This is a genomic window from Haladaptatus sp. HS23 (genome assembly GCF_056892285.1).
Window position 1 is genome coordinate 494039 of sequence record NZ_JBXGLH010000002.1, and the last position, 53534, is coordinate 547572.

The following is a 53534-nucleotide window of genomic DNA, read 5'->3' on the forward strand; positions in this document are numbered from 1 at the left end:
CGCCGCCGCGTCGATGGCGTGTTCCGGGGTATCGAAGTCCGGTTCGCCGACTTCCAGTCGAACGAGGTCGCCGCCTTGCTCCTCTGCGAGTTCGAACATCACGCGGATACCCGAACGCTCGAAAGTGTCCACCCGTGACGATGTCTTCATGTTTCCGACCGTCGTTTCCGCGGAGCAAGTAGCTTCGCAGTCCCCCCGCGCTTTGCCGGGGGTGTGAGATCCGGACGTCAACGAAGGACGGACGGGAATCTATTAGACCGACGCACCATCAGTTCGGAGTATGGTATCAGAACTCTTCGACGCCGAGCGCTGGGAGGAAGTTCCGGACTTCGATTTCCGCGACATCACCTACCACCGCGCGACGGACCAAGGAACGGTCCGCATCGCGTTCGACCGCCCGGAAGTTCGAAACGCCTTCCGCCCCGGTACGGTCGATGAACTCTACCGCGCGCTCGACCACGCCAAACGCCAGTCGGACGTCGGCTGTGTGCTCCTCACCGGTAACGGCCCGTCGTCGAAGGACGGCGGGTGGGCGTTCTGTTCGGGCGGCGATCAGCGCGTTCGGGGCGGGGAAGGGTATGAATACCAAGGGGAAGACGAAGAGAGTGAGGACGCATCCGAGGCGGGCCGTCTACACATCCTCGAAGTCCAGCGACTCATCCGACACATCCCGAAACCCGTCATCTGCGTCGTTCCGGGGTGGGCCGTCGGCGGCGGCCACAGCCTCCACGTCGTCTGTGACATGACCCTCGCCTCCGAGGAACACGCCAAATTCCTGCAGACGGACCCCGACGTGGCGAGTTTCGACGGCGGGTTCGGGTCGGCCTACCTCGCACGACAGGTCGGGCAGAAGAAGGCCCGCGAGATATTCTTCGTCGGCAAGACCTACTCCGCCGAGGAAGCCGAGGAGATGGGCATGGTCAACGAATCGGTTCCGCACGAGGAACTGGAGGAAGTCGCCCTCGACTGGGCCGAGGAAATAAACGGCAAGAGTCCGACCGCGATTCGCATGCTCAAGTACGCCTTCAACCTCGAAGACGACGGCCTCGTGGGCCAGCAGGTGTTCGCCGGGGAGGCGACCCGCCTCGCCTACATGACCGACGAAGCACAGGAAGGACGGGACGCCTTCGTGGAGAAGCGCGACCCCGACTTCTCGGACTATCCGTGGCATTACTAAGCACCTTTTGCTGCGGTCGGAAACCGAAACCAGCGCCGTTCGGCGCTGGTTTCGGCCTTCCTCCCTGGCAAAATCTGCACCAAAAACCAGCGGCCCTCCCGTCGGTCGGGCCTCGGCCCGCTCGCTCACTTCGTTCGCTCGCGGTGAGTGACCGACTGGCTGTGTTCGTGGAGAGGGGCGTCGAGGCGGCGGGAAACTCGCTCTGCTGAAGGTCAATCGACCGTTTCACCCAACAGAGGGATTATATTCCACTAGAGCAACACGAAAACGAGCATGACTGAGACAGTCAACGGGAACAACACCCTGGTGCCGGGCGTCGCGGCAACGGGCATTTCAGTATGTCTCGTCGTCGTTGCGATGTGGTTCTGGACCGAGTTCGCGTTCGCGAACCCACCGCTTTCGATTCCGATAATGGTCTACTTTCTGGGCGGGATTTCCCTCGTACAACTCGCACGGAGCGTCTTCATGGACGATTGGACGCGTCGCGGCGCTGCTCTCGGCGTCGTCGTCGGAGTCCTCGTGATGCTCTTCGGCATGCGGCCGATGGGCCACTGTGCAGACACGACCGCATCGAACTGCGGCACCTCGTTCAATCCCGTTTTCCCTGTTCTCGCCCTTGGATTTCTGCTGACGACCACACTGCTGTACGTCGATATTCGACGACGCTAGACCGTCAAAGCTCCTTCGCATACACGTAACGCTCGCAGTCGAAATCGTCGTCCCAGTTCTCCTCGATTCGCTCGAATCCCCGCGCTTCGTAGAAGTCGATGGCGTTCTCGTTCGGTCCGATGACCGAGAGTTGCAGTCGCGTCACGTTCTGCCGCCGCAGTTCCACCTCGAACCGGTCGAGCAATCGCGTGCCGACGCTCACCCCCCAATGGTTTGGGTGGACGTAGATTCGATAGAGGTGGAATCCCGCCTCGCGTTCCTCGTCCGGGATTCCGATGACGAACCCGACCACCGTCCCGTCGCGTTCCGCGACGAAGAAGGGCCGTTCGTCGCGGTTCACGTCGGCGACGACGTTTTCCGGTGCGAACCACGAATCGACGGTCTGCTCGACCGTTTCCATGCCCATGATGTCGTCGTAAGCGGCGTGCCAGGAGGCACGTGCGACGCGCTGGATGGCGGCGGCGTCGTTCGTCGCACCGTCAGTACAAAAGTTCGCTCGCGGGGTGACCGGGAACGGTCGTTTTTCGCTTTAAGTGATTCTCGTGATAAGGTAGAGATATGGACGGTACGAGGACGGTTCTCCGGTACTTCTTCCCCGATAGCGGTCGCGTTCTCATACTTCGAGAGTCCACGATTCCAGAGCGCGGCAGTTCGCTATCTCGTTTAAGTGGTTCTCGTGACAAGGTAGAGCTATGGACGGTAAGACAGTCGGATTCTACGGGTACCAGTCTGTTTCGTAGCCGATGGCTTCTCACGCACTACTTGGTTCGTCGAAACCCGTGGGAAGCCGTGCTCGATTTAAGTGGTTCTCGTCACAAGGTGAAGCTATGGACGGTCGGACGAGGGTTCTCACGAACGCTTACATTCCTCAGCGGCGGCTATCGTCGTCGAATTCGGACTACGTACTGCGTTGATTCTCGCTGACAGCGTCTCCCCGTCGGTCGGTCAAACTCGGCAGGTTCGGGTCGCGGTGGGGATTGCGGCCGTGAACGGCGAACTCCAGATTTCGCTCCTCGATTTGGTCTTTGAGCACGCGTCGAAGCCGATTCAGACTCGTGATGTCGAGGCCGTGTTTCGCCGTGAGTTCGTCGAACCGTTCCTCGTCGGTGAGCGACTGGAACGTCTCGTAGAGTTCCGTCAGCCGTTCGGGCGGTTGCTGGCGAATCCACTCGTCGTCGTGGAGTCCGAGGTAGTGTTCGCGCTCCCGGTCGACCACGTGGCGGATGACGACCAACGCCACCTTCGGGATGGCCCGTTGGCTTCCGAAGACGGTCAAATCCAACTCGCTCATGATGCCGATGACGCAGTCGCGTTGCCACGGCGTCAGCGACAGGTCGTTGCAGAGCGCGTGGCTGACCCTGAGTTTGTCGAGTTGGTGCATTCGACTGCTGTGGCCCGCCATCGCGGAGTGGCGCTCCTCGTGCAGTCGGCGGATGTTCTCGCTCAAATCCGATTCGGGCGAGTCCGCCCGCCCGATGACCGTCGCGCTCGGCGTAACCGGCCCCCAGCGGCGAACCGACTGGTCCCGTTGCAAGTCGGCCCGTCGAACCGTTCCATCCCCCGGCCGCCTGCTGAGTTGCGGTGGCGTGTCGTCTCCCACATCCCGCCCGTCGGACTGCCAGTGAACGACGTGCGAACCGCCGTCAGTTTGACGCATCACGTCCCTCTACTCGGTCGATGTAGTTTAAATGTGTGCCTCGGGAGAGAACGTTGACACGTTCCTGTGAAATGTCGGTCGTTCTTCACGAGGCAAAGATACTTTTCGTACGTAATTGTAGCACAACTATGAAGAATCGAACGGCCGCGCTCGTCGGAGTCATCCTCGGTTCCCTCCCGGTCGCGGTCCTGTACGCGGATGGTTATTGGGACGTACAGTTGGCGGCGGTCATCTGGGGCATCTACGCGCTCACTGGATGGCTGATACTCCGGCAGCGGGACGTCTGGCGGACACGGGGTAACCGATGGAGTGCTCTGCTCGTCGTCGTGGCTATGGGTGGGTCGCAGTTCGGCGTCCACATGGACCTCCCGATATCGGAAAGTCTCATAATCGCGCTCTGGTTCCTCGTCCTCGGTGTCGCGTTTGCGTCGGCGGCAATCGGCGTCGAGATGGCCGGAACGACCGACAGGCAAGCGTCCGAGCAGGATAGCTACGTTTCGTCCGCCGACTGACGGACGTGTGAATGCGTGACCGTTGGTATACTGGCCGTTGGCATCGTTGAAACTCCCAGTCAGAGATTGTTGGTCGTCCGTTGAGTACAGAGCGCGTATGCATCGGCACAACACCTTTGTTCCGAGGCTGTATTTAGTGAGGAGAGATGGCGACGCCCAGTGGCCGAGTGCTCGGTCTGTTTGCTTATTTCGCTGTTCTCCATATCTTGCTACGATTGGATGACGGCAACGTCGTTTCAGCACTCGCGCTGGTTACTCTCTATTCGGTTATGATGTGGGGATTGTGGAAACACAAGAACGGCGAGTTGTTCGAGGAATAGAACCACCGCTATCCATCAGGTAGGTTCATGTGCAGCGGTAAACTAAGCGGTCGCTGTCGAAGCACGAATACCGTAGAAGCGACCTCATACCGTCCATAGCTCTACCTTGTGACGAGAACCACTTAAACGACCGTCGCGGAAACGAGTTCGAATCGGAGACGTTTTGAGAAAACCTCGGCGACGTTTCGTGAAACCGTAGATGCTATACACCTCTCGCGGGAACTATCTCGATAATGAACGATACGGCCACCGAAATCTCCCGACGGAAAGCGTGGCTGATGGCGGCCCGTCCACACACGCTCCCGGCCGCCGCCGCGCCCGTCATCGCTGGCGTCGGTCTCGCGCTCCACGGGGGGAAGTTCGCCCCGTTCCCCGCCCTCGCTGCGTTCGTCGGCGCGGCGCTCATCCAGATCGGAACGAACTTCGCGAACGACTACTACGACGCCGTGAAGGGCGTCGATACCGACGAACGGACCGGTTTTACCCGCGTCACTCAGTCGGGACTCATCTCCCCGAGCAAAGTCAAGCAGGCGATGTACGGAACCTTCCTGCTCGCCATCCTCGTCGGCGTCTATCTCGTCTACGTCGGCGGTCTCCCGATTCTCGTCATCGGCCTCGCCAGCGTCGTCAGCGGCATCGCCTACGCGGGCGGGCCGTTCCCGCTCGGGTCCAACGGATTGGGCGACCTGTTCGTCTTCGTCTTCTTCGGCGTCATCGCCGTCATGGGGACGTTCTACGTACAGGCCGCGGCCCTCCTCTCGGCACCGTTCCCGCTCGGGATTCCGGCGGGGACCGTCACGATGCAGGCGTTCCTCGCGAGCCTCCCAGTCGCGGCGATTTCGACGAACATCCTCGTCGTGAACAACATCCGCGACTTGGAAAACGACAGGAAAGCAGGGAAGCGGACCCTCGCGGTACTCATCGGCTACGGGGCGAGTCGCGGCGAGTACGTCGGCATGCTCGCGCTCGCCTACCTCGTTCCCATCTACTTCGTGACCACCCCGTCGTTCGACTTCCCCGTCCTCCTCCCGCTCCTGACGGTTCCCTACGCCGCGATGGTCGCACGGACGGTCCTCACGAAGACGTCCGGCGAAGCGCTCAACCCCGCCCTCGAACAGACCGGGAAACTGCTGGCCGCCTACTCGGTCTGTTTCGCCCTCGGACTGATGTCATGAAGGTCGAGTTACACGAGTTTTCGCTTCCGCTGACCTCGCCGTTGGAGACGGCTCACGGTGCCATCGAGCATCGGAAGGGACTCCTCGTCCGGGTCGAGGGGGGCGACGAGGTCGGCATCGGCGAGGCGACGCCGCTTCCGGGGTGGACGGAATCGCTTCCCGCTTGCCGGGCGGCCATCGCGCACGTCGACGACCCCGAGTCGGCGCTCTCCGAACTCGACGCCACTCCGGCGGCCAGACACGGGTTGTCGCTCGCGCTGGCGGACCTCCGGGCGAAACGGGCCGAGCGACCGCTGTACCGTCACCTCGGTGGTCCGGAACACGTCGAATCCGTCCCGGTGAACGCGACCGTCGGCGACGCTCCGCGGGACGAAACCGTGGCAGCGGTGAAAGAGGCGGTCGAGGCGGGGTTCGAGTGCGTGAAGGTGAAAGTCGGCGCGCGGTCGGTCACGGACGACGTGGCCCGACTTCGAGCGGTTCGGGATTCGGTCGGGTCGGACCTGGAACTCCGTGCCGACGCGAACGCGGGATGGTCACGTGCACAGGCACGGGAGGCGTTTCACAGGCTCGACTCGCTTCGAATCGCCTACGTCGAACAGCCGCTTCGCTCGACCGACATCGAGGGACTCGCCGACCTCCGCGGTCGGTCCGTCGGCGTCGCGGCGGACGAGTCGGTCGTCGAAACGCCGGTCGAGACGATTTTGGACGAGGGTGCCGTCGACGTGCTCATCTGCAAACCGATGGTACTCGGCGGCCCGGACAGGGCCGTCGAGGTCGCCGAGCGCGCCCGTGATGCGGGCGTCACGCCCGTCGTCACGACCACCATCGACGGCGTAGTCGCCCGGACGGCGGCGATTCACGCGGCGGCCGCGATTCCGGACCGCCCCGCCTGCGGAGTCGCAACCGGGACGCTGTTGGCCCGTGACTTGGGACCGGACCGGACGCGACTCGTGAACGGTGCAGTCAGCGTCCCACAGGAACCGGGGAACGGCGTGACGGACACGTGGGGGACACCATGAACGATTGGCTCACGCACCGGGCCGACGTGTCGCCGGAGGGGACCGCCATCATCGAAGCGGCGGACGGGACCGAGTGGACGTACTCGGAACTCGACTCGACGGTCGAGAAAACCGCCGGAAAACTCGCGGCGTTGGGGCTTCGAGAGGGCGACCACCTCGGGATGCTGATGGAGACGCGGATGGACGGGGTCGCACTCGTTCACGCCGCGATGCGGCTCGGATGCGTACTCGTTCCGCTGAACGTCCGTCTCGCCGCCCCGGAACTCCGACGACAGGTGGACGTGACGGACCTCTCGGCGCTCGTCTGTGAAGCCGGGACGGAATCGGTCGCTCACGACATCGCGGAGGAGGTCCCCGTTGTCTCCGTCGATTCGTCCGAAACGACGCTCGCCGACCGCGACCCGAAGGCATTCACGCCCGCCGACTGGTCGCGCGAGGACCCGCAGGTGTTCCTGTTCACGTCAGGAACAACCGGGAATCCGAAAGCCGTCACGCTCACGATGGGCAACCTGTACGCCAGTGCGACCGCCTCGGCGTTCCGCCTCGGCGTCCTCCCCGACGACCGCTGGCACCTCTGTCTCTCGACGTACCACATGGGCGGATTAGCACCCCTCCTGCGCTCCACGCTGTACGGAACGACCGTCGTCCTGCAACGGGGATTCGACACCGAGGAGACGCTCTCCAACCTCCACGAGTACGAACCCACCGGCATCTCGCTCGTGCCGACGATGCTCCGACGACTTCTCGATACGGGCGACCTCTCCGACTCGCTCCGGTTCGTCCTGCTCGGCGGTGCGCCCGCCCGCGACGACCTCGTCGAGGAGTGTGCGGAGTGCGGCGTCCCAGTCTGTCCCACCTACGGCATGACCGAAACGGCCTCCCAAATCGCCACCGCTACCCCCGGCGAGGCGGCGTCGCACGTCGGAACCGTCGGACGGCCACTGCTGTTCACGGACGTTGCCGTGGTTGACGAGGATGATTCTCCCGTCTCGACCGAGGAACCGGGCGAACTCGTCGTTTCCGGGCCGACCGTGATGGCGGGCTACTACGGCAATCCCGACGCGACAGAGGAGGCGTTCGGTGAACACGGCCTTCGGACCGGTGACGTGGGCTACCGGGACGAGGGCGGCCGCCTCCGGGTGCTGAACCGGCGCTCGGACCGCATCGTCACGGGCGGCGAGAACGTCCATCCGGGCGAAGTCGTGGACGTACTTCGTGACCACCCCGACGTGGCGGAAGTCGCCGTCGTCGGCGTCGAGGACGAGGAGTGGGGCGAGCGAATCGCCGCGCTCGTCGTGCCGGTTCCCGGGAGCACGGTCACGCTCGACTCGGTGCGGGAGTTCTGTGCCGGTCGACTCGCCGGATACAAACACCCGCGGCTCCTCGACACCGCCGCCGAACTGCCGCGAACGGCCTCGGGAACGGTGGACCGCGAGGCGGTTCGTGAGCGATTCAGGTAGTCGAGTACCCTACGACTGCTGTATCTGGAGGCTCACCGACCGTCCGACGTTCAGACCGTTTTCGGTGTTCACATCGAGGCGTTGTTTGAACCGCGCCTGTGCGTTCGAGACGGGTGTGAGCTGTCCGCGGATTTCCCCCTCGGGATACTGCTTCGTGTGGACGTTGACGTAGGCCTCGCCGGTCCGAATGGTGCTCGCCAGTTCCGAGAGCGATTGCCCCTGCAACGGTCCGACGAGGTCGTTCGCACCGAACGTGCCGGACGCGAGGACGCCGTCGAACTGGCCCGAAAACTGCCGTCCTTCTGTCGCGCTCGTACTCGGATAGAGCCAGACGACCGGCGGGCCGCTTTCTCCCTTCGCACCTCGGTGGATGTGTGCCTCCGTGACGTTCTCCAATTTCGAGACGAGGAGGACGAACCGGACGTTCTCGCCCGCTTGCGTGAACATCGCCACGCCGTTGGCGTTCGTCGTGACCGGTTTCGGCTGGCTCTCGCCCGTCATCTGCCCTGTGCTGAACGACGGACCGCCGCCCATCTGTGCGGTGGTGAGTCCGGTTCCGAGAACGCCCGCTCCGACCCCCAGCGTCGCTCCCGTCTTTATCACGTCGCGTCTGTGTGTCATGGTGGAAACCCTCACGGAACCCACCACGAGACGTTCCATAAACGGCGGGGCCGCCGACGAAGCCTTTTATCGAATCCACGCCAACCTGTAGGCGTGTGTACACTCATCGTGGCGTGGCAGGTGTTCGAGGACGCGCCCGTCGTCGCCGCCGCGAACCGGGACGAAGCGTTCGGGCGACCGTCCCGAAGTCCCGGAGTGCTGGACCGGAATCCGACCGTCGTCGCCCCGCAGGACGAGGAAGCGGGCGGCACGTGGATTGGCTACAACGATCACGGCCTGTTCGTCGGCGTGACGAACCGCTGGGTCGAATTAGAGGGTGAGCGCTCCCGCGGCCTGCTGGTACGCGACGCGCTCTCCCACGTCTCGGCCGCGTCGGCCCGCGAGTTCGTCGCGAGCGAAGTCGCCAAACGGACGTACGCCGGATTCAACCTCGTGGTCGCGGATTCGACGGAAGCGACCCTGTTGGAGTGGGACGGAACGCTCGAAACGACGCGATTCGACCCGGGCGTCCATGTCGTCGTGAACAGAGGGTTCAACGAGGGGGCACCCAAATCGAAGCGAATCCTGTCGCTCGCGGGAGCGAACGCGGACGACCCGACGTCGCTCGCCGACTGGCAGGCGGAAACGAAGGACGTCCTCCGAAACCACGACATCGGGGCGTGCGTCCACGGCGACGGGTACGGAACCCGCTCGTCGTCCATGGTGACGCTGTTCGCGGACGGGAGCGACTCCTACGAGTTCGCCGACGGACCCCCATGTGAGACGTCGTACGAGAACGTGGAAAGTCACATTTAAACGCCCGCCCGTCCCTGTAGTGAACATGAGCACGGCAACGTCCGAGGAAGACCTCACCGAGGACGAGTATCACGGACTCGAACTCGTTCGCGAGACGGGCGGCATCCACCAGAGTGACTTCTGGAAGCAACTCGATGTCTCCTCGCGGAAGGGAAGTCGAATCGTCGAATCGTTGGAACGGATGGGATTCGTCAAGCGACAGGAAACCGTCTACGAGGGACACAACACCTACTTCATCACACCCGCCGCGAAGGACCTCGATTTCTCGCTGTTGATGGCCGGCGACATGCTCTCGCCGTTCATCGGTGAGGAGGAAATCGACCCCGAGAGCGACGCCTTCTCGCAGTGGATAATGAACCTCGCGTACGAAGAGTAATCCCGCGTCGCTATTTCCCTTCGTCCGTTTCCCGACCGATAATCAGCGTATTTTTCACGAGGCTTCGATGGCCACGCCGCAGTCGCTCGGAGACGGCTTGGTGTGACACGTCGAGTTCGCCCGCGAGGTTTTCCGCAGAGGCCTCGCGGGGAATGTCGTAGTAGCCCTCCTGAAACGCCAAGGTCAGCGTGTCCTGTTGGTCGTCCGTGAGGCCGAATCGTCCCTTGCGACCCTCATCCAACTGATAGATGTTACGGATATCGAGCGAGAGGTCGTTTTCCCGGCAGTAGTCGTACGTCTGCGACAGCGCGTCGCGGTCGGGAAACAGGATTCGAAGGTGCCAGTGACTGCTGTTTCCGGATGCGGAGAGAACGGTCGCCTCCTCGTCGACGAGGATGTGAACCAGCGTCTGGATGTGGTCCGTCCACTCCATCTGGTAGAGCTGTTCGTCCTCCAAATCGGCGAGCAACTGCAGGTTCTCGACGCTGCTGTCGTTTTCCAGTATCGCTTTGGTGTCCTTAGTGCCGCCGTTCGCCCAAACGAACGGCATCACGCGGTTATCCTCGTGGGCGACGACGCGTTCGATTTCGAATTCGAGTTTTTCGTGTTCCGTGAGCGTCTCCCAGAGCGCGAACTCGTCGGCGGGAATCTCGACTTCGACGACGGTGCCTGCCATACGTGTAATCGAACTTCAGGGGAGAAATAACCGTTGCATCGTCGTCCTACTGGACCGCTTTCAGCGCGCTCCGTGGCCCAAAAAACGGAGTTATTCCAACGCGCTTCCGACCCGGATCACGCGCTTCTCCCCGAACTTCGGTCCGATAAACTGCACGCCGACGGGAAGCCCGTCGGTTTCGCCCGCCGGGACGGAGATCGCCGGAAGGTTGGCGAGGTTGACCGGGACGGTGTTCGCGTCCGCGAGATACATTTGCAGCGGGTCGTCCAAGCTCTCACCGAGTTCGAACGGCGGCGTGGGCATGGTCGGACTGGCGAGGACGTCCACGTCCTCGAACGCCGAATCGAAGTCCCCCTTGAGCCACGCACGGGCGTCCTGTGCCTTCTTGTAGTACTTGTCGTGGTAGCCCGCCGAGAGGGCGTAGGTTCCGAGGAGGATACGTCGTTTTACCTCGTCGCCGAAGGCCTCCTCGCGCGTCTCCGAGAACACCTCGTTCCAGTTGCCGTCGTAGCCGCCCGAATTGCCGTACCGAACGCCGTCGTAGCGTGCGAGGTTCGAGGACGCCTCGGACATGGCGATGACGTAGTACGCCTCGACGGCGTGTTCGACCGACGGAAGTGACACCTCGTGAACGGTCGCGCCCTGCGATTCGAGTTCGTCCATGGCGTCCCAGAATCGCTCGACGACGCCGTCGTCCGCGCCCTCGACGAGTTCGGTCGGCACGCCGATGTCGAGTCCGTCCACGTCGCCGTCGGCGGCGCTCGCGTAGTCCGCGTCAGCGCCTTCGTCGCGGGTCGTCGCGTCGTGGTCGTCGGGTCCGGCGATTACGTCGAGCAGTCCCGCGGCCTCCTCGACGGTCGGCGCGATGGGACCGATCTGTTCCAAACTGTTCGCGTAGGCGACCAAACCGTACCGCGAGACGAGTCCGTAGGTGGGCTTGATGCCGACCACGCCACAGAACGCGGCGGGACAGCGAATCGACCCTCCCGTGTCGGTGCCGAGCGCGAGCGTGGCCTCACCCGCCGCGACCGCCGCCGCGCTTCCGCCCGAGGAACCTCCGGGTACGCGACCCTCGGCGACGGGGTTTTCCGTCGGGCCGAAGGCGGACGTTTCGGTCGTCGTCCCCATTCCGAACTCGTCCATGTTGGTCTTGCCGACGATGGTCGCCCCGGCCTCCTTCAGTCGCGTGACGACCGTGGCGTCGTAGGGCGGGACGTACTCCTCTAACATGGCCGAGCCGCAGGTGGTTCGGACGCCCTCGGTGCTGATGTTGTCCTTGACGGCGACCGTCGTTCCGGCCAACGGACCGTCGTCCGCGCCGTCGATGGTCTCCTCGGTGATGAATATCTGGCCGCTCATGAGACGTTCGGTCCCTTGAAGTAGCCGTCTTCGGTCTCCGGTGCGTTTTCCAGCGCGTCGGCTTGGTCGAGGCTGGTCCGGACCTCGTCCTCGCGCATGACGTTCACGAGGTCGGCTTCACGCTCGACCTCGGGCACCTCGTCTAACGTCTCGAAGTAGCCGAGGATATCGGCGAACTGTTCGGCGAATCGCTCGGCCTCCTCGTCGGACACCCCGACGCGGGCCAACCGTGCGACGTACCGAACCTCGTCCGGTCCGGGAGGCGTATCGCTCATGTGTTGACGAACCCCCGGACGAGCGGTAAGGGTTTCGATACTCACTGCCGTATCGTTGATAAAGACGGCGAATCTTCGAGTAGTGTGTAAAAATCGAATACTGCATTATTATCGAGTTCTCGGCGATGAATACACCGTTTCTGGGGACGAGAAAATGCCGGATTTGCCCACTGGAGTTAAGTAGCTATGGGTGCTATAAGATATGTCTATCGATTCTTCGACTCTCCGACTCTCGTAGTACACCATCGACCCTCTGTCTTCTCCTGATAGTACGCCATGACTGATACACGTACCCGACCGACCGAAGAAACGGAAACCACTGGTGAGCGAACCGAAACGCGAGCCGACGAGCAACAGCGATGCCCCGAGTGTGGCGGGCCGCTCGTCACCGACGAGGAACGCGGTGAGCGGGTGTGTGACGATTGCGGCCTCGTCGTCGAGGAGGACGCCGTGGACCGCGGGCCGGAGTGGCGCGCCTTCGACGCGAGCGAACGGGAGCAGAAATCCCGCGTCGGTGCGCCGACGACGAACATGATGCACGACAAGGGCCTGTCGACCAACATCGACTGGCGCGACCGTGACGCCTACGGTAACTCGCTCGGTTCCCGCCAGCGCGAGAAGATGCAGCGCCTGCGCAAGTGGAACGAGCGCTTCCGCACCCGCGACAGCAAGGAACGCAACCTCAAGCAGGCGCTCGGCGAAATCGACCGGATGGCGAGTTCGCTCGGCCTCCCGGACACCGTTCGGGAGACGGCGAGCGTCATCTACCGCCGCGCGCTGGACGAGGACCTCCTGCCGGGTCGCTCCATCGAGGGCGTCGCGACCGGCGCGCTGTACGCCGCCGCGCGACAGGCCCGGACGCCGCGTAGCTTGGACGAGTTGACGGCCGTGTCGCGCGTCGAGAAGGACGAAATCGCCCGCACCTACCGCTACATCGCTCGCGAACTCGGCCTCGAAATCGAACCCGCCGACCCGAAGAGCTACGTCCCGCGGTTCGCCTCCGAACTCGACCTCTCGGACGAAACCGAACGCCGCGCCCGCTCGTTGCTCGACACGGCGACCGAAAAGGGCCTTCACAGCGGGAAATCGCCCGTCGGACTCGCCGCGGCCGCCGTCTACGCCGCGGCCCTCCTGACCAACGAGAAGGTGACACAGAGCGAGGTCAGCGACGTGGCGAACATCAGTGAGGTCACGATTCGAAACCGCTACCACGAACTCCTCGACGCCGAAGAGGGGACTATCGCGCCCTGAGCGGGAAGAGAGGGGACGCGACACGATACGACTCTATTTTTCACGTTCCTAAAACTGACACCACGACGACCATATCCCCGCTAGCGGTCGTTCCATCGCCGCGATAGCGACGGACCGTAGGCGAAGAAGACGATTCCGGTCCAGAGAACGGCGAAGACGAGCGCGCCGCTCATCGTCGTCGTGGCGTATTTGAGAAACGAGAGGTCTGTCGAAAGCGGGCCGTACGTGTCGAGGATGACGTAAAACGCGAAGAGGGTCGGGAGGTTCGCCAGCAGAATCGTGGCCGCGACGGCCAACAGGTCGCCGGCCGTGGCCTGCCCTTTCGACGTGCGTGAACGGGTTCCGGTTGCCATACCGAAAGGAAGTCCGCCGACCCGAAAAACGGTTTCCGTCTCGCGTCAAGCCGCCCGTGTCGTCTCGCTCGGGTCCGTCGTTGGTCCGTCCCTCGCGTCGGTCGTCCGTTCACGTCACGTTGTCGCTGTCGAAGCGCGACGCGTAGGAGACGAGCGCGAACAGCAGGACGAGAACGGCCGCCGTGAGCGCCATTCCGAACAGGGCCATGGAGACGGGACTCATGTCGAACAGCGAAACCCCGAGCAGCGAAAGCGTCTTCCCCCGGTTCTGGCCCGTTGCGCCGACGGTGAGTCCGATGCCGCCAGCGGCGATCACGATAGTTATCGCGGTGGCGAGGAAGACGGGGCGGCTTGAGATAACGCGGTCGCTCATCGCCGGGAATTGACACCCGTCGGGGTTAGGGTTTGCTACTTCCGCTCGGGACGAGTCGGGATGAGTCGCGGTAGAAAGGAGTGAAAAATCGGAAATCGGGAGACGAAAGCGCTTACTCGGCGGCGATGACGTCGTCGATTCGGACGATCATCGTCGCGGACTCGGTGGCGCTCTCGACGGCCTCGCGTTTGACGGCGGCGGGGTCGATGACGCCTTCCTCGACGGGGTCAGCGATTTTGCCGGTCTCGCCCGAGGAGATGACGCCTGCGCTACCCTCCTCGTCGTCGTTCGCGGCGCGGAGGTCCACGAGCGCGTCGATCGGGTCCATTCCGGTGTTCTCCGCGAGGGTTCGCGGGAGGACTTCGATGGCGTCGGCGAACGCCTCGACGGCGAGTTGCTGGCGGCCTTCGATACCCGCGGCCTCGTCGCGGACGCGGCCCGCGATGCTGGTTTCTATCGCGCCAGCGCCGGGGACGACGCTCTCGGTTTCGACGGCGGAGGTGACGACGTCGAGTGCGTCCTCGATGGCGCGCTCCAGTTCGTCGACGACGTGGTCCGTTCCGCCGCGGACGAAGACGGTGACGGACTGTGCCTCGTCGGCACCCTCGATGAACACGAGGTCCTCGCCGCCGTACTTCTCGACGCGGATGGAGTCGGCGTGGCCGAGTTCGTCGTCGTCGACGTCGTCCGGCTTACCCGTGCGCTTGCCGCCCGTGGACTTGGCGATGGCGCTCGTCACGTCGTCGTCCACGTCGTCGAAGGCGAGGATGCCGTGTTCGGCGAGGTACGCCGCGGTGCGGTCCTCGATGGAGGAGTGCGAGAAGACGACGTCGACACCGGCGTCCGCGATGGCGTCGGCCAGTTCGCGGAGTTGGTCGTTTTCCGCGTCCATCGCGGCGGTGAGCTGTTCGACGTTGTCGACGGAGTACTCGGCGTCGATTTCGGTTTCTCGGACGCCGAAGGAGCCGTCGGTGGCGAGGATGGTCGCGTCCTCGACGGAGTTCGGCATGTTCTTGTGTGCGGGTTCGGCGTCGGTGACGATGCCCTCGATGAGTTCCGTGGCGCTGGAACTCGACCCGGTCTGGGTGAGGACGCGAATCTCGTCGCGGCCGATTCCCTCGTCGCTTTCGACGCCGCGAACCGCGTTGACGACGACCTCGGCGAGGCGTTCGGTCGTGACGTCGCCGGTTCCCTTACCGGTCATGCTGGATGCGGCGACCTGTTTCAGCAGGTCGTCGTCGATGTCGACGTCGAGCGCGAGGTCCTCGACGGCTTCGACGGCGATGTCACGGGCGCGGGCGTAGCCTTCCACGATGGTCGTCGCGTGAACGTCCTGGTCGAGGAGGTTCTCGGCCTTCGCGAGGAGTTCACCGGAGAGGACCGCGGCCGTGGTGGTGCCGTCGCCGACTTCGTCCTCCTGCGTCTGGGAGACCTCGACGATCATCTGTGCGGCGGGGTGTTCGATGTCCATCGAGTCGAGGATGGTCACGCCGTCGTTCGTGATGACCACGTCGCCGTCGTCCGAGACGAGCATCTTGTCCATCCCGCGCGGTCCGAGTGTGGTTCGTACGGCCTCGCTGACCGCTTTACCGGCGGAGATGTTGGAGGACTGCGCGTCGCGACCCTGCGTTCGTTCCGTCCCCTCGCTGAGGATGAACATTGGTCGGCCGCCCATGCGTCGCTGTCCAAAGCCTGATTCTGACATACGTATAACGAATGATTGATGTTCTATATAAACGTTTCTACACAGTTCGCTGGACGGGACGACGGTACGGCCATCGACCGATAGATACATGCCCGATTGTAATCGAGAAAATTTCAGATGTTGGAACTGGAGCATCGGTTTCGAGTGGTGGACGTTCACGCACGGCTCCCCGTCGAGGAGTCCGTGACGGCGCGTGGACGAGCCATCTCGCCCGACAAACTGGAGCGCGAACTCCATCAAGCGGGCGTCGTCAGCGCGGTCGTGTTTCCCGGCCCGCAGGAGGGAAACAGCTATCTCCGGGCGAACAACGCCGTCGCTCGGCGAAGCGTGGAACGCCCCTTTTTCGCCTTCGCTCGAATCAACGGCCCGCGTGACCCGAACGGAGGCGCCACGGCGCGGCTCAGAAACTTCGGGTCGCGTCGGAAGGAGTGGCACACGTCCTCGGACGACATCGAGCAGTACGCCTACGACGACCGGTTCCACGGATTCAAACTCGACCCGACGTGCGACGGACTGCCCGAAGACGACGTCCTCTCCCGATTGGAAGAGGTGAACCTCCCCGTTCTCGTTCACGCGGGCGAAGGGTTCTCCCCCCAAACGGCCGCCGAAACCCTCCTCAACCGGTCGTTTCCCGTCGTCCTCTCGCATTTCGGCGGATTTCCGCTGAACCGCGACCTGATGGCGGACGCCATCGACCTGCTGAATTCGTACGACGACTGCTATCTCGACACCAGTTTCGTCCGCTACCGGGAGCAGATGGAACGGGCAATCATGGAACACCCCGACCGCGTGCTGTTCGGAAGCGGTGCTCCGAACGCCCATCCGAACGTCGCCGTAATGGAAATACTCACCCTCGACGTTCCCGAGGATGCCATGCGAAAAGTGTTCACCAACAATCCGTCCCGCGTCGTCGAAGCCCTCGCACCCGACCACGAGGAGTAGCGCCGGTCACTCGATTTCGGTTTCCACGTCGCGCCAGTCGTACCGTTCGACGGCACGGTCGGCGCGCGAGGAGAGTCCAGCGGGATTGCGCGTCTCGGTTCGGTCCCGAAGTCTGCCGACGAGGCCGTCCTTGGTCCCTCCGGCGATTCCCTTGAGTACCTGTTTCCCACACCCCGCCCAGAGGGACGGTTTCGCGTCGCCCGACGCCACCTCTCCGCCTGCGGTTCGCGCGTCGCGGATGGCGTCGTAGAAGGTCCGCCTGAACACGGTCAGTCGCGGGCCGTAATTTTTCACCATGCGATAGGAGAGCGACCGGTATTTGACGCTCCAATCGCGTTCGACGCCCTTCTCGTCGGTGTCGTCGCGACGGACGGACACGTCCGACGACCACGCTATCGGTCGCTCCTGTCCCGCGAGACGATGAGCGCAGTCGCGTGCGCCGCCGGTTTCCAAGTTCTCGTCGAACCCGTCGACCGCCTCGATGCCGTGGCGCGTGAACGCGACGTTCACGCCCGAGAAGTAGGTTACGTCACGTCCGGCGATAGTTCGCGTTTCGACCGTCTCTGTCGTCATCCCAGCCCGGACCATTCGGTGGACCGGCCCCGTCACCACGTCCGCGCCGTCCGCGATGGCGTCGCGGATGCCGTCGAACCACGACGCTTCGACGGACACCTCCTGCCCGATGAACGCGATGACCTCGCCACTGGCCTCGGCGAGTCCCGCGTTTCGCGCGACGTTCAAATTGCGGTCGGAGATCTCGACGAGGGCGCTCACGTCGGAGCGCTCACAGACCATGCCGGAGGTGCCGTCCGTGGAGGGACCGTTGACCACGACGACTTCGGCATCGGGAGCGTGTCGCCTAAGCGCGTCGAGGGCGTCGCTCAATGGCTCCCGACCATTGAGCGTTGGGACCACCACGGACAAGTCCATATCCGCTTTTCAGATACCGAGTACGTAAAAGCAATTCGGCACGCGCTCGTCACATCACTCGACGCTCGTGTTCCAATAGGAGACCGACGCGAGTTTGTCACCGAACATCGAATCGCCGATAGTGGTGTCCATATCCCGGATGCGCGATGCGATCGCGTCCGGAATTTTCCGATAGAATCCGTAGGGAAGAACCCAGTCGTGGTCCGAATCGACCAGCGAAAGACCGGTTTCCCCGAGGAGTTTCTGTACGTCCTCCAACGAGTACAGTCGCGACCCCATCGGCAACAACCAGTTGTAGAGGCTTCGCGTACTCGGCCCGGCGAACGTGTCGAAGAAGACCTGATTCTTCGACACGCGACACATCTCGCTCAAGAACGAGGCCGGCGTGTTCGCGAGATGGAAAAAGCGCATGGCGAACACGGTGTCGAAGTGGTCGTCGGGGAACGGGAGACGCGCGGCGTCGCCGCGCATGAACTCCAAGTGGTCCGCGACACCGGCGTTTCGCGCCTTGTGGCGACCCTGTTGGAGCATCGCGGCCGAAATGTCGAGGCCGACGATGTCCGCACCGCGCTCCGCAAGCATGACGGTAAACCGCCCGGTACCACACGCTATTTCGAGAACGCGTTTGCCGTCGACCGGTCCGATAGCGTCGAGGACGGCTTGCTTCTCGCGGCGGTCGATAATCCTACCGCCACGGGAGAATCGCTTCTCTTCGTATTCCTCGGCCACCTCCGTAGCCTGATACCACTCCTGTCCCTTCACACTTTCTTCGTCCGAACAACCTCACCCGAGGGATAAAACGGTACTGGATGTGGATAGGGACGAGGCGAACGCCTTTGCACGTTCGTCCCGTACTTCACACGGGATTTCGAATGCCGACCTGTAATCACTGTGACGGCGAGTTCACCGCGGACGACCTCGTTCGTCACGAATACGAGCGAGTCATCGTCGTCCACTGCCCCGACTGTGGCTGCGTTCTCGGTCAGTACAACCGCCACAGCGGGCCGCCGAAAACCGACCACAGGCGGTAGTCGCGTCGGCGGTTAGCCGCCCGTCACCACGCGGTCGGGACGGATGCGAACGACAACGCGCGGGCCGCCTTCATCGCCGAGGTTCGGGTACTCCTCCCGGTCCATGTACCGCTCGGTGAGTTCGTTGATGTGGTCCACCGCGCCCTCCTCGGTCACTTCCTCGACTTCGCCGCGAATCGAGACGAACCGATACGGGTCGTCGGGGTCGAGGATGGAGAGGCCGACCTTCGGATTTCGTTGGACGTTTCGCTCCTTCTGGCGGCCCTTCGCCGTGTTGATGAGGATGTGGGTACCGTCGTATCCCACCCATACCGGCGTCACTTGGGGCGTCCCGTCGGGCATGACGGTGGCGAAGTTGGCGAACGCTTTCCGCTCGAACAGGTCCCTGTACTCCTCGGGAATCGGTTCCATGGGCGGTTCACGTCGGGAAGTATCCTGAACGTTCTCCCCGACCTATCACGCTATCTAAATGTGATATTATGACGTATAAGGTGTCGATATTGTATGAACACACCTATAGCCAACGTTTACCACCATGCCGTGGTCGCATGATATACATGAGCACGACTGTAGCAGAACCAGCGCGCGATTTCCGCGAACGACTCAGAGAATTACCCCCCAGCGCCAAGCTCGTCGCCAAGGTGTTGGAAACCGAAGAACCACTGACGCAAGGCCAACTCGCCGAGGAATCCCTTCTCCCGGACCGGACCGTCCGCTACGCACTGACCCGTCTCGAAGAGCAGGACCTCATCGTCTCGCGCCACAGTTTCCGTGACGCGCGAAAGCAGGTCTACCTGCTGAACAACTAGCTTCTTACGCCTCCCGGTTTTCTCACCGAGATTTTTCGACGTTTTCGGTTTCCCGACCCCAGTGACCAAGAACGACTTTTCCCATTCACGAACGACTTTTCCCATTGGAAGGCCACGCCCCGGACGTGAACCCGATTCCCGTCCCCACCGAGACGCTGGCCCCACACGGGGAGACGAACGCCTACGTGGTCGATACCGCCCTCGTCGACCCGGCGGGACAGACGGCCGAGCTCGACCGAGCGATCGGGGAGAACGACGTCGAACACGTCGTCCTCACCCACACCCACCCGGACCACGTCGGCGGCGTCGCCCACTATGCCGACGCCTGCGATGCGACGGTTTGGGCGCGGCAGGGCCGCGAAGAACGTTTCGAGCAAGCGACGGGCATCACCCCCGACCGCACGTTCCGCGAGGGAACGACCGTCGGTCCGCTGACCGTCATCGAGACACCGGGACATGCCCCCGACCACGTCGCGTTCGCCACGGACGACGGACTCATCACGGGGGACCTCGCCGTCGCGGAAGGGAGCGTCGTCGTCGCCGCGGGGGAGGGCGACTTGCGCGCCTACCTGACCTCGCTTCGGCGACTGTACGCGAAGAACCCCGACGTCCTCTATCCGGGACACGGACCCGTCATCGAGAACCCGAGGCGGACGATTCGACGACTCATCGACCACCGACTGCGCCGCGAAGAACGCGTGCTGGACGCGGTTCGCGGCGGTGCGGAAACGCTTTCTTCGGTGACGGACGCCGCCTACGACAAGGACATCTCGGCCGTCAGGGAGTTCGCCGAGCGAACGGTGGCGGCCCATTTAGAGAAGTCGGCCGTCGAGGGGAAAGTGGACTGGGACGGCGAACGCGCCCGTCCGACCTGAAGCCCACAATCGTTTTCCCTCCTCGCACGAACCGTCCTCCGTGGAATCCCTCGAAGCCGAACTGGAACGCGCGAAATCGCTCGACGTGACCGAACTCGCGGACGCCATCGAGGACATCGGGTTCGAGTGTACGCGCTGTGGTGCCTGCTGTACGAGCGAGGCCGACGACCCGCACACCGCCACCGTCTTCCCCGACGAGGTGCGCGCGTTGCAGGAGACGACGGAGTACGACTTCCGGGACGTGGCCCGCCCCATGCCATTTGGTCTGGACGAGGACGGCGGCGAGACGTTCGAGTGGGCGCTCCAGACGGACGACTGCGGCGACTGTCGGTTTTACGAGGATGGAATCGGAGCGTGTTCGGTCCACCCCGACCGACCGCTCATCTGCCGGACGTACCCCTTCAGCGTGGCGCTCGGCGGGACGAGTCAACCGATGGGCGAACCCGTGGACGAGTCGGGGATGGTCCGCGCCCACGAGTGCGAGGGCCTCGGCCGCAACATCGACAGGGAACACGCCGAGGAACTCGCGGCGGCGCTCAAGGAACGCGCCGTCCGCGAACTCGAAGAGGCAATCGGCGTCCGCGATAACTACGAAGCCGCAAATCCCGACGCAGGCGAAGTCGTCGTCCACGACTCGGAGGGCGCAAAGAACCCCGACGGAACGGCGTACGAAGGCTGATGCTGCCGGAGAGATGACCATTTTCGACAGCGAGCGACAGGCGCGAACGAAGTGAGCGCCGCCGCGAGCGATCGGCCGGTGACACAGCCATCGAAAATCGGCCGGTGACACAACCGCCGAGGCAAGCAACCCCTCCGGAAAATCTCCGATTTTCCGGGCCGAGGAGTGACCAACGGGAGCGACGAATGCTTTTGGTCCACCTTTTGCCAGGAAGGACGGCCGAATCAGGCGCGAACAGCGCCTGATTCGGCTCCTGACCGCAGCAAAAGGTGGGTGTCGATAATTCTATAATGGTTGACTACTTGTTTTCATCTGGAGGTCTACGACCCTTGGAAATCTCTGACAAACTCCTGTGTCTGTTCAGCGCTGATGTTACTCTCAAAGGCGACGACTACGTCGTCAGTGTGCCACGACGTGAAATCGATACGGGTTCGGTCGAACCGGGAGAAACCTACCGTGTCGCGCTTATCTCGCGGGAGACCGAGGAAGAATCGGACGACGAACAATCGGCGGCAACGACGCAATCGAGTGCCAACGCGAACACCGGAAGCGTCTCGTCGGAACCACAGCCACCCGTCGAAGCCGGTGAAATCCGCTACGTCGAAGTCGAAGATATCGGCAAGCAGGGCGACGGCATCGCTCGCGTCGAACGCGGCTACGTCATCATCGTCCCCGGCGCGGAAATCGGCGAACGTGTGAAGGTCGAAATCACGGAAGTCAAGTCGAACTTCGCCGTGGGCGAAATCATCGAAGAAGAGTTCTGAAGAACCACCTTTTTATTGCGAGGGTCGCGGAACGACCCTCGATAAAAATCTGGACCAAAAGCCGACTGCACCCCCTCAGTCACGGTGACGGACTCGCCCTGCGAGTCCGTCACGTTCTTTCGAGGGATTTGTCGGCCCGGAAAATCTCCGATTTTCCGGTGAGATGCTAGCGACGAGCGAGCGTGTCTCCGCCCGATTTTTGCGGTTGTGAAAATTCTGATTTCTGGTGGTTGTGTCACCGGCCTATCGCTCTCCCGCCCATGGCTCGCTTCGCTCGCCGCCGCTTGGTCGCTGTGAAAATCGTGGTCGTCGGTCAGTCCGCGTTTCTGGAAACTGGCGCTCCAGCGAACTTGCTCAGGTCCACGTCCACCGTCTCGGCGAGGTCGTCCGGCGTCTCGTAGGGGCGGTTGACGATGACGTTTCCGGCGCGCTGCTTGCCGAGGCCCGGAATCGCGGTGAGTTCGTCCATCGACGCGCTGTTCACGTCGAGCGGGTAGGGAACGCCCGTGACGGAGCGGTAGCCGTGGTCCACGACGGCCACGTCGATGGTTCGACCGAGTTCGCGCTCGCCCGGAATTCCGACGAGGAGCGGATAGGTTCCCAACTGCCGTCCGAATGTTCGCCCGTCCTTGTGGTATTCGAGGTGGACGTTCGGCAGTACGGTCCCCGGCGGGGTGACGCGCTGGAGCATCGGGTTGTCTATCTCCTCGCGGACCTCGCTCTTGTACCGCTTGAACAGTTGCTTGTGATTGTCGGCGATGTCCGTCCCGACGGCGTTCATCTCCGTTCCCGAGAAAGCCATGACCTGCCGGATGTTCACCCGGCGGAGCATCAGACCCTCGTCGTAGACTCGCTGGAGGAACTCGCGGTTGTGGTCGAACGTCTCCTTGCGCTCCCCCTTCAATCCGTGGAGGAGGTTGATTCCGGGGAGCAGTTTCGGCAGTCGGTTCGCGGCGTCCGGTCCGTGGGTCGGAGCGTCTTCGGGCGACTCACCGGGCCGCCACCCCGCCTCCTCGTTGACGATTTTCACCGCCTCGAAGCATTCCTCGGCGGTGACGTTGAGGTTGTTCTCCTCTTGCACCACCGGGTCCGCGGACTCCAACCCGAACGCGGCAGTGTCGCCGGGCGTGTTGTGTTCGGCGATGACCCGAATCCCCTCGCGCGACAGTTCCGGCCACTCGACGACCGTGATGGGGTTCATGTTGTCGAGGTGGAGCGTCCCGAGGTCCGGCGCGACCGCCCGAATCCCGCCGTACAACTCGCGGAGCGCGTCGGGGTTCGGTTTCTCGCCGTCCCCGCCGTAGGCGAGGATGTCGGCCTGTCGCCCCAGTCGGAAGTGCTTGACACCCCGGTTCGAGAGGCCAGCGACTTCCGCGACGACGGAGTCGGGTTCGCGGAACGACGGGTTGCCGTACAGCGGTTCCGTGCAGAACGAACAGCGATAGGGACACCCGCGCGAGGTCTCCATCTCGCAGATGAGGTACTCCGGGTGATTCGGGTGCTGTTCGACCACGAACGCGCCCGCCTCGGCCCAGCGGTCTATTTCCTCGTTGTTCCGCATTCGGTTGTTGAAGCCTTCCAAGCCGCTTTCCACGAGGTCCGCGGCGGCGGCTTCCACGTCGCCTTTCGCCACGAAATCGAAGTCGAGGTCGTCGCGTTCGGTTTGGGTTCCCCCCGCGTTCTCGTCGCCGACGCCGAACTTGACGGGGCCGCCCATCAAACTGGTCCCGTCGGCGGTCCACGCCATCTTCCGCACCTCGTCCGGTTCGGCGGGCGTACCACCGACGTACTTCCCCGGGACGGTCATCCCACCGATGTAGACGAACAGGTCGGCGTCGGCCACGTCCGCCCACTTCGAGTTGTCCTCCCGCAGTTCGTCGATGGTATGGTACGTAATCCGTTCTTCCGGCACCCCCGCATCCACGAGCGCCCCGGCGGTGTAGCGCGGGTACGTCGAGATGTACGGCGGCACGCCGAAGTGGGCCGGTTCGTCGACGTAGCCGTCCACGAGCGTCACGTCGAGGGTCGCGGGGTCAGTCATTACCCGCTTTTGCGACTGGACGGATAAAACGGTGACTACTACGGAGAACACACGGACGACGGGGAACGAGATGGGACAGGTTCTGCGAGACCTGTGATTTCGGTAGCGACTGTGAAGACGTAGAAAGGCCTGCTCGTTCGCTCCGAGATCGGATCGGTCTGTTGTGACCGCAGTAACTGCGATAGGGACCTCGAAAGCCCGCGAACGCCCGGCCGCGAGCGGACAGGGGCTTTCGAGATGGTCTTCGCAGTAGTTGCAATCACATCATCAGAATCACATCCAGTTCGTCGCAATCGCAACGCAAATCCTAGCCGGAGTCCGCGCGTTTATTTTCGTCCGGGACATATCGTCGTGTATGCCCGCGACGCTTGAGGTCAAATGCACGGACGACGACTGCGAGATGGACATGTTCGAGATGCACTACACCTACGACATGCCCGACGACGTCGGCGTGAACGACTTCCAATGCCCGTACTGTGGCGAAACCGAGTGCCTCGAAGCTATCGAACTATGACGCTCCGCGACCTCGGGCGCTCGACCGTGACGGCCGTCGCATCGAAGGTCGGCCGCGCCGCGAGCAAGGTACAGGAGTCGCGCCCCGTTCCGGCCGACCTGCTCGAAAGCGAGGACGCCTATCTCATCGTCTTCGACGCTTCGGGGGCGACCGGAAGCGACGTCCAGGTCCGGTTCGTCAGGGATTCCGTCCTCGTTCGAATCGACCGCTTCCGTGACTTCCACGACGGGTTCGATATGGTGTTCCCCGGCCGCGGAATGTCGCTCGACGGGGAGGTCGAACTTCCGGCAGACGCCGAGGTGGACGCGAAGAAAGCGACTGCGACGCTGACCGACTCCGGCACCCTCGAAGTCACGGTGCCGAAGTCGAACTGAGAACCGACCGTTACTCTTACTCCACCGCCATTCCTTCGACGATTTCGAACTCCTCGTCTCCGGTGAAGCGTTTCGGGTCGAACTCCGGGATGCCGCCGTCGCCGAGGATGTCCTCCGAAATCGCCTCTCCGAGGGCCGGCGAGCGCATGAAACCGTGTCCCTGCCACCCGGCGGCGACGTAACAGTTCAGGCGAATCTCGCCGAGGAGCGGGTCGTAATCGGGCGTCGCGGTGCAGAGCCCCGCCCACGCACGTTCGATGGCCGGGGCAGTGTCCGGGCCGAAGTCGAGACGGTGGGCGAGCCGTTCCTCCATCGCCGCTTCGAAAGTGGAGTCCGCCGCGTGCTTCCACGTCGTCGGGTCGCTCTCGACTTCTTCGGTACCGTCCCCGGCGAGGAGTCCGTCGGGATGTGGTCGGAGGTAGTAGCCTTCCGTGGCGTCGTACAGCATCGGCGTGTCGGTATCGAACTCGCAGGTGAGCGCCTGCACGCGGTACGGTTTGAGCGCGACCGGGATTCCAGCGTCAGCTAACACGCGCTTCGTGTGGGCACCCGCCGCGACGAGTATGACGTCGAACGGTTCGGCGTGGCCGCCGTCGGGGAGGATGCGTGGCGCTCCGTCGGTCGTCGTTCCGTCGAGTCGGACGCGAACCTCGGTCCCGGTTCGGATTTCCACGCCGTTCTTCTCGGCTTCGGCCGCCATCATCCGGGCGTAGCTTCCGGGGTCCGTTCGGCCCGTGTTCCGAGCGATTGCGGCGACGCCGATGTCGTCCGCGTTCAACGCCGGATACCGGTCTTCGAGTTCCGACGTGTGGATGAACGCGACGTCCCGCCCGTGTTCACGCATCCGCGGGACCTGCTCGCGGATGGCCGCCGCGCGCTTCTCGTCGCCCGTACGTGCGAACCAGACGTAAGGCGTCTCCACGAACTCGAACCCGGCGGTGCCCGAGAACTCGTGGAACCGTTCGATTGCACGTCCGCCGACGCGGGCGTCCTCCGGTGCCGCGAAGGCGTCGTAAAGCACGCCCGCCGCTCTGGACGTGCTCTCCCCTTCGTTCGGGATGGTGCCTTTCTCGAACAGCGTCACGTCGGCCCCCCGAACCGCGAGGTCGTGGGCGGCCGTCAATCCGACCGCGCCGCCGCCGACGATGCCGACGTTCATCGGTGATCCTCGGGCCAGAGGTGGTCGATATCCCGTTCTGCGAGCCACTCGACCAACGCGGCGAGTTCGTCGCTCGACGCGTCGAGGAGTCGCGTTCCGGCCTCCCGCGACCCTCTGGTGGGAGTGCCGACGACGCCGCTGTCTGCAAAGTCGGCCGTGTCGAAGCCGATGTTCGCGCCGTGAACCTCCTCGCCCCATGCGTCGTTCGCGCCCGCCTCGGCTTCTTCGAGCGCCGTCTCGCGGACGAGTTCCTCGGCGACTTCGAGGAGCATGCTCGTCTCGATTTCGTCCGCGTGCGTAATGCCCATCCCGAACTCGTCTTCGAGCACGTCACCGATTCCACCCCACCAGTTCCACGGAACGGCGTAAGCGACTTCCGCGCGTCGAACCCGGCGTGCCACGCGCGTGAGCGCGCCGCTGTTGCCGCCGTGACCGTTCACGACGACGACCTTCCGCACGCCGTGGCTGGCGACGCTCGAAACGATGTCCTCGATGTAGTCCTCGAACGTCGCCGGGTCCGTCCAGAGGGTGCCGTCGAACTGGCGGTGGTGTTCGCTGACGCCCACGGGAATCGTCGGGAGGAGGACGACGTCCTCCCGGTCCGCGAGCGTTTCCGCGACCGCCTGTGCCGCCATGAAATCCGTCCCGAGCGGGAGGGCAGGCCCGTGCTGTTCGACGCTTCCGGTCGGAAGCAGCGCGACGTCCACGTCCGCGAGCGCCTCGCGGGCCGTGGTCGTCGTCTCGTCTGCAAGTCGGCTCATGACTTGTGATTGCGGCCGCGGTATTTGAAATTGGGTGTCGCGGCCAACGGGAAAACGGGACCACGGACCCAACGAACCGCGGACTACCGGCCGATGAACGAGTCGATACCCTGTGCGGGATAGCCGACCACGGTGTCTACACCGGCCGCCTTCAGTTCGTCGATGCGTTCGCCGACTTCGGCGTGCGTCCCGACGAGCGCGAAGTCACGACTCGCGGCCGAAAGCACGCGTCGAGCGCGGCCATCGGCGCTGGCGTCCGTCGGTGCGTCGTCGGGGAGCGCCCGTGCTACGGGCTTTCGCCGGGACACGTACGCGCCGACGGAGTCGAGTATCACGTCCTCCTCGCCGGTGAGAACGGTCGGTGCGTATACCGCGACCGTTCCGTCGAACCCGGCGGCGCGAAGCGCGCGCACGTCGCGGGTCGTCGAACGGGAGAGCAGTTCGAACTGCGTTGCCCCCGTCGCCGTGGCGACGCGCTCTATGCCCTCCGTGCCGACCCACGCGTCGGGCGACCGTTCCAACGCGGCCCCGAGTCGGGGTGCGACCGCTCGGGTTCGCTCCTCCTCGGAGAGATAGGCGGAGTGTCCGGCGACGAACACGGTTCCCGCGTCCTCGGGAAGTCGTCCGAAGAGCGAATCGTCGCCGAGCGGGTCGAAGCCGTCCGCGCGGACGGGTATCGTCATCAACACGTTCTTCTCCGCCGCCAGTTCGCGGAGCGTCTCCGTGTCGGGGAGGTGTTCGCGCCCCTCGTAATCTATCGTCACCGTCTCGAACGGCATCGAGTGGGCCCGACGGACGTCACACTCCGCGGGTTTCAGTGCGGCGGCGTCGAGGCCGGTTCGAACGAGGGCGTGGCTACTGGCTAGCATTCGTGTTCAACTCCCATATTCAGAATTAGTCGGTTACTACTCTCGCGGAACGCGATCCATCGTCTGTGCGACCATGGACGTTGTAACGCCAGCGGGGTCAAAAGGTTGTCGGCGACGGCAAGGATTCGACGGACGGGTTCGGTGTGCTCTGCCGGATTCACTCGCCCTGCATCGGGACGTACCGTTCGATTCCGGGAACTTCGACGCCGAGCGTTCCCTCGATGAACTCGATGAACGCCCCGTCCTCGGACTGAAGGCCACCGGCGACGGTGACGGCGGCGAGGCCCACGAGGCCCGTACCGACCAAAAAGACGGGAAGCGTGAGGAAGGAAAGCGTCAGCCAGCGCCCGGCGAGGAGGCCGATGGGAAACAGGACGAGCGGCAGGACGACGTACGTCCGCTTCGTGTACGGGGAGAACGGCGAGATCCCGCACTTCGACAGGAGGACGACGTTGAGCGCGAGGTTGCGGACGACGTAGGCCCCGGAGGAGGCGACCGCGGCACCGACCATCCCGTACGTGGGAATCAGGAGGAGGTTCACGACGAGGTTGAGCGCGAGCGTGAGAATGTCGACCCCGAGGATGGCCTTCGTGTGGCCGAGGGCGGCGAGCGTCGTCCGGTTTCGCCCCGCCGCCGCGCTCGTGAAGAAGCCGACCGAGAGGATGGCGAGGACGACGCCGCCGCCGGTGTAGCTGGACCCGAAGAAGAGGGCGAGTACGTCGTCCGGGAAGACGGTGAACACGAGAAACGCGGGGAAGGTGAGGACGTAAATCCACTTCGTCGTGATGCGATAGATGTTCGTCACCTCCTCGCGCTCGCCGTCCGCGTCGAGTCTGGACGTGAGCGGCAGGTAGAGGTAGCCGAACGAGGAGATGACCATCAGGAGGCTGTTCGCCAACGGGTACGCCGCGTTGTAGACGCCGACCTCGTTGGAGGTGCGAAACTGGGCGAGCATGAGGGTGTCCATCCGCGTCAGCAGGATGGAGAGGACCATCGTCACGATGAGCGGTGCCGAGTAGGTGAGCAGTTCGCGGGTGTGAGTTCGCGTCGGGCCGACGAGACGCACGAGGCGGTTCGAGAGGAGGTAGACGACGACGAGCGTTCCGAGCGTGGCCGCCAAGTAGGCGTAGCCCACCGAGACGAGGTCGAACCCGCCCGCGACTAACGCGACGAGCAGAAAGATTCGAAGACACGGGTGGAGGAAATCCTTCGTGTAGAGCTTGTAGCGCGTGTTCTCCAACCCGCGGAGGGCGCTCACGCCGACGGTCAGGCCGACGCTGACGGGAATCGTCAGGACGAACAGGCGGAGCAACTCGCGTGCGACGCTCGTCTCGAAGAGTGCGACGGCGATGCGGTCCACGTTCAGGTACAGGACGAAGGAGACGGCGAGGCTGACGGCGAGGGAGAAGGCCAATCCGAACAGCCAGACGCCCCGAACGTCCCGGTCGTCGTCGTAGCGCGAGACGAAGCGCGGAATCCCGTCGTTGAGCCCGACGAGCGAGACGGTCGTCCCGATAGTCATGATGGCGAGCGCAATCATCACCTCGCCGTACAGCTGGGGCGAGAACCAGTGGGCGATGATGACGCGTTCGACCAACCTGCCGACGGAGGCGACGACGACGCCGACGACGATGAGTACCGAACTCGACAGCAGCTTCGAGAGGTTCGAATCACTCGTCGCCATTCGGGAACGAAAGGGTGGAGGGATGCGTCTGACCGCGGTGCTCACGGCTTCGTTGCGTTCTCGGGTTCACGGTGGGACAACCAACCGGGTCGAGGGGCTTTGTTATAGGCACCGTACGGCGGAGTAATCGCTCTCAACCGCGTGTTCCGGTCTCCCATCGACAGAACAATATAGGAGACGTTCGTGATATTTTCAATCGAATATGGATTTCGTTGCGACCTTCACGGGCGTTGAGACGTAGGGAGCGACACCGAAAGAATATTAATAGATGTCTTTGCATTGAAAATCGCATGGCACGCGATTGCAGTACGACAACAGACGATAGTCGAGCGGACAGCACGTCCGTCGGTCGTCGCTCCTATTTGAAACTGACCGGCGCGGCCGCGGTTGCGGCCGCCGGTACGAGTATGGCGAGCAGCGCCGCAGCGGCGGACGGGTACGAAACGATCACCGTCCCCGCGAACACGGCGAGACAGTTCACCGTCGGGAGCGGCGAGGCGTTCGAGAACAAACTCATCGACATCAGCGCGCCGGGCGCGGACGTTCGCATCGTCGCCAGCGGTTCCGACTGGACGATTCGCAACGTCGGGTTCACCGGCGAGGCCGACACGAGCGGGCCGCACGCACCCGGAAAGAACCTCGGCGGCTATCCCAACCTCATCACGGCGTCGGGAACCGGCACCATCGAACACGTCTACCTCGGTGACGGCGTTTCGGGCGACATGGTTCGCAAGGGCGCTATCGGGATTCCGATGTCCTTCGCCGGCCACATCGACATCACCGAAGTCACGATGAACGGTTGGACCGGTAACGCGATTTACGCCGGCGGCGCGGCGAAGTCCGGCGGCGGCGGCGGCACGTTAGCTTTCGACCGCTGTCTCCTGAAGAACAACAACATCAGTCACCTCCGCGTCGCGACGGACGGCACGACGGTGAAGAACACCGTCATCTACAACACGAACGACGTGCCGCTCCACCCGATAAACGGCGGCGTCGTGAACTCCCGCGGCGTCTACGACGGCTACGGAACGACGAGCGACGTGGTGACGTTCGAGAACTGCGACATCGACTGCACGGAAGCGGACACGAACGGCGCCGCTTCCGCGCTCGTCGCCGCCCACACGACGTTCGAAGTGAAGAATTCGCAGGTCAAGGGCGGCCTCATCGGCAACGTCGAGACGACGAACGTCGGTAGCAACCCGTCACACGAAGCGCCGAAGGGTGCGCCCACGACCGCAAAGGAAGCCGCGACCGGCGCGGCGTCGTCCAGTGGAAGTTCCGCGACGGGCGGAAACGCGGGAACGAAGAAGAAACAGAAAACACAGCCGACGCAGAAGAAGGCAAAACAGCGGAAGAAAGCCGAGAAGACTGAGAAAGCGAAGAGAACGACGAAACCGAAAAAAGCGAAGAAAAAGAAGCGGAAGAAGGCCAAGGCGAAGAAAGCCAAGAAGCAGAAGAAACCGAAGCGGCCGAACGACTCGAAGATGGCGAACGAGTCGGCGGCCGCCGCACCCGATTCGACCGACTACTGTTTCACCTACAACGGACGCCACTACTGTTTCGACCTCGGGCAGCTTCTGCGGTCGTTGACCGGATTCCGTTGAGAACGAACCGAAACCTGGAAGACATATTTTTCGACGCGTAGGAGTTGCATACCGCGATGGAACGTCCCGATTGTCGCATTCACGGCCAGCCATCGCGTTCGAGAGGGGCGTTCTGCGACGTACGAAATCGAAACGCGGGTCGTTCCCACGACGCATAACAAAGTGGAATTAAGCCGTCGAACGGGTAAATGAGCAGTGGTAATCGACTGCACCAACGCGGAGTCGACGCGCCGCAAACGGAACCTGAACGCGGCGACGGACGCCTGCGGAGCGAGGAGCGAGCGGAGGAACTGACAATCGGGATGTACTACCGGAAAGCGGGGACGAGAGACGCTGGCGGGGTCGTGATGTACGTCCAAGAACTGCTCGACGCGCTGTCCGGCCACCAGTCCGCCTATCTCTACACCGAGGACGGTGAACTGACGCCGAAGATGCGCGCGACGGACGCCGAAGTCGTCCAGTTGGCGTCGGGGAGGAGAGGTATGCTCGAAACGCTCTCGACGCGCGTGTGCCCCGGACTGTCCGAAAAACTCGGTCCGCTGGTCGGCGCGATGCGCGACGGAACGATAGCGCACATGAACGAGACGCTCGACGTGCTCGTGACCCACGACTTCCTGGACGACATCGTCCTGTCGAACCTCCTCGACGTGCCGGTGGTCCGTATCTTCCACGGGTTCGAGCGAACCGGATTGGGAACGACGGCACACGGAATGCTGTCGGATAGCTATTCGATAGTGAACTCGGTGCAGACCAGCGCGGAGTTCGTTGGGGAGTTGGGCCACGAACCCGACGGCATCGTCTATCCGGGCGTCGATACCGACCTGTTCCACCCGGACGCACCGCCCGCCTTCGACCGCGACGAACCGACGATACTGTTCGTCGGGCGGTTCGTGGAGTCGAAGGGGTTGTTCGACCTCATCGACGCCTTCGCGGCGGCGCGCGACGCCGGCGACATCGACCCCCACCTGTCGATAATCGGGAGAGGGGACCACGACGCCGTGGAGCGACGAATCGAACGACACGGAGTGGACTCGTCGGTTTCCATCGTGGGTGCGGTCCCGCACGACGACCTTCCCGGATACTACACCGCGGCGGACGTGGTGTGTTCGCCCTCCCACTACGAGAGTTTCGGCATGGTCAACATGGAGGCGATGGCGTGTGGCACGCCCGTCATCACGACGACCGTGGACGGCGTCACGGAGTACGCCATCGACGGCGAAACCGCGCTGCTCGTCCCGCCGAGTTCCCCGGACGCCCTCGCCGACGCGATAGCGACGGCGGTCGAATCGCCGGAGCTACGGACCCGACTCGCAACGCAGGGGAGGGCAGTCGCGGAGCGGTATTCGTGGGAGCAGTCTTCGAAACGTCTCGCCGACCTGTGTTTCGAGATGGTCGAAAACTGACGTCACGACTCGGGTTCCAACCTCGTGGGAACCGCCCGCGTCGCCGTCGCCTTGAACGACGCGACGGCCGACGTGCCGGGTTCCAACCCCAATCGCTCGACGCTGGTTGTCGTGACGAGCGCTTGCAACGGCGTTCCACCGCCGACGTCGACCGTAATTCGGGCTATCTTCTCTCCCTCCTCGACCGACAAAACCGTCCCGGAAAACTGATTTCTGGCGCTCGTCGCGTCGGCGGTGGGGGCCGCGTCCGGACTGTACAGCGTTATCACGTCCGAACGGATGCAGACCTCCACGGCGTCTGTTTCCGGGGGAACCAGCGCCCGGACGACGCCCACGTCGGTCTCCACGAGTCCGAACTCGCCGTCGCGCTCGGTGACGGTTCCGACCAGCACCGTCTCGTCCACCTCGGCGAGTCCCGACGATTCCGCCGTGAGTCGGCGGAACCGCTGGATGAGACCCCGCGCCTCGTCGGTCAGCGTACTGCCGCCGCCGGACGAACCGCCGCGTTCGCGCCGGACGAGGGGGCCGAAACCCTCCTCCAAGGTCACGATTCGACGCTGTGCGTGCGCGTACGAGCGCCCGAGCGCCGTGGCCGCCGCGTTGAGCGACCCGTGTTCGTCGATGGCGCGGAGCAAACGCACGTCCCGTTCGTCGAAGGCGACGTCGTCGGCGACGAGTTGTGCGTCGAACGTGGCCCGTGGCGTCCCGTCGTGCATCGTCACTCCTTCGGTCGTACTCCTCGGTACATCAGTTCTCCGGCCTGTCGGCGTCAGTCCGAGCGCCGGTGGACCGTCATCGGGATTTCCTTCTTCGGGCGGGCGGTGATGGTCGCCATCAGGTCGAGTTCGGCCTCGGGCATGAGTTCGATGTGGTACTGCTGGTAGATGGTGGCGAGGAGGAGACGCGCCTCCAGCATGGCGAACCGGTCGCCGATACAGCGCCGCGGCCCCGCGGCGAACGGGAAGTAAGCGAGTTTGGGGAGCGACTTCTCGAACTCGTCGGTCCAGCGCTCGGGGCGGAACGCGCGGGGGTCGTCGTACCAGCGCGGGTCGCGGTGGACGACCCACTGGTTCATCTGCACCGTCGCGCCCGCCGGAATCTCGTACCCGCCGATGATGTCGGGTTTGGTCGCTTCGCGGACGATGCCCGGCACGGGCGGGTAGAGTCGCATCGACTCCTTCACGACCTGCTCGGTGTACGTGAGGTCGGACAGGTCGTCCATCGTCGGCGTCTCGCCGTCGAGCACCTCGTCGAGTTCGGCCACGAGTTTTTCCTCCACCTCGGGGTACTGGGCCAGCGCGTACATCGTGAGCGTCAGCGACAGCGCCGTCGTTTCGTGACCGGCGAGGAGGAGCGTGACGACTTCGTCCCGAACCTGCTCGTCGCTCATGTTGTTGCCGTGTTCGTCGGTGGCCGAGAGGAGCGTCGAGATGACGCCCTCGCCGTCGGCGTCGTTCCGTCGTTCCCGAATCATCCGGTAGACGACGCTATCGAGTTTCTCCCGCGCGTCCTTGATGCGCATCCGCGACGGCGTGGGGACGCTCGGCGGGAGGATGAAGTTGGCGAGGTTTTCCGTGCCGACCATGAACTCCTCCAGCGCCGACCCGATGGTGTCCACCTCGTCGTCGATGTCGACGCCGAACAGCGCCCGGGCGACGATTTTGAGCGTCACCTCCATCATGTCCTCGTGGACGAGGCGGGTTTCGCCGTCCTCCCACGTAGCGAGTTCTTCCTCGGTGAAATCCGTCATCATCGTCGAGTACCGCTGGATTTCCTTGGGATGGAACGCGGGTTGGATGAGGTGTCGGTTCCGCCGCCACACCGCACCCTCGCTGTTCAGAATACCCTGTCCGAGGACGGGACCGAGGATGTGTTGGAACCCCTCGCCTTTGATGTAGTTCTGGTTGTTCTGGACGAGGACCTGCTCGATGTAGTCGGGGTGGTTGAGTTGGTACATTGGGCCGTCGAGTTCCTCCCAGTACGCGATATCGCCGTACTCGCGGGCCGTTCTGGTCATGAAGCCAAACGGGTCGCGGACGAATTCGAGTCGGGTTCCGACTATCGGCAATCCGTCCGGTCCGGGCGGCGTCTCTCCGGTTTCGGGTGGTGTGTCGCTACTCATCCTTACCCGATAGTTCGGGGGCCCGCCGTCTATGTCTGTTTCCCACCATCCTAGGTGTGTTTAAGTACTACCGGACGCTAAGACCGCGATATGCGGTACGCGACCATCGTCCTGACGTGGGGGCCGGACGTGAGCGTTCACCCCGTCGACGACCTCCTGTCGGGGACCGACGACGTGACCGTCGAAACGATTCAGTACGTCGGCCCGGTGTACGAAGGCCGGTACGTCGAGTTCGCCGAACTGCACGGCGACCTCGACGTGGCGCGTGCGTTGTTGGCCGACTCGCCGGAGACGGTCGAGTTCGACATCGCGGGTAGCGAGGGCCGCGGCGTCCTCTACCTTCACTGTCGAACCGCGGGGTTGGTCGACGACCTCCTGACCATCCTCCGCGAGCAGCAAATCGTCCTCGACTGGCCGATGCGGTACATCGACACGGACGGCGAGCGCGGCCTGCAACTCACGGTGCTGGGAACCAGCGAGGCGATTCGACGGGCAGCGGGTGACGTCCCCGACGGAATCGCCCTCCGCCTCGAACGGATGGGCGAGTACGAACCGGACATGGGAAACCTGTCGTCCCTCCTCACCGAGCGACAGGAGGCGCTCTTCGACCTCGCGGTCCGCGAGGGCTACTACGAAGTGCCGAGGGAGACGACGCATCGGGAACTCGCGGACGAACTCGACCTCACGACCGGCACCGTCAGCGAACGCCTCCAGCGAATCGAGGCGAATTTGGTCCGGGCCTACGTCGATTGATGGACGGACGTCACGGGGAGGGAGGATTACGACAGACCGCGGAGAGGACACGACAGACGCCGGAGAGGAATGGATGCGGCTAACTCCTCCGCTCGCCTCCCACCTAGTGTGACTCGGTGTTACAGGGTAGGGGACCATGCCACCTTCACAGCCATCCGCTTCGACGAATCGCCCGGAGAACGACGAATCGACGTCACCGTGGCAACTGCCGACGGTGCAAATCGTACTCGCGGCGACGCTCCTCGCACCGCTCGGCGTGCCGCTCATCAGTCCGACGCTCCCCGCGTTCCGCGACGCGTTCGGCATCACCGACGCGCAGGCGAGCCTTCTCATCAGCACGTACTTTCTGACGGGTATCTTCCTGTCTCCGTTCATCGGCATGCTCGCCGACAGAATCGGACGACGGGCCGTCCTCATCGGCGGCCTCGTCGCCTTCAGCCTCTCCGGCGGTGCCATCGTCGTCGCACCGAGTTACGAGGCCGTCTTGGTTCTCCGGACCATCGGCGGCACCGCCGCCGCGGGCATCTTCATCACCACCGTCACTCTCATCGGGGATTCGTTCGAGGGCACCCAGCGGAACACCGTCCTCGGGATGAACAACGCCGTCCTCTCTGCAGGGGCCGGACTGTTCCCCATCATCGGCGGAGCGCTCGCCACCGTCTCGTGGAACGTGCCGTACGTCGCCTACCTCCTCGGCTTGCCGCTCGCGCTCTACGCGGTTCGACACCTCGAAGAGCCGGAGCACGAACGCGATTCGAAGGGATTCGCCTACCTCCGACGCGCCGCGAGCGTCCTGAGCGGCCCGGACGCGCTCGTCTGCTACGGCGCGGCGTGCATGACCGAACTCCTGTTGTTTGGCACGGTGCTGACGATTCTGCCGTTCCTCCTCGCGGGCGATTTCGGCATGTCGGCGTTCGCCATCGGACTCGTGTTGTCCGTCGCCGAAATCTCCTCGGTGGTCGTCTCCGCCAAGAACGGCTGGTTCGCCCAGTACACCTCGAACTACGGTCTCATCGCTGCCGGGTTCGCCTGCTACGCGGTCGGCCTGTTCGGCGCGTGGTTGGCCCCCTCGCCCGTCTTCATCGCGATGACGATGCTCGTGCTGGGCGCTGGCCTCGGTCTCTCCATGCCCGCCGTCGACGCCGCCATCAGCGACCTCGTTTCCTCTGGGCTCCGCGGCGGGGCCTTGAGCCTGCGTAACAGCACGACGTTCCTCGGACGCGCCGCCGGACCGATACTGTTCGCCGGGTTGGCCGAGGTGACGGGCTACTATCCGCTGTTCGTCATCAGCGCCATCGTCGCGCTCGTCATCGCGCTCTCCATCGCGTCGATGAGCGTCTATCGGACCCGCCGCCACCCGGCCGTCAAGGCGTAGGTCCGGCCGGACGGCGACAACCCTCTTTTCCGTCCGTCGCGTGGTTCACCCATGGCAACCGTACTGGGGATTCGATGCGACGACGGGGCCGTCCTCGCGGGCGACCGGCAGGCGACCGTCGGCGGCACGGTTCGCTCCGACGCGGTTCGACGGGTGTTCGACTACGACGACGCCGGCGCGGCGCTCGTCGGCGACGTCGGAGCTATCGAGGAGTTCGACAGACGGTTCGGGTCCGAACTTCGAGGGGACCGCCTCGACGGCGACGAATCGCCGTCGATCGACCGAATCGAACGAATCGCGGCCGACCTCGCGGGGGAAATCGGCGTCGACGGGTTGGTCGTGGGAACCGATTCGGACGGCAACGCGGCCCTCCGCGAAATCGGAAGCGACGGCCTCGTCTTGGCGACCGACGCCACCGCGGTCGGAAGCGGTGCCGCCGTCGCATACGGACGCCTCGAAGACGCCGACGAGGATGCGAGCGTGGACGACATCGAAGCCCTCGCCCGGGAGACGCTCGCGGTCGTCGCGGAGCGCGATACGGACACCGGGGACGACGTGGACGTGCTTCGGTTCGAGGGAACGGACTGAGCGTGGGGAAATAGCGTAATCGGTAGGTGGCGGTATCGGAGAAAACGCACAGTCGGGAGTCGAGCGAGACAGGAGTCCGCTCGGGGACGAGTATCGGGATGTCGAAAGAGTATCGGGATGTCGGAATTTCCCTCGGGCGCGTAGAACTGGGTCAAAAGCAGTCTCGATTCCCACGAGGTTAGCGGTCCAGTTCGCGTTCGTCGTCGGCCTGTGTTTGTGTTTCCGATTCGGCTTTCGTCTCCGTTGTCCGTGTCTCGATTTGCCGGAGGAGGTCGGGAGTTCGCTCGTGCCGTGGCGTCTGTGCGAATCGTTTGATTTGTCTGAAATCTTCGTCGGTTAATCCAGATTCCATACTAAACTTGGCGATTCTATACGGTATATATCTATGCAAAATAGTGGGTTTTCTGAATTGTCTACATAGGTTCTTGTCGCGGTAGACGCACGAGACGATATCTCTATAGCGACGCTCGTTCCATATAGTTGGTTTTTTATACACCGTCGTTGGCAACAAACAGTAGTCGAACGATGTCTCCGGGAAATCAACTGACACCTCAACAACCGACGATACCGACACACAAATCGACGCGAGCGTTCACCGTTCGCGACGGGGAACACGTGAGCGAAACGGTCATTCGCGCCGTGTCGGAACAGGACGGCGTGAGTTTGACGAACGTCGAACCGCTGTACGAGCGAATCGACCCCGACGCGCTGGACGACTTTTTCGACCCGGTTTGCGACGGACGCGGTTCGACCGCGATGAGCGTCGAATTCGATTACGCCGGATACACGGTTATCGTCCGCGGGTCCGGCGTCGTCGAACTGGAATAAGCGACTATCGACCTGCTTCTATCGCGGTCACGCTGACCGCACGAACACCGAACCCGTCCCGAAGAGCCGTTGCGACGGCTTCACGACCACTCGCCTCGTCCACCGTCAACTGCGCGACGACATCGACTTCGATGTCCGTCGCTCGGGGGCGGAACCCGGCGTGTTCGACGTCGTGAACGGTTCGAACGCGGTCGATAGCCGCGAGCGCGTCCCGCGCCGCCGTGGTGAGGGTGCCGTCGGTTCCGCGGGGGACCAACACCGTGACTTCGGCAGTGACGGTCACTGCGTGGAGTGCCTGTGGCATACTGCTCCCGCGCGATTCGAACGCGGACCGTCACCCACACACTATCGAAACCGATGTGCGCGGCGTGGGGTAGACCACTACCCGACGGGAGCGGTGGAACGGGATGGGATGATATGGGACGAGGCGTATCGGTGCGGTCAACGGTGGCTCGAACCGTTCGACAGCGACGCCTCTCACGGGGGTCCGTCCGAGGACGAACCGCGGCGTGTGAACGCTCGTGGGCGTCCGCCCGTTCCGGTCGCGGACGCCCACGAATCGCAGCACCCGACACTACGCGGTCACGCAGACGAACGTCGATACCGGGACGGAAACGTGGTCGAAAAGAGCCGGGAGTGGCCCGAACCCACGCGAAGTCGGGAGCCTCTCGATTCGGTGAAATCGGAGAAAACACCCGCCGCCGCTGGCAGTGGCGTCCGCCTTACGCGACGAGCGTGGGTGTAAACCGACCGTGGTGACCATCGGCAACACCATACCACCCGTCGCGTCCGCAGGGAAGATTCCCTTTGGAAGAGCCATAGCGGCCCTTCCACGCGGAAACCCCAACCGCGGACACGTCGTTCTCGGCGAGAACGAGGCGCATTGGGCGTGGTTGGGTGGTAATGGTCATGATGATCACTCGGATTCGGTTCGTGGGTGTATCATCACGTATTTTGGCTAATATAATAATCGTTGTGCAACCGAGAGATTGTCTAGCAAGCCCGCCATTCGCCCGCGGGTCACCACCCGATGACCCGTTCGTCCCGCCACAGTTTCCCGCTGGGGTTTCCGGGTTCGAAGCGCGCCAACCACACCGGCGTCTCGGCTCCCTTCTCGACGCTCCGAGGCGCGCCGAACCCGCCCATATCGGTCCGTACCCAGCCGGGGCAGACGGCATTGACGACGAGGTTCGGATACTGCGTCGCTACCGCGTCGGTGAACGCGTTCACGCCCGCTTTCGAGACGCCGTAGGGGAGATGTCCGGTGTCGATGCCACCGTCGAACTGCCCGGACCCGCTCGAAAGACTGACGACGCGTCCACCATCGCGCTCGGTCAGCAACGGCAGCGCGTGTTTCGTGACGAGCATCGGTCCGTGCAGGTTCGTCCGAAGCGACGTCTCCATCGCTCCGCTGTCGAGGGAGTCCAGTTTTCCCGTGGATCCGTACGTCGCGGCGTTGTTGACGAGTACGTCGAGCCGACCTTCTTCGTCCGCAATCGTCTCGATAGCAGCACGAATGGTTTCCTCGTCCGTCACGTCGAGTCGAACCGCCCGCCGGTCGGATGCCGTCACGGCGTCCGGGTCGCGCGCTCCGGCGTACACCGTCGCGCCGAGTTCGGAGAGTCGCGTCGCGATTTCCTCACCGATGCCGCGATTCGCGCCCGTGACGAGCGCGACCTGCCCGTCCAGCGAATCGTACAGGTCGATGTTCATACGCGGTTCACGCCGCCCATCGCCATTCGTGTTGTGCAGGGAAGGGTGGCGACCGGGCGCCAACCCGTCACCGACGGACCCACCGTTCGGACCCCACTACGGGGGGAGTAGCTACTTGCCCGTGGCTGGCGTATACGTTTCCATGGCACGGAACATCACGAGATCCGCCGCGGTCGCTCTGGGGACTGCCGCCGCACTCGGTGCCGCGTGGGTGGGGTGGGGAGCCTACACCCGACGGACGACCGACCAAGTGCCGTACACGACCGCCCTACACGTCGACGGCGTGGAGATTCGACGGTATCCGGACACCGTAGTCGCCAAAACGACGGCGGGCAGTCAGGAAGAGGCCTTTCGGCGACTGTTCCGCTACATTCAGGGGGAGAACCGCTCCAAGACGGAAATCGAGATGACGGCACCCGTCTCGACCGAACGGGAGAAGATAGCCATGACGGCACCCGTCGCGTCCGAGTCGTCGGGCAACGGGATGGAGATGGCGTTCTTCCTGCCCGGCGAGTACACCGCCGAGGGTGCGCCGGAACCGGCCGACGAGGCCGTGACCGTCGAACACGTCGAAGCGCGAACCCTCGCCGTCCGTCCGTTTTCGTGGTACGTGACGGAGGACCGAATCGACGAGAATCGACAACACCTGTTCGATACGCTCTCCGCACACGATTTGACGCCGACGGGCGAACCGTTCCTCCTGCGCTACGACGACCCGTGGACGCCGCCGTTCATGCGCCGAAACGAAATCGCGGTGGCGTTGGAGTAACGGTCGGCGGAAGACGGTCCGTTTTATTCGTTTTCCGGTCGAAGACGGGACGGGATGGAGGGGAATTCGACCGAAACGGGATACGAGACGGTTCGCTGTCCGGTCTGTGGTGAGGAAAAGCCAGAAGCGATGATGCTGCCGGGGGAGCTGGTACGGTCGTCGCTGGCCGCGCTGATTCGGCGGGAACACCCGAAGTGGTCGCGCGACCAAGCGGTGTGCTACGACGACCTGTCGCGGTATCGACTCCAGCGAAGTCGCGAGGTGCTTCGACGGGCCGACGAGAAACTGAAGACAGGAGCGGGTGTGCCTCCGGTGGGAAACCGCGCGCGACGAAACGCCCGGCACTATCGCCGAAATTTAGCCCGGAAAACGGCGAGATATCGGTATCGAATCTTCGGACATCCCCGGTAGTCTTCGGATGTCCTTAACCACCTTAAACACATACTACCCCGACGATGTCCTCCGATTTCCTTTTGTTACTAGCCCCTTCAAAAGTGGGTTTCTTTTGACACCATATGTCGGAGCGCCACTCTTATATAGGAGGTCGGCTCTTCAACCGAATACAATGTCAGACAACGACATGACCCCTAACAGGGGGGGTCGAGTTCTTCGAGGGCACGTTAGCCCACACCGACGAGATTGATTCAGTTCGAATTTTCGACACGACACTCCGCGACGGGGAGCAGACGCCACGCACCTCGTTTACGCCGGACGAAAAACGCGAAATCGCCGCGACGCTGGACGAGATGGGAACCCACGTCATCGAGGCGGGCTTCCCGGCCAACGGCGACGCCGAGTTCGCGGCCGTCCGCGACATCGCGGAGTCCACCCGCTCGACGACGTGTGCTTTGGCACGCATCGTCGACGGCGACGTAGAAACCGCGCTGGACACCGGCGCGGAGATGGTACACGTCTTCGCCTCGACAAGCGACGTGCAGATCGAGGATTCGATGCACACGACGCGCGACGACGTGACCGCTCGTGCCGTGAAGGCGGTCGAACGGGTCGCCGAGGCGGGAGCGATTCCGATGTTCTCGCCGATGGACGCGACGCGAACGGACCCCGACTACATGGCGGACATCGTCGAAGCCGTGAGCGAGGCGGGGGCCGAGTGGATAAACATCCCCGACACCTGCGGCGTCGGGACGCCGAGTCGGTTCGCCGACTTGGTCTCCCACGTTCGGGACCACACCGACGCACGCATCGACGTTCACACGCACGACGACTTCGGCATGGCGACCGCGAACGCCATCGCCGGCGTGGAGGCGGGCGCGGACCAAGTACAGGTCAGCGTCAACGGCATCGGCGAGCGCGCCGGAAACGCCGCCTTCGAAGAGGTCGTCATGGCCGTCGAGAGCGTCTACGGCGTCGACACCGGTATCGACACGGAACGCATCACCGAACTCGCGGGGATGATAGCGGAGTACAGCGCGGTGGACATCCCGGTGAACAAACCCGTCGTGGGGGCGAACGCGTTCGCCCACGAGAGCGGGATTCACGCCGCAGGCGTCATCGAGAACAGCGACACGTTCGAGACGGGCGTCATGAAGCCGGAGATGGTCGGGGCGAGCCGCGAGTTCGTCCTCGGCAAACACACCGGAACCCACGCAGTACGGCGACACCTCCAGCAGTCCGGGTTCGTCCCGACCGACGCCGAGGTACGCCAAATCACGCGCCGGGTCAAAGACCGCGGTGCGAAGAAGAACCGCGTGACGGTGAGCGACGTACAACGATTCGCCCGCGAACTGGGCGTCGATTCTAGCGAGGAGGCGCAGGCGTAACCATGGCCTCCCGTCGTTTCATGACCCGCCGTGAGCCACGGCCAACACGACCCTGCAAGAATTGCCCGGCACGCAAGGGCTATTTGTATCGGGACACGAATGATGGTAACACAGATGCCACGACGACGTTCGACCCGCGGTTCGCAGCTGTCGAGCGTTGCGGCCGTGGAGCGCGTACGCATTATTGTAGGGGTCTAGTTACCCCTCATCTCTTCTCACCCCGAACCGGCACGAATCGTACTCCCAACAGCACGACGCATACGCGCATACCGATGACAGGCACACGACCGCAATCAGACACAGACAAACGACCGTACGAAGACCAGTATCGCCCGATGAACACGAATCGAACCGAGGTGACGGGGTCGTGAGCGAAGGCACCGTCAACCCGGTTTCCCGTGAGACGGACGACGAACGGGAGACGAAGGCCACGGAGCAGGAAGAGGAGGTGACGTCCGACACGGATTCGAACGCACCGGACGCGACGTCCGAACCGGCCACGAAGGAGGCACAGACGGGGGCACAGTCGCTCGTCTCGACGCTGGAAGCCGCGGGCGTCGAAACGATGTTCGGCGTGCAGGGCGGGGCAATCATGCCCGTCTACGACGCGCTGTTCGACTCGGACATCCACCACGTGACGATGGCCCACGAACAGGGCGCGTCCCACGCGGCGGACGCCTACGGCGTGGTTAAGGGCGACCCGGGCGTATGTCTCGCGACCTCAGGGCCGGGGGCGACAAATCTCGTCACCGGCATCGCCGATGCCAACATGGATTCCGACGCGATGGTCGCCCTGACGGGACAGGTTCCGTCCGGCATGGTCGGCTCCGACGCGTTTCAGGAGACGGACACGACGGGTGTCACCACTCCCATCACGAAACACAACTACTTCGCGGGCGACGCGAACACCGTCGGCGACATGGTCGGCGAGGCGTTCGCGCTCGCCGACACGGGACGTCCCGGCCCGACGCTCGTGGACCTGCCGAAGGACGCGACGCTCGGCGAAACCGACGACCCCGAACCCGGAAAGACGGAAACGCCCGAGACGTACTCGCCGCAGACGGAAGCGGAATCGGACGCCGTCGAAGCGGCGGCGCGAGCCATCGAAGGTGCCGAAAAACCGCTGTTCCTGTTCGGGGGCGGCGTCGTCAAGGGCGAGGCCTCCGAGGAGGCCCGAAAGTTCGCCATCGAACACGGGATTCCCGTGGTGACGACCATGCCCGCCATCGGGTCGATGCCCGAGGACCACGACCTCTGTCTGTCGTGGGCAGGCATGCACGGCACCGGCTACGCCAACATGGCCGTCACACACTGTGACGTGCTGATAGCCGTCGGCTGTCGGTTCGACGACCGGCTGACCGGCGGCGTCGACACGTTCGCGCCCGAAGCCGAGGTCGTTCACGTCGACATCGACCCGGCCGAGATTTCGAAGAACGTCCACGCGGACTACCCGATGATAGGCGACGCCGGGACGGTCCTCGAACAACTCGACGCGGAAGTTTCGTCCGCCGACGCGGACGACGATTGGAGTACGTGGCGCGAGCAGTGTTCGACGTGGAAGGAGGAGTTCCCGCTGACCTACGACACGCCGGACGACGAACCGCTGAAACCGCAGTTCGTGGTCGAGGCGCTGGACGAGGCGACGGCGGACGACGCCATCGTCACGACCGGCGTCGGCCAGCACCAGATGTGGGCCGCGCAGTTCTGGACGTACCGCAGTCCGCGAACGTGGGTGTCCAGCCACGGTCTGGGAACGATGGGCTACGGTCTGCCCGCCGCAATCGGCGCTCGGTTCGCGGCCGACGACGACCAGCAGGTCGTCTGTATCGACGGCGACGGGTCCTTCCAGATGACGATGCAGGAACTGTCCGTGGCGGTTCGGGAGAACCTCGACATCACCGTCGTCATCCTGAACAACGAGTACATCGGGATGGTTCGACAGTGGCAGGACGCCTTCTTCGAGGGTCGGCGGATGGCCGCCGAATACGACTGGTGTCCCGAGTTCGACAAACTGGCGGAGGCGTTCGGCGCGAAAGGGTTCGCCGTGGACTGCTACGACGAAGTGGCCGACACCATCGAGGAGGCGCTGGCCTACGACGGACCGTCCGTCATCGACTTCCACGTGGACCCCGACGCGAACGTCTATCCGATGGTGCCGAGCGGCGGCGCAAACGGGAAGTTCGCCCTCTCGGAGGACCAACTATGAGCGGAGAAGACTCCACGGACGACGGAGCGACGCGGAACCCGTCGGCGGGGATGCCCGGCACCGCGCCCGACGACCGACCGCATCCCGAGGGTCGACGGAACGAACAAGGAATCCGAATCGACCCGGAAGCGGAGGCGGAACCGCGACGGCGCACCGCCGTCGTCTCCGCATTGGTCGAACACGAACCGGGCGTCCTCTCGCGCGTCTCCGGGTTGTTCTCCCGGCGGCGGTTCAACATCGAGAGTTTGACCGTCGGCCCGACGACGGTGGACGGCCACGCGCGAATCACGCTCGTGGTCGAGGAGACGGAGTCCGGCATCGACCAAGTGGAGAAGCAACTGGCGAAACTCAAGCCCGTCATTCAGGTAGGGGAAGTGGACGACCCCGCCGTCCGCGCCGAGTTGGTGCTGCTGAAGGTGCGCGGCAACAAGCCCGACGAGGTGCACGCCATCACGCAGATGTACGAGGGTCAAACGTTAGATGCCGGGCCGCGAACCATCACGGTGCAAATCACGGGCGACCAGCAGAAGATAGACGACGCGGTGGACGCCTTCCGCCAGTTCGGAATCATCGAAATCGCGCGAACCGGCCAGACCGCGTTGGCCCGCGGCGACACGCCGACGACGCCGGGCGAGGAACCGGGACACTCCACCCAACCTCCGGAAGACCCGCACAGCGCGGAAGACAGCGAGACGACGGACGCGACCGAAAACTGAGGACTACCAACAATGACGAACCAACAAGACGCGACGATCTACTACGACGACGATGCGGACGATAGCTATCTGAACGACAAGACCGTGGCCGTACTCGGCTACGGCAGTCAGGGCCACGCCCACGCCCAAAACCTCGCGGAAAGCGGGGTAGACGTGGTCGTCGGCCTGCGCGAGAGCTCCTCCTCCCGAAAAGCGGCGGAGGACGACGGACTCCGCGTCGCGACACCGAAGGAGGCCGCGAGCGAGGCGCAGGTCGTCTCGGTACTCGTGCCGGACACCGTCCAACCCGCGGTGTACGCCGACATCGAATCGGAACTCGAACCCGGCGACACCCTGCAGTTCGCCCACGGGTTCAACATCCACTACGGCCAGATCGAACCGTCCGAGGACGTGGACGTGACGATGATAGCGCCGAAGTCGCCGGGCCACCTCGTCCGCCGGAACTATGAGGCCGACGAGGGAACGCCGGGCCTGCTCGCGGTCTATCAGGACGCAAGCGGTGAGGCGAAAGAGGAGGCGCTCGCCTACGGGAAAGCCATCGGCTGTACCCGCGCCGGCGTGGTCGAAACCTCGTTCCAAGAGGAGACAGAAACCGACTTGTTCGGCGAGCAGGCCGTCCTCTGTGGCGGCGTCACGGAACTCATCAAGGCGGGCTACGAGACGCTCGTGGACGCGGGCTACTCGCCCGAGATGGCGTACTTCGAGTGCCTGAACGAGATGAAACTCATCGTGGACCTGATGTACGAGGGTGGCCTCGGCGGGATGTGGGATTCGGTCTCCGACACCGCCGAATACGGTGGCCTGACCCGCGGGGAAGCCATCGTCGACGACCACGCACGCGAGAACATGGAGCAGGTGCTCGAAGAGGTGCAGAACGGCGAGTTCGCTCGCCAGTGGATCGTCGAGAACCAGGCTGGACGCCCGGCGTACCGCCAAAAGCGGAAAGCCGAGAAGAACCACGAAATCGAGGAGGTCGGGGACCGTCTCCGCCAACTGTTCTCGTGGTCGGAAACGGAAGACGAGGAATCGGAATCCAAGGAAGAGGAACAAGAGCGAGTGACAGCCGATGACTGAGGAAAACGGAAACGGACGAACGGAAACGATGGGAGAGATAAGCCACGTCCACCCCTTCGCCGACCAAGGGGCGATGACGCGGGTGTTCAGCCGCGGCCGGGTCGCCACGGACGGCGGAGAGAGCGAATCGGGCGACGAAGAAGCGGAAACGATGGCCGACATCGAACACGAGCCGCCCGCGGGAGCGGGTGACTCGGCGAGCGTATTCGAACGCGGCCACGAATATCGGGAACAGTATCGATGAGCGAGGGAACGCTCTACGACAAGGTGTGGGACAGACACCGTGTGACGGAGCTGCCGACGGGCCAAACCCAGTTGTTCGTCGGCCTGCACCTCGTCCACGAGGTGACGAGTCCGCAGGCGTTCGGAATGCTGGAGGAGCGCGATATTGAGGTCGCGTACCCGGAGCGCACGCACGCGACGGTGGACCACATCGTCCCGACCGCGGACCAGTCGCGCCCGTACGCCGACGACGCGGCGGAGGAGATGATGTCCGAATTAGAGGAGAACGTCCGCGAGGCGGGCATCGACTTCTCGCACCCGAAATCGGGCGACCAAGGCATCGTTCACGTCATCGGGCCGGAACAGGGGTTGACTCAACCCGGCATGACCATCGTCTGCGGCGACAGCCACACCGCGACGCACGGCGCGTTCGGCGCGTTGGCGTTCGGTATCGGGACGAGCCAGATTCGTGACGTGCTCGCCACCGGAACCATCGCGATGGAGAAACAGAAGGTGCGCCGGATTCGCGTCACGGGCGAACTCGGCGAGGGCGTCTCCGCGAAGGACATCGTCCTCGAAATCATCCGCCGCCTCGGCACCGACGGCGGCGTCGGCTACGTGTACGAGTACGCGGGCGAAGCCATCGAGAACCTGGATATGGAAGGCCGGATGAGCATCTGCAACATGTCCATCGAGGGCGGCGCTCGCGCGGGGTACATCAACCCCGACGAGACGACGTACGAGTACCTGCGCGAGACTGACGCGTTCGAAGACAGCGAGGGACAGAGTCCCTCTGGCAGCCGGACGCAGTCCGGCGACAACCCCGAGAAGTTCGAGGAACTGAAATCCTACTGGGAGTCCGTCCGTTCGGACGAGGACGCGACGTACGACGACGAAGTCGTCATCGACGGCGACGAACTCGAACCGATGGTGACGTGGGGAACGACGCCCGGTCAGGGCGTCGGCATCACGGAACCGATTCCGGACCCCGACGACCTGCCGAAAGACAAGCGGGAGACGGCGCGACAGTCACAGGAACACATGCGCGTCGAACCCGGCGAGACGATGGCGGGCTACGACATCGACGTGGCGTTCGTGGGTTCGTGTACGAACGCTCGACTGCCGGACTTGCGACGCGCCGCAGCGGTCGTGAAGGGACGCGAGGTCCACGACGACGTGCGGGCGATGGTCGTTCCCGGCAGTCAACGTGTGAAAGCCGCCGCGGAGGAAGAAGGATTGGACGAAATCTTCCGAGAGGCCGGCTTCGACTGGCGCGGTGCCGGTTGTTCGATGTGTCTCGGCATGAACGACGACCAACTCGACGGCGACGAGGCCAGCGCGTCCTCTTCGAACCGTAACTTCGTGGGACGGCAGGGCAGTCCCGAGGGACGGACGGTCCTCATGAGTCCGGAGATGGTCGCGGCCGCCGCCATCCGCGGCGAAGTGACCGACGTGCGCGAACTGCCGGAGGTGGCGAGCGCATGACCGAAGAGGTCACGCACGAATCCGGAACCGGAATCGCCGTGCGCGGCAACGACATCGACACGGACCAGATAATCCCGGCGCGGTTCATGAAGGTCGTCACCTTCGACGGGTTGGGTCAGTTCTCGTTCTTCGACCAACGGTTCGACGAGAACGACGACCCGCAACCGCACCCGTTCAACCACGACGAACACGAGGGCGCGTCGATACTGGTCGTCAACGCCAACTTCGGCTGTGGCTCCTCGCGCGAACACGCGCCGCAAGCGCTCGCACGGTGGGGAATCGACGCCATCGTGGGCGAGAGCTTCGCCGAAATCTTCGCGGGCAACTGCCTCGCGCTCGGGATTCCGACCGTCACCGCCGACGCCGAGACGGTCGGAGCGTTGCAGGACTTCGTCGAGGAGAACCCCGACGCAGAAATCGAAGTCGACGTGGCGGACGAAACGGTCAGCTACGACGGCGACACCGTGGACGCGAATGTGGACGACGCCCAGCGACAGGCGCTCGTGGAGGGCGTCTGGGACACGACGGCGCTGATGAAGTCGAACGAAGCTGCAATCGAAAAGACGGCCCAGAGCCTCCCCTACGTGGACCAATGAGCGAGCAAATCGCAGTCATCCCCGGCGACGGAATCGGGCAGGAAGTCGTTCCCGCGGCCCGTAGCGTTCTCGAAGCCGTCGAACCGGACTTCGAGTTCGTGGAAGCGGACGCGGGCGACGCCGTGAAGGAGGAGATGGGAACGGCGCTTCCTGAGGAAACACGCACGCTCGTCGCGGAATCCGACGCGACGCTGTTCGGCGCGGCGGGCGAGACGGCGGCGGAGGTCATCCTCCCGCTTCGCGGCGTGGTGGATTCGTTCGTCAACGTGCGCCCCGCGCGGGCCTACCCCGGCACTGACGCGCTCCGTCCCGAGACGGACCTCGTGTTCCTCCGCGAGAACACGGAGGGCGTCTACGCGGGCCACGAATCGCGACTGACCGACGACGTGGCGACGCTGACCCGCGTCGTCACCGAATCCGCCTCCGAACGACTCGCCGAGTTCGCGTGCGAGTACGTCGAGGGACGCGACGAGGAGTCATTCACCATCGCCCACAAGGCGAACGTGATGCGCGAGACGGACGGTGTGTTCCGCGACACGGTGGACCGCGTCGCGGACGTCCACACCGTCCCGCACGACGAAATGCTGATGGACGCGCTTGCGACGCAACTCTGCTTGTCTCCCGAGGAGTTCGACGTCATCGTCTGTCCGAACCTCGCGGGCGACGTGCTCTCGGACCTCGCGGCCGGATTAGTCGGCGGACTGGGACTGCTTCCGTCCGCGAACATCGGTCCGGACAACGCGCTGTTCGAACCCGTCCACGGCACCGCCCCGGACATCGCGGGCGAGGGCGTGGCCAACCCCGCCGCGACCATGCTTTCGGCGGCGATGTTGTTGGAGCACTTAGACTACGACGAGGAGGGCACGGCGGTTCGACAGGCGGTCGAATCCGTGCTGTCGGACGGCCCGCGAACGCCGGACCTCGGGGGCGATGCGACCACCGAGGACGTGACGGAAGCGGTGCTGTCGCGGTTGTAGATACGTCCTTCTTCTTCTTTCAGGACCAGGCGGCGAGAATCACCATCAGAACGCCGACAGCGCCCAGCACGCCGAAGCCGAGTCGCGTCGTGACGACTTTCCAGTCAGCGGGTTCGACTTCGCTCACCGGCGTCGTACTTCCGATAGCGTCGGCTTGCTCGCTCATTCGGGCGAAGTAGTAACCGAATCGAGTACCAAGCGCGCCGAGAGTGATCGCACCGAATCCGACGAGCATCGTTCCGAAATCGACCATTATCGGGGAGAGTAATGCATTCGATAAATGCTTTCTGCACTGAACGAGCGAGTCGGGTTCACCATCCGATACGCGGAGAGATCTCGATGCACACCCGCCGTTGTACGCTCGAAACGGTGAACGGATACGGCCTATCGGACGACGACGACCGGACCGGAACGACCATTCGCATATCCGAGAAAGTGACCGCATGGACCTCCTCGACGGCGTGTACGAGACACACGTGGACGTGGCCGATTTGGACCGGGCGATGGACTTCTACGGCGATACGCTCGGCCTCGAACTCGGTCGGCACGAACAGGAACGAAAAATCGCCTTCTACTTCACCGGCACCCCGCGCTCGATGCTCGGCGTGTGGGAGAAAGAGGACCCGCAGCGGAGTCACTTCGCGTTTCGCGTCTCGGAGGACGAAATCGACGACATGCTTCCCTTCCTCGAAGACCGCGGCATCGAACCCCGTGCCGCCTTCGGCGTCGAACCGGACGAACCCATCGTCCACCCGTGGATGCCGAGCGCGACGGTCTACTTCTCTGACCCGGACGACAACTCGCTGGAACTGCTGGCGGACCTGTCCGACGACCCCGACCCGGACGGCGACCCGGTGCCGCTGAGCGAGTGGCGCGAGCGGCGGGAGTAGTTCGCTACGTCGCGCTCCAGCCGTCGATTTCCCCGGCGTCGGCGAGGTACGCGAGAAGGGAGGCGACGAGGGAGAGACACATCCCCGCGACGTAGCTATTCACCGGCACAGTCGGAATGTCGACCGTGAACATCGTCCACCAAACGCCGACGGCGAAGAACACGATGGAGACCGTGCGCCCGGCGACGCCGATGTCTCGAAACCACTGCCCGAATCGTTTTCCGAGACTCGTGGTTCCGGCGGGACCCATTCCGAACCCGCACAGCACGAAACCCACCGCGCCCCACGTCCACGAAATCGAGTCGAACGGGGAGAGGGAGATAGCGAGCGGAATCCACATGAGAGCGGTCGGCACCACCTCCATCCACGTCGGCGGACGGTCGGGAAACCAGTTGGAGACGGTTTGGGGGACCATGACAGCCCGCTATTGTAACCTATGCTACTAATAAACTCGGTGCCCCGCCGACCCGTCTCAGTCCGTCAACCCGTATCCTTTCCGGAACAGGTACGTGTCGATTCCCATCACGACGAGCGTCAGTCCCGTCAGCACTGCCAGCGAGAGGTTCGGGTCGAGTTCCGACGCGCCGAGGAAACCGTACCGGACGCCGTCGACCATGTACACCATCGGGTTGAGCATGGTGAGGGTCCGAAGGAGGTTCGAATCGAGGCTGTCGAGGGTGTAGAACACGCCGCCGAAGAAGACGAGCGGACGGACGATGAACTGGTTCATCATCGTCAGGTTGTCCCAGTCGTCCGCCCAGAGGCCGCCAATTACGCCAAAACTGGAGAAGAGGAGCGTGATGACGACCCCGAAGGCGACGAGGTAGAACGGACGGGCGACGCCGACGGACGTGAAGAACGCGCCGAGGACGGCGATGAGCGCCCCGACGAGGATGCCCCGCGTCGCCCCCGAGACGATGTAGGAGGCGACCATCCGCGAGTACGACATCGGCGAGGTCAGCGTCTCCTCGATGTAGCGGTTCCAACGCCCGTGGAAGATGGAGAAACAGGAGTTCTCGAAGGCGTTGGAGATGGCACCCAACACGACCAGTCCGGGCAGGATGAAGACGATGTAATCGACCGAGTGGCCGCCGAATTTCATCTGCCCCACTCGATTGCCGAGGATGACGCCGAACACGGAGAAGTACAGCACGTTCGTCACGAACGGCGGGACGAACGTGTTCCGCGGCCGACGAAGGAATCGAAGGATTTCCCGGCGGGTCAGCGTGACGAATCCGGTGAGACCGGACGAATCGGTTTCGCCGCTCACGCCTTCTCACCGCCCGTAACCGCGGCCGGTTCCGAATCGTCCGTCTTCGTCTCGTCCGCCGATTCGCCCCGCCCGCCCGTACTCTCGTCCGCCCGCGTCATCTCGACGAACACCTCTTCGAGCGACGTGCGCGAGATGTCGAAGTGGACGATTTCGAACCCCTTCCGGTCGAGTTCGCGGACGAGTTCCGGGGCGAGCAGTCCCGCTTCGGGTGCCGTGACAACGAGTTCGTCGCCGTCCAGTTCGACGTCCTGAATCCTGTCCCGGCCTGCCGACAGGTGCGGCGCGGATTCGGGCGGGTTGCGGAGCGAAATCGTGACCTTGTCCGGCCCGCGGTCCATGAGTTCTTCAGGACTCGCCACCTCCACGATTTTACCCGAATCGAGGATGGCGACTTCGTCACAGAGGCGTTCGGCCTCCTCGATGTAGTGGGTCGTTAACAGAATCGTGGTCCCCGCCTCGTTGAGTTCGGTGATGAGGTCCCACAGGTCGTGGCGCAACTGCACGTCCACCCCGGCGGTCGGTTCGTCCAGAATGAGCAGGTCGGGTTCGGTGATGAGCGCCCGCGCGAGGACGAATCGTCGCTTCATCCCGCCGGAGAGCCAATCGAAGCGCGTGTCGCGCTTGTCGTAGATGCCGACCCGCCGGAGGACCTCGTCCGCGCGCTCCCCCGCCTCCTGCCGCGGAATCCCGTGATAGCCCGCCTTGTGTTCCAGCACTTCCCGAATCGGGAAGAAGCGGTCCACGTTGAACTCCTGTGGCGCGAGTCCGATTCGGTCGCGCGCCTCGCGGTAGTCGTCTTGCACGTCCGCGCCGAACACCTCCGCGGTCCCGCCGGACTTCTTCACGAGGCCGACGAGGATGTTGATGAACGTCGTCTTCCCCGCCCCGTTCGGCCCGAGCAGGCCGAAAAACGACCCCTTCGGAACGTCGAGGTCGACCCCTTTGAGCGCCCGTACCTCCCCGTACTCCTTTTCCAGATCACGTATGCGTATCGCAGAATCCATTCGAAAAACGGTAGTCGACGGGCGCGGTTAAGGGTGCTGAACCCGGTCAAAGGTTCCCAAACACGTCGTCGGCGTCGGCGAGATAGTCCGCTAACTCCTCTTCGCCGTGTGCGAGCGAGAGGTGGTGGCGCTTGTACGGGTTCGGCGTGAAGAAGTGGCCGCGTTCGCGCATGCCCGCCGCGAACTCGCGGAATCGCTCCTCGTCCAAGCCGAGGATGTCCTCGTAGTTCTCCGGTTCCTCCGTCACGCCGAACTGGACGCTGAAGATGCTCCGGTGGCCGACGACCCGACCCTCGATGTCGTGGTCCGAAAGCAGGTCCCGGAGTCCGTCCCGATACTCGTCACCGAGGTCGGTGACGTGGCGCTGCACGTCCTCCTCGACGATGGTGTCGAGGGTTTCACGCGCCGCGGCGAGTCCGGGTAGGTTGCCAGAGTACGTCCCGCTGATGACGACGCCGGATTCGTTGTCGCCGCCCGCCTGCCCGAGCAGGTCCTTTCGCCCGCCGATTGCCGCGACGGGATAGCCGTTTCCGAGGGCTTTCGCCACGCAGGTCAAATCGGGCGTGACGCCGAACTCGCCCTGCGCGCCGTGCGGCGAGTGACGGAAACCGGTGATGACTTCGTCGAAGACGAGCGGAACGTCCGCCTCCCGCGTCACCTCGCGGAGCGTTTCGAGGAACTCCTGTCGGGGCAGGATGCACCCGACGGAGTGGGGAACGGGTTCGAGGATGACGGCCGCGAGGTCGTCGCCGTGTTCGCGGAAGGCCTCCTCGACGGCCTCGTCGTCGTTGAACGGGACGACGAGCGTGTTCTCGACGGCGGACGGGAGCATTCCCTCGGATTCGGGGTATCCCCCGCCGAGTTCGTCCTCCGGCGGGTAGACGCTCACGTCCACGTAGTCGTGCCAGCCGTGATAGCAGCCTTCGAACTTCAGGATTTTCTCGCTGCCC

General features: G+C 63.8%; 62 protein-coding genes and 2 pseudogenes (2 of these 64 running past the window's edge). 35 read left to right on the forward strand and 29 right to left on the reverse strand.

The features are described 5' to 3' along the window. Positions 1–150, reverse strand: the start of a protein-coding gene (locus AC1XDK_RS08775; protein ID WP_483349463.1) for a pyridoxal phosphate-dependent aminotransferase. 1008 nt of this gene lie to the left of the window's left edge; only the first 150 of its 1158 coding nucleotides appear in the window; its start codon is at positions 148–150; its stop codon lies off the left edge, out of view. Positions 151–280: 130 nt separating this feature from the next. Between AC1XDK_RS08775 and AC1XDK_RS08780 the strand changes: the two genes are divergently transcribed. Continuing rightward, complete coding sequence (locus AC1XDK_RS08780) at positions 281–1177, forward strand: 1,4-dihydroxy-2-naphthoyl-CoA synthase (protein WP_483349464.1); 897 nt, start codon at positions 281–283, stop codon at positions 1175–1177. Positions 1178–1450: 273 nt separating this feature from the next. Further along, positions 1451–1846, forward strand: coding sequence for a hypothetical protein (locus tag AC1XDK_RS08785; RefSeq protein ID WP_483349465.1), 396 nt, complete (start codon positions 1451–1453; stop codon positions 1844–1846). 4 nt (positions 1847–1850) lie between these two features. On the opposite strand, the pseudogene AC1XDK_RS08790 reads toward AC1XDK_RS08785, so the two are convergent. Continuing rightward, a pseudogene (locus AC1XDK_RS08790) lies at positions 1851–2303 on the reverse strand (GNAT family N-acetyltransferase); the annotation flags it as partial. A gap of 441 nt (positions 2304–2744) precedes the next feature. Continuing rightward, positions 2745–3503, reverse strand: coding sequence for a DNA-directed RNA polymerase subunit epsilon (locus tag AC1XDK_RS08795; protein ID WP_483349466.1), 759 nt, complete (start codon positions 3501–3503; stop codon positions 2745–2747). Positions 3504–3631: 128 nt separating this feature from the next. Between AC1XDK_RS08795 and AC1XDK_RS08800 the strand changes: the two genes are divergently transcribed. The 4 genes from AC1XDK_RS08800 to menE all read left to right on the forward strand — a co-directional run bounded on the left by AC1XDK_RS08800 (position 3632) and on the right by menE (position 7989). Then, positions 3632–4015: a hypothetical protein gene (locus AC1XDK_RS08800; protein WP_483349467.1), complete on the forward strand. Its 384-nt coding sequence runs from the start codon at positions 3632–3634 to the stop codon at positions 4013–4015. A gap of 553 nt (positions 4016–4568) precedes the next feature. Next, positions 4569–5510, forward strand: a complete 942-nt coding sequence (locus AC1XDK_RS08805; RefSeq protein WP_483349468.1) for a 1,4-dihydroxy-2-naphthoate polyprenyltransferase — start codon at positions 4569–4571, stop codon at positions 5508–5510. Beyond that, positions 5507–6529: a mandelate racemase/muconate lactonizing enzyme family protein gene (locus tag AC1XDK_RS08810; RefSeq protein ID WP_483349469.1), complete on the forward strand. Its 1023-nt coding sequence runs from the start codon at positions 5507–5509 to the stop codon at positions 6527–6529. Before AC1XDK_RS08805 ends, AC1XDK_RS08810 begins: the two co-directional genes overlap by 4 nt. Next, complete coding sequence (gene menE / locus AC1XDK_RS08815) at positions 6526–7989, forward strand: o-succinylbenzoate--CoA ligase (protein WP_483349470.1); 1464 nt, start codon at positions 6526–6528, stop codon at positions 7987–7989. The genes AC1XDK_RS08810 and menE overlap by 4 nt, the downstream gene beginning before the upstream one ends. A gap of 9 nt (positions 7990–7998) precedes the next feature. On the opposite strand, the gene AC1XDK_RS08820 is transcribed toward menE, so the two are convergent. Next, positions 7999–8610, reverse strand: a complete 612-nt coding sequence (locus tag AC1XDK_RS08820; protein ID WP_483349471.1) for a CHRD domain-containing protein — start codon at positions 8608–8610, stop codon at positions 7999–8001. 93 nt (positions 8611–8703) lie between these two features. On the opposite strand from AC1XDK_RS08820, the gene AC1XDK_RS08825 reads away from it, so the two are divergent. Both AC1XDK_RS08825 and AC1XDK_RS08830 read left to right on the forward strand, forming a co-directional pair. Continuing rightward, on the forward strand, positions 8704–9405 hold the full coding sequence (locus AC1XDK_RS08825) for an NRDE family protein (RefSeq protein WP_483349472.1): 702 nt from the start codon (positions 8704–8706) through the stop codon (positions 9403–9405). 25 nt (positions 9406–9430) lie between these two features. Next, positions 9431–9781: a helix-turn-helix transcriptional regulator gene (locus AC1XDK_RS08830; RefSeq protein ID WP_483349473.1), complete on the forward strand. Its 351-nt coding sequence runs from the start codon at positions 9431–9433 to the stop codon at positions 9779–9781. Positions 9782–9791: 10 nt separating this feature from the next. On the opposite strand, the gene AC1XDK_RS08835 is transcribed toward AC1XDK_RS08830, so the two are convergent. The 3 genes from AC1XDK_RS08835 to gatC form a co-directional block, all read right to left on the reverse strand. After that, on the reverse strand, positions 9792–10457 hold the full coding sequence (locus tag AC1XDK_RS08835; RefSeq protein WP_483349474.1) for a helix-turn-helix domain-containing protein: 666 nt from the start codon (positions 10455–10457) through the stop codon (positions 9792–9794). A 90-nt stretch (positions 10458–10547) separates the two neighbouring features. Then, positions 10548–11816 carry an Asp-tRNA(Asn)/Glu-tRNA(Gln) amidotransferase subunit GatA gene (gene gatA, locus AC1XDK_RS08840; protein ID WP_483349475.1) on the reverse strand — a complete coding sequence of 423 codons (1269 nt, stop codon included), beginning with the start codon at positions 11814–11816 and terminating at the stop codon, positions 10548–10550. Beyond that, on the reverse strand, positions 11813–12091 hold the full coding sequence (gatC, locus tag AC1XDK_RS08845) for an Asp-tRNA(Asn)/Glu-tRNA(Gln) amidotransferase subunit GatC (RefSeq protein WP_231184353.1): 279 nt from the start codon (positions 12089–12091) through the stop codon (positions 11813–11815). Before gatC ends, gatA begins: the two co-directional genes overlap by 4 nt. Before the next feature lie 276 nt (positions 12092–12367). Between gatC and AC1XDK_RS08850 the strand changes: the two genes are divergently transcribed. Then, positions 12368–13342 carry a transcription initiation factor IIB gene (locus AC1XDK_RS08850; RefSeq protein ID WP_483349476.1) on the forward strand — a complete coding sequence of 325 codons (975 nt, stop codon included), beginning with the start codon at positions 12368–12370 and terminating at the stop codon, positions 13340–13342. A gap of 80 nt (positions 13343–13422) precedes the next feature. Here AC1XDK_RS08850 and AC1XDK_RS08855 read toward each other — a convergent pair whose 3' ends face one another. The 3 genes from AC1XDK_RS08855 to thsA all read right to left on the reverse strand — a co-directional run bounded on the left by AC1XDK_RS08855 (position 13423) and on the right by thsA (position 15743). Continuing rightward, positions 13423–13695, reverse strand: coding sequence for a hypothetical protein (locus AC1XDK_RS08855; RefSeq protein ID WP_483349477.1), 273 nt, complete (start codon positions 13693–13695; stop codon positions 13423–13425). 109 nt (positions 13696–13804) lie between these two features. Beyond that, positions 13805–14068 carry a DUF7520 family protein gene (locus AC1XDK_RS08860; RefSeq protein WP_483349478.1) on the reverse strand — a complete coding sequence of 88 codons (264 nt, stop codon included), beginning with the start codon at positions 14066–14068 and terminating at the stop codon, positions 13805–13807. 112 nt (positions 14069–14180) lie between these two features. Next, on the reverse strand, positions 14181–15743 hold the full coding sequence (gene thsA / locus AC1XDK_RS08865; RefSeq protein ID WP_483349862.1) for a thermosome subunit alpha: 1563 nt from the start codon (positions 15741–15743) through the stop codon (positions 14181–14183). Positions 15744–15890: 147 nt separating this feature from the next. On the opposite strand from thsA, the gene AC1XDK_RS08870 reads away from it, so the two are divergent. After that, positions 15891–16715, forward strand: a complete 825-nt coding sequence (locus AC1XDK_RS08870; RefSeq protein WP_483349479.1) for an amidohydrolase family protein — start codon at positions 15891–15893, stop codon at positions 16713–16715. A 6-nt stretch (positions 16716–16721) separates the two neighbouring features. On the opposite strand, the gene AC1XDK_RS08875 is transcribed toward AC1XDK_RS08870, so the two are convergent. Together AC1XDK_RS08875 and AC1XDK_RS08880 are read right to left on the reverse strand one after the other, a co-directional pair. Beyond that, positions 16722–17645: a glycosyltransferase family 2 protein gene (locus tag AC1XDK_RS08875; RefSeq protein WP_483349480.1), complete on the reverse strand. Its 924-nt coding sequence runs from the start codon at positions 17643–17645 to the stop codon at positions 16722–16724. A 54-nt stretch (positions 17646–17699) separates the two neighbouring features. Continuing rightward, on the reverse strand, positions 17700–18407 hold the full coding sequence (locus AC1XDK_RS08880) for a class I SAM-dependent methyltransferase (RefSeq protein ID WP_483349481.1): 708 nt from the start codon (positions 18405–18407) through the stop codon (positions 17700–17702). Positions 18408–18517: 110 nt separating this feature from the next. Here AC1XDK_RS08880 and AC1XDK_RS08885 point away from each other — a divergent pair, with 110 nt between their 5' ends. Further along, positions 18518–18676 (forward strand): hypothetical protein, encoded by a 159-nt coding sequence (locus AC1XDK_RS08885; RefSeq protein WP_483349482.1) that lies wholly within the window; start codon positions 18518–18520, stop codon positions 18674–18676. Between the two features lie 12 nt (positions 18677–18688). On the opposite strand, the gene AC1XDK_RS08890 is transcribed toward AC1XDK_RS08885, so the two are convergent. Beyond that, a complete protein-coding gene (locus tag AC1XDK_RS08890) occupies positions 18689–19087 on the reverse strand; it encodes a PPOX class F420-dependent oxidoreductase (RefSeq protein ID WP_483349483.1) in 399 nt (132 codons plus the stop codon). Positions 19088–19233: 146 nt separating this feature from the next. On the opposite strand from AC1XDK_RS08890, the gene AC1XDK_RS08895 reads away from it, so the two are divergent. The 4 genes from AC1XDK_RS08895 (at position 19234) to AC1XDK_RS08910 (ending at position 21803) form a co-directional block, all read left to right on the forward strand. Then, the gene (locus AC1XDK_RS08895) at positions 19234–19485 is read left to right on the forward strand and encodes a MarR family transcriptional regulator (RefSeq protein WP_395281758.1); all 252 of its coding nucleotides are present in this window, start codon (positions 19234–19236) and stop codon (positions 19483–19485) included. 104 nt (positions 19486–19589) lie between these two features. Further along, positions 19590–20360, forward strand: a complete 771-nt coding sequence (locus AC1XDK_RS08900) for an MBL fold metallo-hydrolase (protein ID WP_483349484.1) — start codon at positions 19590–19592, stop codon at positions 20358–20360. 40 nt (positions 20361–20400) lie between these two features. Then, the gene (locus tag AC1XDK_RS08905) at positions 20401–21039 is read left to right on the forward strand and encodes a YkgJ family cysteine cluster protein (RefSeq protein WP_483349485.1); all 639 of its coding nucleotides are present in this window, start codon (positions 20401–20403) and stop codon (positions 21037–21039) included. 329 nt (positions 21040–21368) lie between these two features. Continuing rightward, the gene (locus tag AC1XDK_RS08910; protein WP_483349486.1) at positions 21369–21803 is read left to right on the forward strand and encodes a TRAM domain-containing protein; all 435 of its coding nucleotides are present in this window, start codon (positions 21369–21371) and stop codon (positions 21801–21803) included. Between the two features lie 313 nt (positions 21804–22116). On the opposite strand, the gene AC1XDK_RS08915 is transcribed toward AC1XDK_RS08910, so the two are convergent. Continuing rightward, entirely contained in the window at positions 22117–23844 is a 1728-nt protein-coding gene (locus AC1XDK_RS08915) for a radical SAM protein (RefSeq protein WP_483349487.1), read from the reverse strand. 355 nt (positions 23845–24199) lie between these two features. On the opposite strand from AC1XDK_RS08915, the gene AC1XDK_RS08920 reads away from it, so the two are divergent. Continuing rightward, complete coding sequence (locus AC1XDK_RS08920; RefSeq protein WP_483349488.1) at positions 24200–24358, forward strand: DUF7559 family protein; 159 nt, start codon at positions 24200–24202, stop codon at positions 24356–24358. Beyond that, a complete protein-coding gene (locus AC1XDK_RS08925) occupies positions 24355–24732 on the forward strand; it encodes an Hsp20/alpha crystallin family protein (protein WP_483349489.1) in 378 nt (125 codons plus the stop codon). The genes AC1XDK_RS08920 and AC1XDK_RS08925 overlap by 4 nt, the downstream gene beginning before the upstream one ends. A gap of 16 nt (positions 24733–24748) precedes the next feature. Here AC1XDK_RS08925 and AC1XDK_RS08930 read toward each other — a convergent pair whose 3' ends face one another. From AC1XDK_RS08930 to AC1XDK_RS08945, 4 genes are all read right to left on the reverse strand, one after another. Then, a complete protein-coding gene (locus AC1XDK_RS08930; protein WP_483349490.1) occupies positions 24749–25891 on the reverse strand; it encodes an NAD(P)/FAD-dependent oxidoreductase in 1143 nt (380 codons plus the stop codon). After that, entirely contained in the window at positions 25888–26652 is a 765-nt protein-coding gene (locus tag AC1XDK_RS08935; protein ID WP_483349491.1) for a creatininase family protein, read from the reverse strand. Before AC1XDK_RS08935 ends, AC1XDK_RS08930 begins: the two co-directional genes overlap by 4 nt. Before the next feature lie 83 nt (positions 26653–26735). Then, entirely contained in the window at positions 26736–27521 is a 786-nt protein-coding gene (locus tag AC1XDK_RS08940) for a DUF7388 family protein (RefSeq protein WP_483349493.1), read from the reverse strand. Positions 27522–27678: 157 nt separating this feature from the next. Further along, positions 27679–29205, reverse strand: a complete 1527-nt coding sequence (locus tag AC1XDK_RS08945; RefSeq protein WP_483349494.1) for a flippase — start codon at positions 29203–29205, stop codon at positions 27679–27681. Between the two features lie 290 nt (positions 29206–29495). Between AC1XDK_RS08945 and AC1XDK_RS08950 the strand changes: the two genes are divergently transcribed. Further along, positions 29496–30809, forward strand: coding sequence for a hypothetical protein (locus AC1XDK_RS08950; RefSeq protein WP_483349495.1), 1314 nt, complete (start codon positions 29496–29498; stop codon positions 30807–30809). 188 nt (positions 30810–30997) lie between these two features. Continuing rightward, positions 30998–32212, forward strand: coding sequence for a glycosyltransferase family 4 protein (locus AC1XDK_RS08955; protein ID WP_483349496.1), 1215 nt, complete (start codon positions 30998–31000; stop codon positions 32210–32212). A 2-nt stretch (positions 32213–32214) separates the two neighbouring features. Here the strand turns inward: AC1XDK_RS08955 and AC1XDK_RS08960 are convergent, their stop codons facing one another. Both AC1XDK_RS08960 and AC1XDK_RS08965 read right to left on the reverse strand, forming a co-directional pair. Continuing rightward, positions 32215–32928: a TOBE domain-containing protein gene (locus tag AC1XDK_RS08960; protein WP_483349497.1), complete on the reverse strand. Its 714-nt coding sequence runs from the start codon at positions 32926–32928 to the stop codon at positions 32215–32217. A gap of 53 nt (positions 32929–32981) precedes the next feature. Beyond that, positions 32982–34334 carry a cytochrome P450 gene (locus tag AC1XDK_RS08965; RefSeq protein ID WP_483349499.1) on the reverse strand — a complete coding sequence of 451 codons (1353 nt, stop codon included), beginning with the start codon at positions 34332–34334 and terminating at the stop codon, positions 32982–32984. A 90-nt stretch (positions 34335–34424) separates the two neighbouring features. Between AC1XDK_RS08965 and AC1XDK_RS08970 the strand changes: the two genes are divergently transcribed. The 3 genes from AC1XDK_RS08970 to AC1XDK_RS08980 all read left to right on the forward strand — a co-directional run bounded on the left by AC1XDK_RS08970 (position 34425) and on the right by AC1XDK_RS08980 (position 37050). After that, positions 34425–35087, forward strand: a complete 663-nt coding sequence (locus AC1XDK_RS08970) for a helix-turn-helix domain-containing protein (protein ID WP_483349500.1) — start codon at positions 34425–34427, stop codon at positions 35085–35087. Positions 35088–35223: 136 nt separating this feature from the next. Continuing rightward, positions 35224–36462, forward strand: a complete 1239-nt coding sequence (locus AC1XDK_RS08975) for an MFS transporter (RefSeq protein ID WP_483349501.1) — start codon at positions 35224–35226, stop codon at positions 36460–36462. 51 nt (positions 36463–36513) lie between these two features. Then, positions 36514–37050: a 20S proteasome subunit A/B gene (locus tag AC1XDK_RS08980; RefSeq protein ID WP_483349502.1), complete on the forward strand. Its 537-nt coding sequence runs from the start codon at positions 36514–36516 to the stop codon at positions 37048–37050. Positions 37051–37228: 178 nt separating this feature from the next. Here the strand turns inward: AC1XDK_RS08980 and AC1XDK_RS08985 are convergent, their stop codons facing one another. Then, a complete protein-coding gene (locus AC1XDK_RS08985; protein WP_483349503.1) occupies positions 37229–37402 on the reverse strand; it encodes a hypothetical protein in 174 nt (57 codons plus the stop codon). 173 nt (positions 37403–37575) lie between these two features. On the opposite strand from AC1XDK_RS08985, the gene ddfA reads away from it, so the two are divergent. Beyond that, positions 37576–37878, forward strand: a complete 303-nt coding sequence (gene ddfA, locus AC1XDK_RS08990) for a DdfA family disk-determining factor (RefSeq protein ID WP_483349504.1) — start codon at positions 37576–37578, stop codon at positions 37876–37878. A gap of 4 nt (positions 37879–37882) precedes the next feature. Here ddfA and AC1XDK_RS08995 read toward each other — a convergent pair whose 3' ends face one another. Then, complete coding sequence (locus AC1XDK_RS08995; RefSeq protein WP_483349505.1) at positions 37883–38182, reverse strand: hypothetical protein; 300 nt, start codon at positions 38180–38182, stop codon at positions 37883–37885. 93 nt (positions 38183–38275) lie between these two features. Between AC1XDK_RS08995 and AC1XDK_RS09000 the strand changes: the two genes are divergently transcribed. Continuing rightward, complete coding sequence (locus AC1XDK_RS09000; protein ID WP_483349506.1) at positions 38276–38623, forward strand: hypothetical protein; 348 nt, start codon at positions 38276–38278, stop codon at positions 38621–38623. Here AC1XDK_RS09000 and AC1XDK_RS09005 read toward each other — a convergent pair. Both AC1XDK_RS09005 and AC1XDK_RS09010 read right to left on the reverse strand, forming a co-directional pair. Beyond that, positions 38601–38789, reverse strand: coding sequence for a hypothetical protein (locus AC1XDK_RS09005; RefSeq protein WP_483349507.1), 189 nt, complete (start codon positions 38787–38789; stop codon positions 38601–38603). The two genes, AC1XDK_RS09000 and AC1XDK_RS09005, sit on opposite strands and share 23 nt — an antisense overlap. 109 nt (positions 38790–38898) lie before the next feature. Further along, the gene (locus tag AC1XDK_RS09010) at positions 38899–39591 is read right to left on the reverse strand and encodes an SDR family NAD(P)-dependent oxidoreductase (protein ID WP_483349508.1); all 693 of its coding nucleotides are present in this window, start codon (positions 39589–39591) and stop codon (positions 38899–38901) included. Between the two features lie 142 nt (positions 39592–39733). On the opposite strand from AC1XDK_RS09010, the gene AC1XDK_RS09015 reads away from it, so the two are divergent. The 10 genes and pseudogenes from AC1XDK_RS09015 to AC1XDK_RS09060 all read left to right on the forward strand — a co-directional run bounded on the left by AC1XDK_RS09015 (position 39734) and on the right by AC1XDK_RS09060 (position 49417). Then, positions 39734–40360, forward strand: a complete 627-nt coding sequence (locus tag AC1XDK_RS09015) for an SOUL family heme-binding protein (protein WP_483349509.1) — start codon at positions 39734–39736, stop codon at positions 40358–40360. A gap of 54 nt (positions 40361–40414) precedes the next feature. Beyond that, on the forward strand, positions 40415–40771 hold the full coding sequence (locus AC1XDK_RS09020; protein ID WP_483349510.1) for a hypothetical protein: 357 nt from the start codon (positions 40415–40417) through the stop codon (positions 40769–40771). A 185-nt stretch (positions 40772–40956) separates the two neighbouring features. After that, positions 40957–42141, forward strand: a pseudogene (locus tag AC1XDK_RS09025) (LeuA family protein); the annotation flags it as partial. Between the two features lie 448 nt (positions 42142–42589). Continuing rightward, positions 42590–44347: a biosynthetic-type acetolactate synthase large subunit gene (gene ilvB, locus AC1XDK_RS09030; protein WP_483349863.1), complete on the forward strand. Its 1758-nt coding sequence runs from the start codon at positions 42590–42592 to the stop codon at positions 44345–44347. Beyond that, positions 44344–45063 carry an acetolactate synthase small subunit gene (gene ilvN, locus AC1XDK_RS09035; RefSeq protein WP_483349511.1) on the forward strand — a complete coding sequence of 240 codons (720 nt, stop codon included), beginning with the start codon at positions 44344–44346 and terminating at the stop codon, positions 45061–45063. The genes ilvB and ilvN overlap by 4 nt, the downstream gene beginning before the upstream one ends. A 12-nt stretch (positions 45064–45075) precedes the next feature. Continuing rightward, a complete protein-coding gene (gene ilvC / locus AC1XDK_RS09040; protein ID WP_483349512.1) occupies positions 45076–46137 on the forward strand; it encodes a ketol-acid reductoisomerase in 1062 nt (353 codons plus the stop codon). Further along, complete coding sequence (locus AC1XDK_RS09045; RefSeq protein ID WP_483349513.1) at positions 46130–46381, forward strand: DUF7989 family protein; 252 nt, start codon at positions 46130–46132, stop codon at positions 46379–46381. The genes ilvC and AC1XDK_RS09045 overlap by 8 nt, the downstream gene beginning before the upstream one ends. After that, positions 46378–47844 (forward strand): 3-isopropylmalate dehydratase large subunit, encoded by a 1467-nt coding sequence (gene leuC / locus AC1XDK_RS09050; protein ID WP_483349514.1) that lies wholly within the window; start codon positions 46378–46380, stop codon positions 47842–47844. Before AC1XDK_RS09045 ends, leuC begins: the two co-directional genes overlap by 4 nt. Further along, the gene (leuD, locus tag AC1XDK_RS09055; protein WP_483349515.1) at positions 47841–48440 is read left to right on the forward strand and encodes a 3-isopropylmalate dehydratase small subunit; all 600 of its coding nucleotides are present in this window, start codon (positions 47841–47843) and stop codon (positions 48438–48440) included. Before leuC ends, leuD begins: the two co-directional genes overlap by 4 nt. After that, the gene (locus AC1XDK_RS09060) at positions 48437–49417 is read left to right on the forward strand and encodes an isocitrate/isopropylmalate dehydrogenase family protein (protein ID WP_483349516.1); all 981 of its coding nucleotides are present in this window, start codon (positions 48437–48439) and stop codon (positions 49415–49417) included. The genes leuD and AC1XDK_RS09060 overlap by 4 nt, the downstream gene beginning before the upstream one ends. A 19-nt stretch (positions 49418–49436) precedes the next feature. Here the strand turns inward: AC1XDK_RS09060 and AC1XDK_RS09065 are convergent, their stop codons facing one another. After that, positions 49437–49670, reverse strand: coding sequence for a hypothetical protein (locus AC1XDK_RS09065; protein ID WP_483349517.1), 234 nt, complete (start codon positions 49668–49670; stop codon positions 49437–49439). A 190-nt stretch (positions 49671–49860) separates the two neighbouring features. Between AC1XDK_RS09065 and AC1XDK_RS09070 the strand changes: the two genes are divergently transcribed. Continuing rightward, on the forward strand, positions 49861–50307 hold the full coding sequence (locus AC1XDK_RS09070; protein ID WP_483349518.1) for a VOC family protein: 447 nt from the start codon (positions 49861–49863) through the stop codon (positions 50305–50307). A gap of 4 nt (positions 50308–50311) precedes the next feature. Here AC1XDK_RS09070 and AC1XDK_RS09075 read toward each other — a convergent pair whose 3' ends face one another. The 4 genes in view from AC1XDK_RS09075 to AC1XDK_RS09090 are tightly spaced (at most 57 nt apart) and all read right to left on the reverse strand, a layout consistent with a single transcriptional unit that may run on beyond the window. Then, on the reverse strand, positions 50312–50722 hold the full coding sequence (locus AC1XDK_RS09075; protein WP_483349519.1) for a hypothetical protein: 411 nt from the start codon (positions 50720–50722) through the stop codon (positions 50312–50314). Between the two features lie 57 nt (positions 50723–50779). Then, on the reverse strand, positions 50780–51577 hold the full coding sequence (locus AC1XDK_RS09080) for an ABC transporter permease (RefSeq protein WP_483349520.1): 798 nt from the start codon (positions 51575–51577) through the stop codon (positions 50780–50782). Beyond that, on the reverse strand, positions 51574–52584 hold the full coding sequence (locus tag AC1XDK_RS09085; RefSeq protein WP_483349521.1) for an ABC transporter ATP-binding protein: 1011 nt from the start codon (positions 52582–52584) through the stop codon (positions 51574–51576). Before AC1XDK_RS09085 ends, AC1XDK_RS09080 begins: the two co-directional genes overlap by 4 nt. A gap of 46 nt (positions 52585–52630) precedes the next feature. Beyond that, positions 52631–53534, reverse strand: partial view of an aspartate aminotransferase family protein gene (locus tag AC1XDK_RS09090; RefSeq protein ID WP_483349522.1) — the 3' portion only. It continues 413 nt past the right edge of the window; 904 of the gene's 1317 nt are visible here — the last part of the coding sequence; its start codon lies beyond the right edge, outside the window; its stop codon occupies positions 52631–52633.

What these genes read in the sequence shown, in the direction of transcription:
- AC1XDK_RS09015 (WP_483349509.1), top strand. Translation starts at nt 39,734, where the DNA reads ATGGCACGGAACATCACGAGATCCGCCGCGGTCGCTCTGGGGACTGCC.
- AC1XDK_RS08800 (WP_483349467.1), top strand. Translation starts at nt 3,632, where the DNA reads ATGAAGAATCGAACGGCCGCGCTCGTCGGAGTCATCCTCGGTTCCCTC.
- AC1XDK_RS08950 (WP_483349495.1), top strand. Translation starts at nt 29,496, where the DNA reads ATGGCACGCGATTGCAGTACGACAACAGACGATAGTCGAGCGGACAGC.
- ilvC (WP_483349512.1), top strand. Translation starts at nt 45,076, where the DNA reads ATGACGAACCAACAAGACGCGACGATCTACTACGACGACGATGCGGAC.
- AC1XDK_RS09070 (WP_483349518.1), top strand. Translation starts at nt 49,861, where the DNA reads ATGGACCTCCTCGACGGCGTGTACGAGACACACGTGGACGTGGCCGAT.
- AC1XDK_RS09045 (WP_483349513.1), top strand. Translation starts at nt 46,130, where the DNA reads ATGACTGAGGAAAACGGAAACGGACGAACGGAAACGATGGGAGAGATA.
- AC1XDK_RS08960 (WP_483349497.1), bottom strand. Translation starts at nt 32,928, where the DNA reads ATGCACGACGGGACGCCACGGGCCACGTTCGACGCACAACTCGTCGCC.
- AC1XDK_RS09065 (WP_483349517.1), bottom strand. Translation starts at nt 49,670, where the DNA reads ATGGTCGATTTCGGAACGATGCTCGTCGGATTCGGTGCGATCACTCTC.
- AC1XDK_RS09075 (WP_483349519.1), bottom strand. Translation starts at nt 50,722, where the DNA reads ATGGTCCCCCAAACCGTCTCCAACTGGTTTCCCGACCGTCCGCCGACG.
- leuC (WP_483349514.1), top strand. Translation starts at nt 46,378, where the DNA reads ATGAGCGAGGGAACGCTCTACGACAAGGTGTGGGACAGACACCGTGTG.
- AC1XDK_RS08850 (WP_483349476.1), top strand. Translation starts at nt 12,368, where the DNA reads ATGACTGATACACGTACCCGACCGACCGAAGAAACGGAAACCACTGGT.
- AC1XDK_RS09085 (WP_483349521.1), bottom strand. Translation starts at nt 52,584, where the DNA reads ATGGATTCTGCGATACGCATACGTGATCTGGAAAAGGAGTACGGGGAG.
- AC1XDK_RS08870 (WP_483349479.1), top strand. Translation starts at nt 15,891, where the DNA reads ATGTTGGAACTGGAGCATCGGTTTCGAGTGGTGGACGTTCACGCACGG.
- AC1XDK_RS08795 (WP_483349466.1), bottom strand. Translation starts at nt 3,503, where the DNA reads ATGCGTCAAACTGACGGCGGTTCGCACGTCGTTCACTGGCAGTCCGAC.
- AC1XDK_RS08985 (WP_483349503.1), bottom strand. Translation starts at nt 37,402, where the DNA reads ATGGAATCTGGATTAACCGACGAAGATTTCAGACAAATCAAACGATTC.
- AC1XDK_RS08945 (WP_483349494.1), bottom strand. Translation starts at nt 29,205, where the DNA reads ATGGCGACGAGTGATTCGAACCTCTCGAAGCTGCTGTCGAGTTCGGTA.
- AC1XDK_RS08805 (WP_483349468.1), top strand. Translation starts at nt 4,569, where the DNA reads ATGAACGATACGGCCACCGAAATCTCCCGACGGAAAGCGTGGCTGATG.
- AC1XDK_RS08885 (WP_483349482.1), top strand. Translation starts at nt 18,518, where the DNA reads ATGCCGACCTGTAATCACTGTGACGGCGAGTTCACCGCGGACGACCTC.
- AC1XDK_RS08980 (WP_483349502.1), top strand. Translation starts at nt 36,514, where the DNA reads ATGGCAACCGTACTGGGGATTCGATGCGACGACGGGGCCGTCCTCGCG.
- AC1XDK_RS08890 (WP_483349483.1), bottom strand. Translation starts at nt 19,087, where the DNA reads ATGGAACCGATTCCCGAGGAGTACAGGGACCTGTTCGAGCGGAAAGCG.
- AC1XDK_RS08995 (WP_483349505.1), bottom strand. Translation starts at nt 38,182, where the DNA reads ATGCCACAGGCACTCCACGCAGTGACCGTCACTGCCGAAGTCACGGTG.
- AC1XDK_RS08970 (WP_483349500.1), top strand. Translation starts at nt 34,425, where the DNA reads ATGCGGTACGCGACCATCGTCCTGACGTGGGGGCCGGACGTGAGCGTT.
- AC1XDK_RS08920 (WP_483349488.1), top strand. Translation starts at nt 24,200, where the DNA reads ATGCCCGCGACGCTTGAGGTCAAATGCACGGACGACGACTGCGAGATG.
- AC1XDK_RS08975 (WP_483349501.1), top strand. Translation starts at nt 35,224, where the DNA reads ATGCCACCTTCACAGCCATCCGCTTCGACGAATCGCCCGGAGAACGAC.
- AC1XDK_RS08925 (WP_483349489.1), top strand. Translation starts at nt 24,355, where the DNA reads ATGACGCTCCGCGACCTCGGGCGCTCGACCGTGACGGCCGTCGCATCG.
- AC1XDK_RS08830 (WP_483349473.1), top strand. Translation starts at nt 9,431, where the DNA reads ATGAGCACGGCAACGTCCGAGGAAGACCTCACCGAGGACGAGTATCAC.
- AC1XDK_RS08780 (WP_483349464.1), top strand. Translation starts at nt 281, where the DNA reads ATGGTATCAGAACTCTTCGACGCCGAGCGCTGGGAGGAAGTTCCGGAC.
- AC1XDK_RS09005 (WP_483349507.1), bottom strand. Translation starts at nt 38,789, where the DNA reads ATGACCATTACCACCCAACCACGCCCAATGCGCCTCGTTCTCGCCGAG.
- AC1XDK_RS08955 (WP_483349496.1), top strand. Translation starts at nt 30,998, where the DNA reads ATGAGCAGTGGTAATCGACTGCACCAACGCGGAGTCGACGCGCCGCAA.
- AC1XDK_RS08855 (WP_483349477.1), bottom strand. Translation starts at nt 13,695, where the DNA reads ATGGCAACCGGAACCCGTTCACGCACGTCGAAAGGGCAGGCCACGGCC.
- AC1XDK_RS08940 (WP_483349493.1), bottom strand. Translation starts at nt 27,521, where the DNA reads ATGCTAGCCAGTAGCCACGCCCTCGTTCGAACCGGCCTCGACGCCGCC.
- menE (WP_483349470.1), top strand. Translation starts at nt 6,526, where the DNA reads ATGAACGATTGGCTCACGCACCGGGCCGACGTGTCGCCGGAGGGGACC.
- leuD (WP_483349515.1), top strand. Translation starts at nt 47,841, where the DNA reads ATGACCGAAGAGGTCACGCACGAATCCGGAACCGGAATCGCCGTGCGC.
- AC1XDK_RS08895 (WP_395281758.1), top strand. Translation starts at nt 19,234, where the DNA reads ATGAGCACGACTGTAGCAGAACCAGCGCGCGATTTCCGCGAACGACTC.
- gatA (WP_483349475.1), bottom strand. Translation starts at nt 11,816, where the DNA reads ATGAGCGGCCAGATATTCATCACCGAGGAGACCATCGACGGCGCGGAC.
- AC1XDK_RS08915 (WP_483349487.1), bottom strand. Translation starts at nt 23,844, where the DNA reads ATGACTGACCCCGCGACCCTCGACGTGACGCTCGTGGACGGCTACGTC.
- gatC (WP_231184353.1), bottom strand. Translation starts at nt 12,091, where the DNA reads ATGAGCGATACGCCTCCCGGACCGGACGAGGTTCGGTACGTCGCACGG.
- ilvN (WP_483349511.1), top strand. Translation starts at nt 44,344, where the DNA reads ATGAGCGGAGAAGACTCCACGGACGACGGAGCGACGCGGAACCCGTCG.
- AC1XDK_RS08875 (WP_483349480.1), bottom strand. Translation starts at nt 17,645, where the DNA reads ATGGACTTGTCCGTGGTGGTCCCAACGCTCAATGGTCGGGAGCCATTG.
- AC1XDK_RS08935 (WP_483349491.1), bottom strand. Translation starts at nt 26,652, where the DNA reads ATGAGCCGACTTGCAGACGAGACGACGACCACGGCCCGCGAGGCGCTC.
- AC1XDK_RS08835 (WP_483349474.1), bottom strand. Translation starts at nt 10,457, where the DNA reads ATGGCAGGCACCGTCGTCGAAGTCGAGATTCCCGCCGACGAGTTCGCG.
- AC1XDK_RS09060 (WP_483349516.1), top strand. Translation starts at nt 48,437, where the DNA reads ATGAGCGAGCAAATCGCAGTCATCCCCGGCGACGGAATCGGGCAGGAA.
- ddfA (WP_483349504.1), top strand. Translation starts at nt 37,576, where the DNA reads ATGTCTCCGGGAAATCAACTGACACCTCAACAACCGACGATACCGACA.
- AC1XDK_RS08965 (WP_483349499.1), bottom strand. Translation starts at nt 34,334, where the DNA reads ATGAGTAGCGACACACCACCCGAAACCGGAGAGACGCCGCCCGGACCG.
- AC1XDK_RS09010 (WP_483349508.1), bottom strand. Translation starts at nt 39,591, where the DNA reads ATGAACATCGACCTGTACGATTCGCTGGACGGGCAGGTCGCGCTCGTC.
- AC1XDK_RS09020 (WP_483349510.1), top strand. Translation starts at nt 40,415, where the DNA reads ATGGAGGGGAATTCGACCGAAACGGGATACGAGACGGTTCGCTGTCCG.
- AC1XDK_RS08860 (WP_483349478.1), bottom strand. Translation starts at nt 14,068, where the DNA reads ATGAGCGACCGCGTTATCTCAAGCCGCCCCGTCTTCCTCGCCACCGCG.
- thsA (WP_483349862.1), bottom strand. Translation starts at nt 15,743, where the DNA reads ATGGGCGGCCGACCAATGTTCATCCTCAGCGAGGGGACGGAACGAACG.
- AC1XDK_RS08930 (WP_483349490.1), bottom strand. Translation starts at nt 25,891, where the DNA reads ATGAACGTCGGCATCGTCGGCGGCGGCGCGGTCGGATTGACGGCCGCC.
- AC1XDK_RS08785 (WP_483349465.1), top strand. Translation starts at nt 1,451, where the DNA reads ATGACTGAGACAGTCAACGGGAACAACACCCTGGTGCCGGGCGTCGCG.
- AC1XDK_RS08820 (WP_483349471.1), bottom strand. Translation starts at nt 8,610, where the DNA reads ATGACACACAGACGCGACGTGATAAAGACGGGAGCGACGCTGGGGGTC.
- AC1XDK_RS08810 (WP_483349469.1), top strand. Translation starts at nt 5,507, where the DNA reads ATGAAGGTCGAGTTACACGAGTTTTCGCTTCCGCTGACCTCGCCGTTG.